Source organism: Pseudonocardia zijingensis, assembly GCF_042657305.1.
In the GTDB taxonomy this organism is placed as follows: domain Bacteria; phylum Actinomycetota; class Actinomycetes; order Mycobacteriales; family Pseudonocardiaceae; genus Pseudonocardia; species Pseudonocardia zijingensis.
The window spans coordinates 1-54,837 of the sequence record NZ_JBHSKO010000001.1 but is presented as its reverse complement, the minus strand read 5'-3'; the positions used below and the strand labels follow the sequence as shown (position 1 = coordinate 54,837).

At 73.9% G+C, this 54,837-nt stretch carries 59 protein-coding genes (1 of these 59 only partly in view); 31 read left to right on the top strand and 28 right to left on the bottom strand.

The window, feature by feature from the left end; genetic code table 11:
* A protein-coding gene (locus ACFPL3_RS00295; protein WP_343941549.1) for a VOC family protein crosses the window boundary here: on the top strand, positions 1 to 220 show its 3' portion. 278 nt of this gene lie to the left of the window's left edge; 220 of the gene's 498 nt are visible here — the last part of the coding sequence; its start codon lies beyond the left edge, outside the window; its stop codon occupies positions 218 to 220.
* A gap of 390 nt (positions 221 to 610) precedes the next feature.
* Here the strand turns inward: ACFPL3_RS00295 and ACFPL3_RS00290 are convergent, their stop codons facing one another.
* Together ACFPL3_RS00290 and ACFPL3_RS00285 are read right to left on the bottom strand one after the other, a co-directional pair.
* Entirely contained in the window at positions 611 to 1,369 is a 759-nt protein-coding gene (locus tag ACFPL3_RS00290) for a GntR family transcriptional regulator (RefSeq protein WP_343941548.1), read from the bottom strand.
* A gap of 249 nt (positions 1,370 to 1,618) precedes the next feature.
* Positions 1,619 to 1,879: a hypothetical protein gene (locus tag ACFPL3_RS00285; protein WP_343941547.1), complete on the bottom strand. Its 261-nt coding sequence runs from the start codon at positions 1,877 to 1,879 to the stop codon at positions 1,619 to 1,621.
* Positions 1,880 to 2,060: 181 nt separating this feature from the next.
* Here ACFPL3_RS00285 and ACFPL3_RS00280 point away from each other — a divergent pair, with 181 nt between their 5' ends.
* From ACFPL3_RS00280 to aac(3), 3 genes are read left to right on the top strand one after another with little or no spacing between them, the layout of a single operon-like run.
* Positions 2,061 to 3,272, top strand: coding sequence for a methyltransferase (locus ACFPL3_RS00280; protein WP_379588331.1), 1,212 nt, complete (start codon positions 2,061 to 2,063; stop codon positions 3,270 to 3,272).
* Complete coding sequence (locus ACFPL3_RS00275; protein ID WP_343939525.1) at positions 3,215 to 3,586, top strand: YybH family protein; 372 nt, start codon at positions 3,215 to 3,217, stop codon at positions 3,584 to 3,586. Before ACFPL3_RS00280 ends, ACFPL3_RS00275 begins: the two co-directional genes overlap by 58 nt.
* 17 nt (positions 3,587 to 3,603) lie before the next feature.
* On the top strand, positions 3,604 to 4,422 hold the full coding sequence (gene aac(3) / locus ACFPL3_RS00270) for an aminoglycoside 3-N-acetyltransferase (protein WP_343939523.1): 819 nt from the start codon (positions 3,604 to 3,606) through the stop codon (positions 4,420 to 4,422).
* Here the strand turns inward: aac(3) and ACFPL3_RS00265 are convergent.
* Positions 4,398 to 5,216 carry a right-handed parallel beta-helix repeat-containing protein gene (locus tag ACFPL3_RS00265; RefSeq protein WP_343939521.1) on the bottom strand — a complete coding sequence of 273 codons (819 nt, stop codon included), beginning with the start codon at positions 5,214 to 5,216 and terminating at the stop codon, positions 4,398 to 4,400. The genes aac(3) and ACFPL3_RS00265 overlap by 25 nt on opposite strands.
* Before the next feature lie 136 nt (positions 5,217 to 5,352).
* On the opposite strand from ACFPL3_RS00265, the gene ACFPL3_RS00260 reads away from it, so the two are divergent.
* Positions 5,353 to 5,784, top strand: coding sequence for a hypothetical protein (locus ACFPL3_RS00260; RefSeq protein WP_343939519.1), 432 nt, complete (start codon positions 5,353 to 5,355; stop codon positions 5,782 to 5,784).
* A 37-nt stretch (positions 5,785 to 5,821) separates the two neighbouring features.
* On the top strand, positions 5,822 to 6,436 hold the full coding sequence (locus ACFPL3_RS00255; RefSeq protein WP_343939532.1) for a maleylpyruvate isomerase family mycothiol-dependent enzyme: 615 nt from the start codon (positions 5,822 to 5,824) through the stop codon (positions 6,434 to 6,436).
* Between the two features lie 97 nt (positions 6,437 to 6,533).
* Here ACFPL3_RS00255 and ACFPL3_RS00250 read toward each other — a convergent pair whose 3' ends face one another.
* From ACFPL3_RS00250 to ACFPL3_RS00220, 7 genes are all read right to left on the bottom strand, one after another.
* Positions 6,534 to 6,845: an EthD family reductase gene (locus ACFPL3_RS00250; protein ID WP_343939517.1), complete on the bottom strand. Its 312-nt coding sequence runs from the start codon at positions 6,843 to 6,845 to the stop codon at positions 6,534 to 6,536.
* A 34-nt stretch (positions 6,846 to 6,879) separates the two neighbouring features.
* Entirely contained in the window at positions 6,880 to 8,454 is a 1,575-nt protein-coding gene (locus tag ACFPL3_RS00245) for an AMP-binding protein (protein WP_343939515.1), read from the bottom strand.
* Between the two features lie 284 nt (positions 8,455 to 8,738).
* Positions 8,739 to 9,689, bottom strand: coding sequence for a DUF4349 domain-containing protein (locus tag ACFPL3_RS00240; RefSeq protein ID WP_343939513.1), 951 nt, complete (start codon positions 9,687 to 9,689; stop codon positions 8,739 to 8,741).
* Between the two features lie 230 nt (positions 9,690 to 9,919).
* On the bottom strand, positions 9,920 to 10,414 hold the full coding sequence (locus tag ACFPL3_RS00235) for a type III secretion system chaperone family protein (RefSeq protein WP_343939511.1): 495 nt from the start codon (positions 10,412 to 10,414) through the stop codon (positions 9,920 to 9,922).
* On the bottom strand, positions 10,411 to 11,736 hold the full coding sequence (gene mshA / locus ACFPL3_RS00230) for a D-inositol-3-phosphate glycosyltransferase (protein ID WP_343939509.1): 1,326 nt from the start codon (positions 11,734 to 11,736) through the stop codon (positions 10,411 to 10,413). The genes ACFPL3_RS00235 and mshA overlap by 4 nt, the downstream gene beginning before the upstream one ends.
* A 28-nt stretch (positions 11,737 to 11,764) precedes the next feature.
* Positions 11,765 to 14,677 carry a sacsin N-terminal ATP-binding-like domain-containing protein gene (locus tag ACFPL3_RS00225; protein WP_379588330.1) on the bottom strand — a complete coding sequence of 971 codons (2,913 nt, stop codon included), beginning with the start codon at positions 14,675 to 14,677 and terminating at the stop codon, positions 11,765 to 11,767.
* Positions 14,677 to 15,453 carry a DUF3027 domain-containing protein gene (locus tag ACFPL3_RS00220; RefSeq protein WP_343939505.1) on the bottom strand — a complete coding sequence of 259 codons (777 nt, stop codon included), beginning with the start codon at positions 15,451 to 15,453 and terminating at the stop codon, positions 14,677 to 14,679. Before ACFPL3_RS00220 ends, ACFPL3_RS00225 begins: the two co-directional genes overlap by 1 nt.
* Positions 15,454 to 15,480: 27 nt before the next feature.
* Here ACFPL3_RS00220 and ACFPL3_RS00215 point away from each other — a divergent pair, with 27 nt between their 5' ends.
* From ACFPL3_RS00215 to ACFPL3_RS00205, 3 genes are read left to right on the top strand one after another with little or no spacing between them, the layout of a single operon-like run.
* Positions 15,481 to 16,260: a glutaminyl-peptide cyclotransferase gene (locus ACFPL3_RS00215; RefSeq protein ID WP_343939503.1), complete on the top strand. Its 780-nt coding sequence runs from the start codon at positions 15,481 to 15,483 to the stop codon at positions 16,258 to 16,260.
* 45 nt (positions 16,261 to 16,305) lie between these two features.
* Positions 16,306 to 17,901, top strand: coding sequence for an MFS transporter (locus tag ACFPL3_RS00210; RefSeq protein ID WP_379588329.1), 1,596 nt, complete (start codon positions 16,306 to 16,308; stop codon positions 17,899 to 17,901).
* Positions 17,902 to 17,926: 25 nt separating this feature from the next.
* Entirely contained in the window at positions 17,927 to 18,409 is a 483-nt protein-coding gene (locus ACFPL3_RS00205) for a DUF2771 family protein (RefSeq protein ID WP_343939499.1), read from the top strand.
* Positions 18,410 to 18,412: 3 nt separating this feature from the next.
* Here the strand turns inward: ACFPL3_RS00205 and ACFPL3_RS00200 are convergent, their stop codons facing one another.
* Positions 18,413 to 18,799 carry a cold-shock protein gene (locus tag ACFPL3_RS00200; protein WP_343939530.1) on the bottom strand — a complete coding sequence of 129 codons (387 nt, stop codon included), beginning with the start codon at positions 18,797 to 18,799 and terminating at the stop codon, positions 18,413 to 18,415.
* Positions 18,800 to 19,043: 244 nt separating this feature from the next.
* Between ACFPL3_RS00200 and ACFPL3_RS00195 the strand changes: the two genes are divergently transcribed.
* A complete protein-coding gene (locus ACFPL3_RS00195) occupies positions 19,044 to 19,310 on the top strand; it encodes a type II toxin-antitoxin system Phd/YefM family antitoxin (RefSeq protein WP_343939497.1) in 267 nt (88 codons plus the stop codon).
* The gene (locus ACFPL3_RS00190; RefSeq protein ID WP_343939495.1) at positions 19,300 to 19,770 is read left to right on the top strand and encodes a type II toxin-antitoxin system VapC family toxin; all 471 of its coding nucleotides are present in this window, start codon (positions 19,300 to 19,302) and stop codon (positions 19,768 to 19,770) included. The genes ACFPL3_RS00195 and ACFPL3_RS00190 overlap by 11 nt, the downstream gene beginning before the upstream one ends.
* A 9-nt stretch (positions 19,771 to 19,779) precedes the next feature.
* On the opposite strand, the gene ACFPL3_RS00185 is transcribed toward ACFPL3_RS00190, so the two are convergent.
* A complete protein-coding gene (locus tag ACFPL3_RS00185) occupies positions 19,780 to 21,441 on the bottom strand; it encodes an AMP-binding protein (protein WP_343939493.1) in 1,662 nt (553 codons plus the stop codon).
* Positions 21,442 to 21,562: 121 nt separating this feature from the next.
* On the opposite strand from ACFPL3_RS00185, the gene serS reads away from it, so the two are divergent.
* Entirely contained in the window at positions 21,563 to 22,834 is a 1,272-nt protein-coding gene (gene serS, locus ACFPL3_RS00180; protein ID WP_343939491.1) for a serine--tRNA ligase, read from the top strand.
* A gap of 14 nt (positions 22,835 to 22,848) precedes the next feature.
* On the opposite strand, the gene ACFPL3_RS00175 is transcribed toward serS, so the two are convergent.
* Positions 22,849 to 23,292, bottom strand: coding sequence for a hypothetical protein (locus tag ACFPL3_RS00175; protein WP_343939489.1), 444 nt, complete (start codon positions 23,290 to 23,292; stop codon positions 22,849 to 22,851).
* A gap of 102 nt (positions 23,293 to 23,394) precedes the next feature.
* Here ACFPL3_RS00175 and ACFPL3_RS00170 point away from each other — a divergent pair, with 102 nt between their 5' ends.
* The 3 genes from ACFPL3_RS00170 to ACFPL3_RS00160 all read left to right on the top strand — a co-directional run bounded on the left by ACFPL3_RS00170 (position 23,395) and on the right by ACFPL3_RS00160 (position 25,826).
* Complete coding sequence (locus ACFPL3_RS00170; RefSeq protein ID WP_343939487.1) at positions 23,395 to 24,078, top strand: response regulator transcription factor; 684 nt, start codon at positions 23,395 to 23,397, stop codon at positions 24,076 to 24,078.
* 3 nt (positions 24,079 to 24,081) lie between these two features.
* Positions 24,082 to 25,368: a sensor histidine kinase gene (locus ACFPL3_RS00165; RefSeq protein ID WP_343939485.1), complete on the top strand. Its 1,287-nt coding sequence runs from the start codon at positions 24,082 to 24,084 to the stop codon at positions 25,366 to 25,368.
* Positions 25,369 to 25,460: 92 nt separating this feature from the next.
* Positions 25,461 to 25,826 (top strand): PepSY domain-containing protein, encoded by a 366-nt coding sequence (locus ACFPL3_RS00160; RefSeq protein WP_343939483.1) that lies wholly within the window; start codon positions 25,461 to 25,463, stop codon positions 25,824 to 25,826.
* 4 nt (positions 25,827 to 25,830) lie between these two features.
* Here ACFPL3_RS00160 and ACFPL3_RS00155 read toward each other — a convergent pair whose 3' ends face one another.
* Complete coding sequence (locus tag ACFPL3_RS00155) at positions 25,831 to 27,000, bottom strand: S8 family peptidase (protein ID WP_343939481.1); 1,170 nt, start codon at positions 26,998 to 27,000, stop codon at positions 25,831 to 25,833.
* Between the two features lie 151 nt (positions 27,001 to 27,151).
* Positions 27,152 to 28,120 carry an AraC family transcriptional regulator gene (locus tag ACFPL3_RS00150; RefSeq protein ID WP_343939480.1) on the bottom strand — a complete coding sequence of 323 codons (969 nt, stop codon included), beginning with the start codon at positions 28,118 to 28,120 and terminating at the stop codon, positions 27,152 to 27,154.
* Positions 28,121 to 28,232: 112 nt separating this feature from the next.
* Here ACFPL3_RS00150 and ACFPL3_RS00145 point away from each other — a divergent pair, with 112 nt between their 5' ends.
* Complete coding sequence (locus ACFPL3_RS00145) at positions 28,233 to 28,634, top strand: VOC family protein (protein ID WP_343939478.1); 402 nt, start codon at positions 28,233 to 28,235, stop codon at positions 28,632 to 28,634.
* A gap of 74 nt (positions 28,635 to 28,708) precedes the next feature.
* Here the strand turns inward: ACFPL3_RS00145 and ACFPL3_RS00140 are convergent, their stop codons facing one another.
* Genes ACFPL3_RS00140 through ACFPL3_RS00130 form a run of 3 tightly spaced genes read right to left on the bottom strand, consistent with a single transcriptional unit; the run spans position 28,709 to position 31,102 of the window.
* Entirely contained in the window at positions 28,709 to 29,830 is a 1,122-nt protein-coding gene (locus ACFPL3_RS00140; RefSeq protein WP_343939477.1) for a sulfate/molybdate ABC transporter ATP-binding protein, read from the bottom strand.
* Complete coding sequence (locus ACFPL3_RS00135) at positions 29,827 to 30,651, bottom strand: ABC transporter permease (RefSeq protein WP_343939475.1); 825 nt, start codon at positions 30,649 to 30,651, stop codon at positions 29,827 to 29,829. The genes ACFPL3_RS00140 and ACFPL3_RS00135 overlap by 4 nt, the downstream gene beginning before the upstream one ends.
* A gap of 22 nt (positions 30,652 to 30,673) precedes the next feature.
* On the bottom strand, positions 30,674 to 31,102 hold the full coding sequence (locus ACFPL3_RS00130) for a TOBE domain-containing protein (protein ID WP_379588381.1): 429 nt from the start codon (positions 31,100 to 31,102) through the stop codon (positions 30,674 to 30,676).
* Between the two features lie 44 nt (positions 31,103 to 31,146).
* Here ACFPL3_RS00130 and ACFPL3_RS00125 point away from each other — a divergent pair, with 44 nt between their 5' ends.
* From ACFPL3_RS00125 to ACFPL3_RS00115, 3 genes are all read left to right on the top strand, one after another.
* Positions 31,147 to 32,352, top strand: coding sequence for an acyl-CoA dehydrogenase family protein (locus ACFPL3_RS00125; RefSeq protein WP_343939471.1), 1,206 nt, complete (start codon positions 31,147 to 31,149; stop codon positions 32,350 to 32,352).
* A gap of 84 nt (positions 32,353 to 32,436) precedes the next feature.
* A complete protein-coding gene (moaA, locus tag ACFPL3_RS00120; RefSeq protein WP_343939469.1) occupies positions 32,437 to 33,498 on the top strand; it encodes a GTP 3',8-cyclase MoaA in 1,062 nt (353 codons plus the stop codon).
* Positions 33,499 to 33,505: 7 nt separating this feature from the next.
* Positions 33,506 to 33,766 (top strand): MoaD/ThiS family protein, encoded by a 261-nt coding sequence (locus tag ACFPL3_RS00115; protein ID WP_343939467.1) that lies wholly within the window; start codon positions 33,506 to 33,508, stop codon positions 33,764 to 33,766.
* A gap of 105 nt (positions 33,767 to 33,871) precedes the next feature.
* Here ACFPL3_RS00115 and ACFPL3_RS00110 read toward each other — a convergent pair whose 3' ends face one another.
* Together ACFPL3_RS00110 and ACFPL3_RS00105 are read right to left on the bottom strand one after the other, a co-directional pair.
* Positions 33,872 to 34,171: a polysaccharide deacetylase family protein gene (locus ACFPL3_RS00110; protein ID WP_343939465.1), complete on the bottom strand. Its 300-nt coding sequence runs from the start codon at positions 34,169 to 34,171 to the stop codon at positions 33,872 to 33,874.
* A gap of 43 nt (positions 34,172 to 34,214) precedes the next feature.
* Positions 34,215 to 35,222, bottom strand: coding sequence for a P1 family peptidase (locus ACFPL3_RS00105; RefSeq protein ID WP_343939463.1), 1,008 nt, complete (start codon positions 35,220 to 35,222; stop codon positions 34,215 to 34,217).
* A gap of 65 nt (positions 35,223 to 35,287) precedes the next feature.
* Between ACFPL3_RS00105 and ACFPL3_RS00100 the strand changes: the two genes are divergently transcribed.
* From ACFPL3_RS00100 to ACFPL3_RS00085, 4 genes are all read left to right on the top strand, one after another.
* Positions 35,288 to 35,527 (top strand): hypothetical protein, encoded by a 240-nt coding sequence (locus tag ACFPL3_RS00100; protein WP_343939461.1) that lies wholly within the window; start codon positions 35,288 to 35,290, stop codon positions 35,525 to 35,527.
* A gap of 12 nt (positions 35,528 to 35,539) precedes the next feature.
* Positions 35,540 to 35,986, top strand: coding sequence for a 2OG-Fe(II) oxygenase (locus tag ACFPL3_RS00095; protein WP_343939528.1), 447 nt, complete (start codon positions 35,540 to 35,542; stop codon positions 35,984 to 35,986).
* Between the two features lie 242 nt (positions 35,987 to 36,228).
* A complete protein-coding gene (locus tag ACFPL3_RS00090; protein ID WP_343939459.1) occupies positions 36,229 to 36,558 on the top strand; it encodes a hypothetical protein in 330 nt (109 codons plus the stop codon).
* Positions 36,558 to 37,217 carry an alpha-ketoglutarate-dependent dioxygenase AlkB family protein gene (locus ACFPL3_RS00085; RefSeq protein WP_343939457.1) on the top strand — a complete coding sequence of 220 codons (660 nt, stop codon included), beginning with the start codon at positions 36,558 to 36,560 and terminating at the stop codon, positions 37,215 to 37,217. The genes ACFPL3_RS00090 and ACFPL3_RS00085 overlap by 1 nt, the downstream gene beginning before the upstream one ends.
* Here the strand turns inward: ACFPL3_RS00085 and ACFPL3_RS00080 are convergent.
* From ACFPL3_RS00080 to mftF, 8 genes are all read right to left on the bottom strand, one after another.
* On the bottom strand, positions 37,189 to 37,677 hold the full coding sequence (locus tag ACFPL3_RS00080; RefSeq protein WP_343939455.1) for an SRPBCC family protein: 489 nt from the start codon (positions 37,675 to 37,677) through the stop codon (positions 37,189 to 37,191). The two genes, ACFPL3_RS00085 and ACFPL3_RS00080, sit on opposite strands and share 29 nt — an antisense overlap.
* The gene (locus ACFPL3_RS00075; RefSeq protein WP_343939454.1) at positions 37,674 to 38,003 is read right to left on the bottom strand and encodes an ArsR/SmtB family transcription factor; all 330 of its coding nucleotides are present in this window, start codon (positions 38,001 to 38,003) and stop codon (positions 37,674 to 37,676) included. Before ACFPL3_RS00075 ends, ACFPL3_RS00080 begins: the two co-directional genes overlap by 4 nt.
* Entirely contained in the window at positions 38,000 to 38,545 is a 546-nt protein-coding gene (locus ACFPL3_RS00070) for a TIGR03086 family metal-binding protein (RefSeq protein WP_343939452.1), read from the bottom strand. Before ACFPL3_RS00070 ends, ACFPL3_RS00075 begins: the two co-directional genes overlap by 4 nt.
* An 82-nt stretch (positions 38,546 to 38,627) precedes the next feature.
* Positions 38,628 to 39,374 carry an SRPBCC family protein gene (locus ACFPL3_RS00065; RefSeq protein WP_343939451.1) on the bottom strand — a complete coding sequence of 249 codons (747 nt, stop codon included), beginning with the start codon at positions 39,372 to 39,374 and terminating at the stop codon, positions 38,628 to 38,630.
* A gap of 74 nt (positions 39,375 to 39,448) precedes the next feature.
* Positions 39,449 to 40,300, bottom strand: a complete 852-nt coding sequence (locus ACFPL3_RS00060) for an FAD binding domain-containing protein (RefSeq protein WP_343939449.1) — start codon at positions 40,298 to 40,300, stop codon at positions 39,449 to 39,451.
* Positions 40,297 to 42,780 (bottom strand): xanthine dehydrogenase family protein molybdopterin-binding subunit, encoded by a 2,484-nt coding sequence (locus tag ACFPL3_RS00055; RefSeq protein WP_343939447.1) that lies wholly within the window; start codon positions 42,778 to 42,780, stop codon positions 40,297 to 40,299. Before ACFPL3_RS00055 ends, ACFPL3_RS00060 begins: the two co-directional genes overlap by 4 nt.
* A gap of 1 nt (position 42,781) precedes the next feature.
* Complete coding sequence (locus tag ACFPL3_RS00050; RefSeq protein ID WP_343939445.1) at positions 42,782 to 43,297, bottom strand: (2Fe-2S)-binding protein; 516 nt, start codon at positions 43,295 to 43,297, stop codon at positions 42,782 to 42,784.
* 230 nt (positions 43,298 to 43,527) lie between these two features.
* A complete protein-coding gene (gene mftF, locus ACFPL3_RS00045) occupies positions 43,528 to 45,030 on the bottom strand; it encodes a mycofactocin biosynthesis glycosyltransferase MftF (RefSeq protein WP_379588328.1) in 1,503 nt (500 codons plus the stop codon).
* 43 nt (positions 45,031 to 45,073) lie between these two features.
* Between mftF and ACFPL3_RS00040 the strand changes: the two genes are divergently transcribed.
* The 8 genes from ACFPL3_RS00040 (at position 45,074) to ACFPL3_RS00005 (ending at position 53,731) form a co-directional block, all read left to right on the top strand.
* Complete coding sequence (locus tag ACFPL3_RS00040) at positions 45,074 to 46,213, top strand: alkaline phosphatase family protein (protein ID WP_343939439.1); 1,140 nt, start codon at positions 45,074 to 45,076, stop codon at positions 46,211 to 46,213.
* An 86-nt stretch (positions 46,214 to 46,299) separates the two neighbouring features.
* Positions 46,300 to 46,551: a hypothetical protein gene (locus tag ACFPL3_RS00035; RefSeq protein WP_343939437.1), complete on the top strand. Its 252-nt coding sequence runs from the start codon at positions 46,300 to 46,302 to the stop codon at positions 46,549 to 46,551.
* Positions 46,552 to 46,589: 38 nt separating this feature from the next.
* Positions 46,590 to 47,660, top strand: a complete 1,071-nt coding sequence (locus ACFPL3_RS00030; protein WP_343939435.1) for a substrate-binding domain-containing protein — start codon at positions 46,590 to 46,592, stop codon at positions 47,658 to 47,660.
* A gap of 114 nt (positions 47,661 to 47,774) precedes the next feature.
* Positions 47,775 to 49,079: an ABC transporter substrate-binding protein gene (locus tag ACFPL3_RS00025; protein ID WP_343939433.1), complete on the top strand. Its 1,305-nt coding sequence runs from the start codon at positions 47,775 to 47,777 to the stop codon at positions 49,077 to 49,079.
* Positions 49,076 to 49,966 carry a carbohydrate ABC transporter permease gene (locus tag ACFPL3_RS00020; RefSeq protein ID WP_343939431.1) on the top strand — a complete coding sequence of 297 codons (891 nt, stop codon included), beginning with the start codon at positions 49,076 to 49,078 and terminating at the stop codon, positions 49,964 to 49,966. The genes ACFPL3_RS00025 and ACFPL3_RS00020 overlap by 4 nt, the downstream gene beginning before the upstream one ends.
* Positions 49,963 to 50,826 carry a carbohydrate ABC transporter permease gene (locus ACFPL3_RS00015; protein WP_343939429.1) on the top strand — a complete coding sequence of 288 codons (864 nt, stop codon included), beginning with the start codon at positions 49,963 to 49,965 and terminating at the stop codon, positions 50,824 to 50,826. Before ACFPL3_RS00020 ends, ACFPL3_RS00015 begins: the two co-directional genes overlap by 4 nt.
* A gap of 29 nt (positions 50,827 to 50,855) precedes the next feature.
* On the top strand, positions 50,856 to 51,824 hold the full coding sequence (locus ACFPL3_RS00010) for a hydroxyacid dehydrogenase (protein WP_343939427.1): 969 nt from the start codon (positions 50,856 to 50,858) through the stop codon (positions 51,822 to 51,824).
* Positions 51,761 to 53,731, top strand: coding sequence for a DUF2264 domain-containing protein (locus tag ACFPL3_RS00005; RefSeq protein WP_343939425.1), 1,971 nt, complete (start codon positions 51,761 to 51,763; stop codon positions 53,729 to 53,731). The genes ACFPL3_RS00010 and ACFPL3_RS00005 overlap by 64 nt, the downstream gene beginning before the upstream one ends.
* The last annotated feature ends 1,106 nt before the right edge of the window (positions 53,732 to 54,837 follow it).

Sequence of the window (54,837 nt, the reverse complement as noted above, 5' to 3'; positions counted from 1 at the left end):
CCTGCGCGAGCACGGCGCGCTCGTCGGCGCGTCCGACCACGGCACCACGAAGGCGCTGTACGCGCACGACCCCGACGGCCTCGAGTTCGAGGTGTGCTGGCTCGTGCCCGCCGACCGGATCGAGCCCGAAGCGGAGATGAAGACCGCCCCGCTCGACCTGGACGCGGCCATCGCCGAGTACGGCGAGCAGACCCGCGGCGGCGTGGGCGTGTCCGTCTGAGCGCTCCTGGACGAGCAGGTCCGAAATCGATCAGTGGTCGAGATCGGTGAGTCCACGGGCCGGCGGCCGCGGACGACCTCCTGATGGCGATCAACGAGGACTCCCCAGCCCATGATCGGTGAACCGGCGCGTTTCCCGACGGAACGCGGGAACGCGTCGGGTTTCGCGCCGACACGACGATCATGCTCCCGGGCGGGCGTCCCATGCCGCGTGTGATCAGCGCGAGCCGCACACCGCGGATGTCACAGCCGCCGTGAGGTCCTGCTCGGGCGGGTTGGTCGAACCGGGAAGCACATCCCAGCGGGCACGGCGACAGCCTCGTGCTGCCCGAGCCCCCGAGGACCGGACGCCGCTCCGTGCTGACCGACGATCGGGTGGGGAATCGCTCGTCTAAGGCGCGATGTCCATCTGGTAGCCCTCGCGGGCGGAGAAGCGCGCCGTGATGCTGAAGCGGTCGGCGCGCACCAGCGTGTGGCGCCACTCCACCGGCTGGTCGCCCGCGCAGCCCAGCCGGTCGATGGCGAACGCGGCCACCCCGTCGGGCACGGCCAGCAGCTCCCGCTCGGCCGGGCCGGGCACCAGGGCACGCACGTGCTCGCTGCCTCCGGTGACGCGCACACCGCAGCGGGTCTCGTACACCGTGTAGAGCGCGGTGCGCCCGAAGTCGACGTCGAGCAGCGGGGCCGCCAGCCGCTCCGGCAGCCACACGCGGTCGACGGCGATCGGCGCCCCGTCGGCGAGGCGCAGCCGCTCCAGGTGCACCAGCGGCGTGGACTCCTCCAGACCGAGCCGGGCCGCCACCACGCCGTCGGCCCGCACGTCGAGCGTGCGGACCACGCTGCGCTGGACCTGGCCGGCGGCCTCGACCGCCGAGAACAGGCTGAAGATCTCCCCGAGCGGCTGCTCGATCTCGGCGGGCTCCGCGCGGCGCGGCGTGCGCCCGCGGCCCGCGATCACCAGGCCCTCCTCGCGGAGACGGCGCACCGCCTCTCGCACGGTGTGCCTGCTGACGCCGTACTCGGCGACGAGGGCCAGCTCGCCGGGGAAGCTCGCGGCGAACTCGTCCTGGTCGAGCCGCCTGCGCAGGTCGGCGAGCAGCTGGGCCCAGAGCGGCTCGACGGCGAGGCGGTCGAGAACGGTGGCGGTCATCGGTGGAGCACTCCCGAGCGGTCCGGAACGGCGGTGGGCGCGAAGGCCCGCCGCGGGCCGCGGGGTGAACGCGGCGTCAGCGGGCCGTGCGGCGGCGACACCGGCGGTCGTCGACGGAGAGCTGGTCGGCCCCGATGAGGCACACGCAGAACGCGAAGCGCTGCGAGGAGAGCCTCGGGACCATGCGATCAGTGCACCAGAGCCGCCCGGCACGGGCAACCCGGTGTGGCGCACACCCCGCCGGCCGCGCTACCCGGTGACGGCGCGGGGCCGGTCGCCGAGGATCTCCCGGATCTCCGCGGTGTCCTCGTCGGGGTACCGGTCGAGCGTGGCCGCGAGGTCGACGAGCTCGGCGTGGCTGGTGTACCCGCTCAACTCGGCCACGAGGCGGTCGTCCCGATCCAACGCGCCGGCGAGCGCGCGCACCGTGACCGAGAACGAGATCCGCGCCGACACGTGCACGTGCTCCGATCGGAACGACGCACGGGACGCCACGCTGAACCGGGCCATGCCCCCACTGTGCGCCCGGTCACACCCCGACACAAGCGGTAGGGTGACCCGGTGATCGCCGGAAGGGTGAGGTGGCGCGGCCCGGCCGCATGACGGCCCTGCCCATCGGATGCGGAGCCGTCTCCGGACGGTTGCTCGGTCCACCGACCGGAGGCCGCTCCCGGAAACCGGGATCCCTCCAGTGCACGAGAACCCACCTGCTGTCTCCTGGCGCGAAGGCGGCGTCGCGCGGCGAGCCCGCTGGCTCACCGCGAACGATCGCCGTCCGCCCACGCACATCCTGGTCGTCACCGATGGCCTGACCGCCGACGACGCCTGCCGGCTCGCCGCCGGAGGCACCGGCCTGCTGTGGCGCGGTGACTTCCCCAACGCCCGCGCGCTGCTCGCCGCGATGGCGCGCCGCATCGACCGCTCCGCCGCCCGGCGCCGCCCGCTGCCGCCCGCCGCCGAGTTCCACCGGCAGCGCCGGCACCGCGCCCACCGCGCCCGGCTGCTGGGCGCCGTGCTCGTCGAGCTGGGCCCGGGCCACGTCCTCGGCCTGCGCCGGGCCCCGGACGTGGCCGCCGCCTGCCACGAGGTCTACGGCCCCTCCGCCACCCCGGCGGTGCTGGCGCTGCGCGAGCTGATCGGCGTGCTGAGCGCGCACGAGTGGCGCCGGACGGGCATCCCGATCCCGGCGCTCGGCGCTCGTATCCACCCGCACCACGGCGTCTTCGCGCCCACGCGCACCGACTACGTCGCGCTGGTCGCGCAGGCGCCGCTCGGCCCGGTGCGCAGGGCGTTCGACATCGGCACAGGCACCGGCGTGCTGGCCGCCGTCCTGCTCCACCGCGGCGTCCCCGCCGTCGTGGCCACCGACGTGGAGCCGTGCGCGGTGGCCTGCGCCCGCGAGAACCTGCAGCGCCTCGGGTTCGCCGACCGGTCCACCGTGCTGCGGCGCAACCTGTTCCCACCCGGGCGCGCGGACCTCGTGGTGTGCAACCCGCCCTGGATGCCGGGCACCCCGGCGTCGCCGCTCGAGGCGGGCATCTACGACCGGCGGGGCGCGACGCTGGCCGCGTTCGTCCGCGGGCTGCCCGACCACCTCACCGGCCGAGGCGAGGCGTGGCTCGTGGTGTCGGACCTGCCGGAGCTGCTCGGGCTGCGCGACCCCGGCGCGCTGCCCGCGCTGGTCGCGGAGGCGGGGCTGGCGGTCCGGGAACGGCTCACGGCGCCGCCGAGCACCCGCCCGCAGCCCACCGACGACGCGCTCGCCCGGCTGCGGAGCCGCGAGACGATCGCGCTGTGGCGCCTCGGCCGGGCCGAACCGTCGGTGCCCGCTGGTACCACGGCACCATGTCGCAGAACACCCCGTCGGAGCACACCGACGTCGCGCGGGAACCCGAGGACCTGAGCCGGCTGTTCCTGCGCCGCGTCAACGCGGGCGACGTCGACGGCCTGGTGGCGCTGTACGAGTCCGACGCCGTGCTGGCCACACCCGACGGCGGCGAGGTGCGCGGCGAGGCCGGGATCCGCGCGTTCTACGCGGCCCTCGTCGCCTCGGCACCGCGGTTCGCGCCCGGCGAGCAGCACCCCGCCCTGCGGGTCGGGGATCTCGCGCTCACCTCCACCCGGCTGCCGGGCGGCGCCGGCGCAACGGCGGAGGTCGCACGGCAGCAGCCCGACGGCACTTGGCGCTGGATATTGGATCGGCCCAACGTCCTCTGATCGCTAGCCTGCCGGGCGTGCCGGAGCCCTTCGTCACCCGCGCCGACCTGCGGGCCGACCTCGAACGGCTCGGGCTGCGCCCGGGCGACCACGTGATGGCGCACGGTGCGCTGAGCAAGGTGGGCCGGCTGCTCAACGGGCCGGACGCGGTCATCGGCGCGCTCCTCGACGCGGTGTCCCCCGGCGGCACCGTCCTCGCCTACACCGACTGGGACGCCCGCTACGACGAACTGCTCGACGCCCACGGCCGCGTGCCCGACCGGTGGCGGCCGCACATCCCCCCGTTCGACGCCCGCGCGTCGCGGGCGATCCGCGACAACGGCGCGCTGCCCGAGTTCCTGCGCACCACACCGGGGGCCTTGCGCAGCGGCAACCCCGGCGCGTCGGTGGCCGCGCTCGGCGCACGGGCCGGGTGGTTCACCGCCGACCACCCGCTGGACTACGGCTACGGCGCCGGCTCCCCGCTGGCCAAGCTGGTGGAGGCGGGCGGCAAGGCCGTGCTGATCGGCGCACCGCTGGACACGATCACCCTCCTGCACCACGCCGAGCACCTCGCCGACCTGCGGGGCAAGCGCGTGATCCGCTACGAGGTGCCCTTCGCCACCGATCACGGCGTCGAGTGGCGCAGCCTGGAGGAGTTCGACACGGGCGACCCCGTCGTCGACGGGTTCGCCGACGACTACTTCGCCGAGATCGTCACCGACTTCCTCGCCACCGGGGAGGGCGCCCGCGGCCACGTCGGGAAGGCCGACAGCGTGCTCGTCGACGCGCGGGCGGTGTGCGCCTTCGCGGTGGCGTGGATGGAGCGGCGTCAGTCGCCGGTGAGCCGCCCGTAGCCCGGGCCGAGGACGTTGCCGACGAGCCTGATCCCCGACGTGCCGTCGGTCTGCTGGATCGCCTTGCGGCCGCTGCCCGCGAAGTGGTTGCCCTGGATGACCGTGTTGTGGACGTCGCGCAGCGCGATGGTCTGGTTCGCGTGGCAGGCGAAGTAGTTGCCCGCCACCACCCAGTTCGCGGTGACGCCCGCGCCGCCACCACCGCCGTCGGTCGAACCCGGCCCCTCCACCATCAGGCACTGCCGGAAGTCGGCGTCGTCGCAGTGGTTCCCCTGGATCACCACACCGGAGCTGGCGCCCGTCTCCGAACCGGCCCACGTCTGCATGCAGTCCAGGTGCGAGTCGCGCTTGGGGCCCTTGAGGATGTTCGTGAACGTGTTGCGCAGGATCCAGGTGCCGTCGCCGAAGAACCGCAGCCCGTCGATGTCGTCGCCGTCGTGGTACACCTGCGAGATCCGGTTGTCCTGCACGACGTTGCCGGTGCCCTTCACCCAGACGCAATGCGATGCGCAGTTGGTGAAGTTGAAGTTCTGCACGGTGACGTGGTCGGCGTTCACGGTGATCCCGACCGACGAGAACCCGCGCCCGTCGACGACCAGGTTCGGCGTGGTGACCTCGATCCGGGTCGTCGAGTCGGCGGTCATGCACACGACGTTCGGGGCCGAGCAGTTCACCGGGGGCGTCGGCGGCTCGGCCACGGCGGTGGCGGCCCACGACGACGGCAGGAGCAGGCCCACCGCCGTCAGCACGGCGATCACGGCCGCCTGCCACCCGTGGCGCGGCTCGTCAGCCATCCCCTCACCCCTGGCAGCGTCGCGACCGAGTCCCTGCCAGGAAGTCTGCCACCTGCACGCGCCGGCGCTCGCGACGTGTACCCGATATCGCGATACCGTGGGCGATATCGCCACCCCTCCGGATCAGGGAGCCGCCGTGACCACTGCCGACCCGAGCCCCACTGATGAGACGAGCCCGGCCCAGCTCCTGCTCGACGCCGTCGACGCGCTCCCTGCCCGCGACCGCAACCGCGTCCTGCTCTGGCTGCTCGACCCCGCGTCGGCCGGGCCGCGGGCGGGCCGCACCCTGAACAGCTACTCGCAGGCCCTGCTCGCCCGGGTGCCCGAGCTCAGCCCCACCGCGAGCGAGCACATCCACGAACGCTGGTCCGCGCCCCGCACCGAGGACACCGGCGACGAGCGGATGCACGTCGTGCCGATCCGGCTGGGCGGCAGCCAGTACCGCAGGCTGCGCAGCTGGTGCACCCAGCACAACTTCTCCATGGCCACCGTCGTGCGGGGGCTCGTCGACCAGTTCCTCGACCGGCAGGACCCGCAGCCGCGAGTGCCGGAACACGTGGGGAACTGATCCACTAGCGTGATCGTCCGTGGCGCACGGACGCGCGATGGACCTGGCCAGGGCCGAACGAGGCGATCTGGCCGACCTGCTCGCCACGCTCACACCCGCCCAGTGGGAAGCGCCGTCGTTGTGCGCCGGGTGGCGGGTCCGCGACGTCGTGGCCCACGTGTTCAGCTACGACGAACTCGGCCCGGCCGCGCTCGTCGGCCGGTTCCTGCGCGGCGGCATCCTGCTGAGGCGGGTCAACGCCGTCGGCGTCGCGGCCCACACCGAGCACAGCACCGAGGACCTGCTGGCACTGGCGCGCAGGCACCAGCAGCCACGGGGCCTCACCACCGCGTTCGGCGGGAAGGTCGCGCTCACCGACGCCACAATCCACCACCAGGACATCCGCCGCCCGCTGGGTCTGCCGCGCGACATCCCGCCCGATCGCCTGCACGTCGTCCTGGACTTCGCCCTCACGGCGCCACCCCTCGGCGCCGCGAAACGGATTCGGGGACTGACGCTCGTCGCCACGGACCTCGACTGGACCGCAGGCACGGGCCCGGTCGTCGAAGGCCCGGCGGAGGCGCTCCTCATGGCCCTCGCCGGGCGCCCCGGGGTGGTGGGCGAGCTGACCGGCGACGGTCAGCCGACCCTGGCCGGACGCATCGGGAGCTGATCGCCCCGGAGGGCTCATGATCATCGATCTGGCGCATTCCCGACGCGGGGTGTCGGAAAACGCGCCGGGCCGACGATCATGCCTCGCGGGCGGCCGGTCAGACCACGGAGCCGGCCGGCCCCGCCACCACCGTGACGCCTGCCGACGCGAAATTGGCCAGGTCGGCCCTCGTCGCCTGACCCTCCGGTCCCCCCGTGCCCACCTGGTAGGCCTCCTCGGACTCGTACTCCATCACCGCCACCAGGTGGTACGGGGGCGGGCTGCCGTCCGGGCCCGCCCCCGGCCTCGTCACCGTGTAGCGCTGCAGGCCGGGGATCGTGGCGGCCAGCGGCGCGTGGACCCCGTCGTAGTGCTCGTCGAACCGGGCGGGATCCTCAGGGTGGTTGTAGAGCACGGTGACCTGGAACACGAGTCCTCCTCGTCGTCGGGGCCGATCAGGAGCGTCAGGCCCGCTGCGCCTCCCGGGCGCGCAGGTCCTTGCGCAGGATCTTGCCCGACGCCGACTTCGGGATCTGGTCGATGAACTCGACCACCCGCACCTTCTTGTGCGGGGCGATCCGCTCGGCGACGAACGTCATCACGTCCTCGGCCGTGAGGTCCGGCGCGCTCTCCTGGCGCACGACGAACGCCTTCGGCACCTCCTCGCCCTCCGCGTCGCGCACGCCGATGACCGCGGCGTCGGCGATCCCGTCGTGGGTCAGCAGCAACGCCTCGAGCTCGGCGGGCGGCACCTGGTAGCCCTTGTACTTGATCAGCTCCTTGACGCGGTCGACGATCGTGAACACGCCGTCCTCGGTGACGGTGGCGACGTCGCCGGTGTGCAGGTAGCCCTCGTCGTCGAGCGTGATCGCGGTGGCCTCGGGGTTGTTGAGGTAACCGGACATCACGTTCGGCCCCTTGACCCACAGCTCGCCGCGCTCCCCGGGGCCGACCTCCTGGCCGGTCTCCGGGTCGACGAGCGTGCAGACCACGTTGGGGATGGCGAACCCGCAGCTGTTGAGGTCCAGGTCGGGGCGGTCGTCCGGCATGCAGTGGCTCACCGGGGAGAGCTCGGTCATGCCGTAGCCCTGCAGCACCGTGCACCCGAGCCGCTTGGCGACCGCGTGGCCGAGCTCGGCGTCGAGCGGCGCGGCGCCGGAGAAGATCACGTCGATGCAGGACAGGTCGTACTGGTCGACGATCGGGTGCTTGGCCAGCGCCACCGCGACCGGAGGCGCGATGTACACCCGCCCCACCCGGTACTCGGAGATGACCCGGAGGAACTCCTGCAGGTCGAAGCGGGGCATCGTGACCACGGTGGACCGCTTGTGCAGGCCCTGGTTCATCATCACGGTCATGCCGTAGATGTGGAAGAACGGCAGCACCGCGAGGATCTTGGTGTCGTCGCCGACCTCACCCATCGCCGAGATCTGCTGCAGGTTCGCCACGAGGTTGCGGTGTGTGAGGATCACGCCCTTTGCCCGGCCGGTGGTGCCGGAGGAGTAGGGCAGCACCGCGGTGTCAGCGCCCGTCACCGTCTGGGCGGGCGGCTGCGCGGTGGTGGCGAGCAGGTCGCCCAGGCTCTCGTGGCCGTCCGCCCCGTCCAGCACGATGACGGACTCGGGCGGAATACCCACCTCCGCGATCGCCGCGCCGACGCGGTCGAGGAACGGCGACACCGTGAACACCAGCTTCGCGCCGGAGTCGCCGAGCTGGTGGGCGAGCTCCGTGGGCGTGTAGAGCGAGTTGACGCTGGTGACGATCGCGTTGGCGCGCAGGATCCCGTGGAACACGGCCACGTAGTGCGGGGAGTTCGGCGCGAAGAGCGCCACGACGTCGCCCGCGCCGACGCCCCGTTCCGCCAGGGCCGCGGCGATCTTGCCGACCATGGCTTCCAGCTCGCCGAAGGTGATCGTCGCGCCCGACGAGCCGTCGATCAACGCGGCCGCGTCCGCCTTGTCGCCGAACCCGGTGAAGAGGAAGTCGTAGAGCGATTCGTCGGGGATCTCGACATCCGGATAGGGACTGCGGATGGGCATGTGCCTCGCTCCTTTGCGGGTGACGGTAGCGGGACTCTACCCACGAGTAGATCGGAATGGTCCAGACCGGATGTGCGCTCCGACCGGCGGCTTTCACTCGAATGGCCTAACTCGGAAGGGTTGTCTTGATCGTCACTGCCTGCCATCGTGAGCGCGCCGGCCCTGGCGAGCCCCACTCGCCCGGCCGGTCCGGAGCGGCGTCCCCTCGCCACCCCGGTTGCCACTGGCGCGCGGTGCCCCCGATCGCGCGGCCGTCGTGGCGGTTCCAGCGGAGTGGCCCGAGTTCATGACTCCCCCTCAGATCCCGGGCCGCTCCGCCCACCAACTCCCACCGGCGCGGGCATGCGACGGACGCGCAGCATGCGGCGACCGGCCCACCACAGGGCCACCGCCGCACCGAGCACCGGGGCGAACGGCAGCAGGAACCCGACCACCGTCGCCGCCGCCGCCCCGATGGCGCGCAGCCCCGCCCAGCCCGCCGCGAGACCGTCGAGGAAGCCGGGAGCGGGCACTTCGGCCGGGGGCGGCGGCACCGCGGCCGGGCCGCGCAGGTCCAGCGTCAACGTCGACAGCGCCACCTGGTCCCGCAGGGCGGCGAGCCGGCGCGTGAGGGAGTCGAGCTCGGCCTCCCGCTGGGCGAGCTCCGACTCGATCGAGATCACGTCGCCGAGGTCCGCCGCCTCGGACAGGAGGGTGCGAACCCGGGCCACGCTCGCGGTCTGGCTGGCCACCCGCGAGTCGAGGTCCACGAGCTGCTCCGTCGCGTCCACCACCTGGCTGTGGCGCTGGGTCACCCGGCCGTAGCCCGCGATCTCGTCGATCAGCCGGTCGAGCGCGTCCGCAGGCACCCGCAGCACCATGCGGCTGCCGGAGTCGCCCGACTGCTCCTCGGTGACGAAGCCGCCCGCCACGGTGGTGGCCGTGCGGACCTGGCGGACCGCTGCCACCGGCTCGGGCACCTCGACCGTGAGCTGCGCGGTGCGCACGAGGTCGCGTTGCACGCCCCCGACCGGGACGCCCGGGGCCCCGTCGCTCGCCCGCGCATCGGAGCCTGCCCCGCCCTTCTCCTGCGCCCCGCTCGACTCACCGATCGCGGGCATCGGCCGTGCCGGGGCGACGGCCGCGGAGTCGCTCGTCTCGCTGCTCGACCCGTCCAGCACGATCGCGAACGCACCCACGAGCACCGCGAGCACGATCCCCACCCCGACCAGCACCGACCGACGCCCGAATCTCATCCGCACCACCGCCACCGCCTCTCCCTCGTCGTCTGCGGTCAAGACGGCGGGCGGCGGCTCGGGGGTTGGCCGCCGCAGGTCACGATCAGGTGACGGCCTCGCGGACGTGCGGTACGCCCGCGGGAACGGGCAACTCGCGCCGTCGAACGCGAGACTCGCGGGACCCTGGAACGCGACATTCGCGCCGCGAAACGGGGGACTCGCGCCGTCAGACGGGGGACTCGCGGGCGTCAGGTGAAGAGGTGCTCGAAGGCGCGGAGGTTGGCCAGGCTTTCGCCGCGGTCCTGGCGCCAGGCGTACTCGCGGCGGATCGACGTTGCGAAGCCGAGCTCCAGCAGGGTGTTGAAGTCGCCGTCGGCGGCCTCCAGCACCTGCCCGAGGACGCGGTCGAGCTCCTCCGCCGTGACCGCGTGCAGGCCGATCCGGCCGATCAGGTGGATGTCGCCGACGCGGTCGAGGGCGTAGTGCACGCCGTAGAGCCGTGCATTGCGCTGCAGCAGGAACCGGTAGACCGCGTCGTGGGCCTCGTCGGGCTGCCGGCAGACGAACGCCTGGACGAACAGCGCGTGCTCGCGCACGACCAGCCAGCAGTGGGTCTGGAGACGGTTGGTGCCGGGCAGCGTCACCAGGTACTGGCCGGGCTCGCGGCGGTGGTGGTCGACGCCGAGCTCGGCCAGCGCGGCACCGATGGTGGCGTCGACGTCGGACTCGTTCCCCGCGGTCACCGCTCGATCATCCCGGCCGCCAGCCCGGCCCGCATGGCCTGCCGCCTGCGCTCGGCGAACTCGGCGGCGGCACCTGCGTAGGTGTCCAGGAGCGCGTCGGTGGTGCGGTCCCAGGAGAACCGGTGGGCGTGCTCCACGGTGCGGGCGGCCAGTTCGGCCCTGCGGTCGGGTGCCAGCACGACCGCGGCCAGCGCGTCGGCCCACTCCTCGTCGCGGTGCCCGTCGACGAGCAGCCCGGACCGGCCGTCGGCCACCGCGACGGGCAACCCGCCCACCCGGGCCGCGACCACCGGGGTGCCGCACGCCTGCGCCTCCAGCGCCACCAGGCCGAACGACTCGTTGTAGCTCGGCACGGCGACGGCGTCGGCCGCCCGGTAGACGTCGACGAGGCCGTCGCGGGTCTGGGGCGGCAGGAAGCGCAGGTGGTCGCTGATGCCGAGGGCCGCGCCCAGCCCCTGCAGGGCCGTGGGCTCGGCGAGACCGCTGCCGGACGGTCCACCCGCCACCAGCACGACGAGCCGGGACCGCAGACCGGGCTCGCGGCGCAGCAGCTCGGCCGCGGCGCGCAGCAGGACGTGCGGCGCCTTGAGCGGCTGGATGCGCCCCGCGAACGCGAGCACGACCGCATCGGGGGCGAGCCCGAGCGCGCGGCGGGCGGCGGCCCGGTCGCCGGGGGTGAACCGGGCGAGGTCGACGCCGGGTGGGATCGCGACGGTGCGGCCCGGGTCGGCACCGTAGAGCTCGACGAGCTGGCGGGTCTCCTCGTCGGTGTTGCCGATCAGCCGGTCGGCCTCGGCCACGACCTGGTCCTCACCGATGACGCGCACCATCGGCTCCGGGGTGTCTCCCGCGGCGAGCGCCGTGTTCTTGACCTTGGCCAGCGTGTGGGCGCTGTGCACGAGCGGCACGCCCCACCGGTCGCGGGCCAGCCATCCGACCTGACCGGACAGCCAGTAGTGGGAGTGGACGACGTCGTAGTAGCCGGGCTCCTGGCGGGCCTCGGTGCGCAGCACGCCCGCGGTGAAGGCGCACAGCTGGCCGGGCAGGTCGTGCTTGCCGAGCCCCTCGAACGGCCCGGCGACGACGTGCCGCACGAGCACGCCGGGCGCCAGCTCCACCACGGGCGGGAGATCCGACGAGGTCGCGCGGGTGAAGACCTCGACGGCGACGCCGCGGCCGGCCATCCGGGTGGCGGTCTCGACGATGTAGACGTTCATGCCGCCTGCGTCGCCCGTGCCGGGCTGCTCCAGTGGCGAGGTGTGGACGGACAGCAGGCACACCCGGTGAGGTCGCCGCGATGCGCCGGTACGGGCGGAGGTCACGACCCTGTGTAGCACGCGCGCGGCGTGCTCAACCGCCCGAGTGGCCCCGGTCGATCTCCTGGTCGATCTCCTCGGCGATCGTTCCGAGCAGCGCGTGCACGGGGTCGCTCGCGTGCCACCTCCCGGATCCGTCGCGCCAGGCGGGCACCCGGTGGCGGCCGGAGCCGGGGCGGCGCAGCCGTACCCACAGCTCGTCGTGGAGGGTGAGCCGGCCGTCGGGCACCGGGGTGGCGAGCGTGTGGCACGCCACGACGACGTCGGCGAGCTCGGCCCACCGCACCTCGCGGCCCTGCCCCTCGACCTCGGCGTCGACCACGTCGGACGCGAGCGGGAGGTCGAGCAGTTCTGCGAGCGCCGCCGGGTCGCCGCCGACGGCCAGTTCGCCCGCGGGCAGCACGGCGGCGAGCCAGGGATGGTCGAGCACCACGGCGACGTCCACGTCGGCGACGGAGCCGTCGAGCGCCCGCACGCGTTCGGGCAGCTCCAGGTCGTCCGGGTCGGCGCGACCGTCGGCCACGGCCTCGGCGAGCTCGGCGTACGCCTCGGCCGCGAGCGCGACGTCCGGTGTGCGGTCGGGGTCGCCCAGCCGGGCCAGCAGGTCGGCGGCCGTGCGCGTGTCGGGCACGCGCAGGTCGGCGCGCACGCCGATCGCGGCGAGGACGTCCTCGTCGGGGACCCCGTCGCCGGGCGGCGGGTCGTAGAGCGGCGCCAGGTCGGTGGCGCTGGGCAGGCGCCAGTGCGACGGGCGCCTGCCGCCGAGCCGGGCGTGCCGGGCGAGCCACCACCCCGTGTACGCGCCGGGGGCCGTGAGCGCGGCGCGGGTGTCCCGGTCGCCCGCGAGGAGGGTGAGCGCGGCGGGCCACGCGTCGTCGGCCACCAGGTCGAGATCGCGCACGGCCACCAGCCGGGTGGGTGGCGCCTCCAGCGAGTCCCACCAGCGTTCCTCGTCGTCGAGGTCGTGGTCGGGTGCCACCGGCTCCTCGTCGACGAGCACGGTGAACCCGTCCACCACGCCGACGGCGAGCAGGGCGGTGCGCGGCACGCGTGCGGCGAACCCGGCGTCGAGGACGTCGAGCGGGGCGTCGTCGGCGAGCAACGGGCGCACGGCCGCGTCGGGGAGCATGAGCTCGTCGGCCCGGGCCGGCCGGCCCTCGTCGTCGGGGAGGGCCAGTGCCGCGAGCGCCGGGGGCGCGCTGCCGGTGGCGGCGACGAGCCCCAGCACGGCCTCGGCCAGCGGCCGCACGTCCAGCCCGGCCTCAGCGTCGTCCACGGAGCGCTCGACGGCGTCGGTGAGGGCGGGGTGTTCCAGCAGCGCCCCGGCATCGGCGGGGCTCGCGCCCAGCCGCTCGAGCAGCGGGTGCACCGCCTCCGGGTGCGCGATGTGCAGGCCGGGCAGCCCGAGCGCGGCGACCGGTTCGACGCCGCCGTCGGGCGGCGGCACCAGCACGGTGGCGGGGCCCGCGGCACGCCGGCCGTCGGCGAGCGGGACGGGGAGGGCGCGCAGCTCGTCCAGGGCGCCCGGCACCACGTCGGCGAGGGGCTCGAGCGCCGCGTACAGCGACCGCCACCACCCCGGCGGCCGCTCGTCCACCCCGAGCAGCCGCTGCACGAGCTCCGCGAGCGGCATCCGGTGCACCCCGAGCTCGGACGGCACGGCGGGGTCGGTGCCCGGCGGCAGCGGTGCCAGCAGCCGGTCGAAACCGGCCTCGGCGAGCAGCCCGGGCAGCGCCGCCGCGGGCCCGTCGAGGGCGGGGACGTCGAGGCGTTCCGCGCGACCGGGGGCGAGCTCGGTGCCGGTGACGGCGGGCAGCCACGCCGCGCCGCGCAGGACCGCCACCAGCAGCTCGCGCAGCCGCCCGTCCAGCTCGGAGCTGGGGAAGCCGGGCTCGGGCGCGAGCGCGATCCGCGCCTGCGGGGCCACCGCGCGCACCAGCTGGAGGTAGGCCGCCGCCGCCCCGGCGAGCACGACGTCGGTGGCGGGCCCGGTCCGCATCCGGCGGCGGTCGGGTTCCAGCGGCACCGTGGCGATCAGGCGCGCGGGCAGCGAGAGCCGTTCCCCGGTGGCCGTCGGCGCGTGCAGGACGTCGGGACCCAGCCGGTCCGGCTCGCCGTCCGCCGTGAGCGGAAGGGCCCAGCAGACCGACCACTCCCGCCGCTCCCGCTGCTCGACGGCCTCGGCGCGCGCCGCGGCGTCGTCGATCTGGCCGGTGGCTCGGGCCAGCGACCAGCGGCGACCGGCGATCGTCACCTCGCCGGGCCCCGGGCCGTCCTCCCGGGTGACGACCTGCTCGCCGACGGCGATCTCGGCGAGGTCGGGCAGCGCGAGCAGGAGGTCGGCAGCGCCGTCGCGGGCCTCCGCGAGCAGCGCGGCGGGGTCGGTGCCCGGGCGCAGCGGCAGCCGGACCTCGGTGTCGTAGCCCTCGGGTGGGCGCTCGTCGGTGGGCCAGGCGAGCCGCAGCACCGGCGGGCCGTCGCGCCGGGCCAGCTCCTCGGCCGGGCCGGGGATCGCGGCGACTTCGGCCGCCGTGCGCGCGGCGGAGAACGCCACCCCGCCGCCGGTGCTCACCACCCGCGGCGCGTCCGTGACGGCCAGGACGGCCGCGAACCCGACGCCGAAGCGGCCCACCGACCCGGGGTCGTCCCGCTTCGCCGACGCCCGCAGCGAGGCGAGCGCGGCGGCCCCGGCCGCGTCCAGGGGCGCGCCGGTGTTCGCGACCGCCAGCTCGCCGTCGCGCAGGTCGACACGGACGCGTCCCGGCACGCCGGCCGCGCGCGCGGCGTCGGCGGCGTTCTGGGCGAGCTCGACGAACCAGGCGTCGGCGTAACCGCCGAGCCGCAGGTCCTCCTCGGCGTTGGCGTCCTCGCGGAAGCGGGTGGGCGAGTCGGCCCACGCGGAGAGCACGGCCGAGCGCAGCTCCGCCGTGCCGAAGGGATCGTCCACTACCGGGTGACCGGCTCCAGGTCGACGCCGTCGTCGTAGACGAGCTCGGCGACGGCCACCGCGGACGTGGTGTCGGGCTGCACGTCGGAGTGGGCGCCGCAGCCGAAGCCGACGTCGACGATCGAGCCGTCGGCGGGCGAGAACTCGTTGCCGCAGGCCCCGAAGGCGCCGCGCAGCGCACCGGCGAGCGGGAAGAAGAAGCCGCACGTGCCGCACGACGCGGGGGCGGCGCGCGCCATGTCGGCCGCCGGGCCGTGCGGGCCCTCGTGCCAGCGCCGCGTGGCCTCGTCACGGCCGTGGCGGGACGGAACGAGGCGCCTGCCCAGCCCCACCTCGACGGCGACCTCCTCGACGGCGGGATCGTCGGAGGCGAGGTAGCCCGGCACGAGCCGCGGGTCGTCCTGGCGGGCCGGCAGCAGGTCGCCGACGCCCAGGTCGCCCGGCCGGACCCGCTCGTCCCACGGCACCCACGCGGGCGCCACGAGCGCGTCGGGACCGGGGACGAGGACCACTTCGCTCACCGTGACGGGCTCGTCGTCGCCTGCGGTGGCGAGCGTGACGGACCAGCGCCAGCCCTGGTAGCCGCCCTGCGTGGCGGCGAACTGGTGGCTCACGGCGTCGGCGGCCTCGGGGACGACCTCGAGGTGCTCGCCGACAGCGCCTTCCGCTGCCTGCGGACCGAGGTCGGCCGCGGCCTCCTCGACCGCCGCGGCCCGAGCCTGCGCCACCGCGTCCACGAGCCGGGCGGGCGGGTCGAGGGTCGGTACGGCGTTCACCGGAGGGATTGTGCCACCCTCTCCGCCATGACCTTCGGGCGTGCACTGCTCGGGGCGCTGGCACTGGCGCTCGCCGGCTGCGCGGCCGCCGCGCCTGCCGCCGTTCCCCCGCCCGTAGAGCAGCTGCGACCGGCCGTGCTGGCCGAGCTGCCGCACGACACCGACGCGTTCACCCAGGGCCTGGAGCTGGCCGCGGACGGCGCGCTGTACGAGGGCACGGGCCTGGCCGGCCGGTCGCAGCTGCGCGAGCTCGACCCCGTGACGGGTGAGGTGCGGCGGTCGGTCCCGCTGCCGGGGCGCCTCTTCGGCGAGGGCATCACCGTGGTCGACGACCGGATCTGGCAGCTCACCTGGAAGGACGGCGTCGCCCTCGAGTGGGACCGCGCCGGCCTCGAGCTGCTGCACCAGGTGCCGATCGACGGCGAGGGCTGGGGTCTGTGCCGCGACGGCGACCGCCTGGTGCGCAGCGACGGCACCGACCGGCTGCGCTTCCACGACCCGGTCACGTTCGCCGAGACCGGGTCGGTGGCGGTCACCCTGGACGGGGAGCCGGTCACCGAGATCAATGAGCTGGAGTGCGTCGACGGCCAGGTGTGGGCGAACATCTGGCAGACCGACCGGATCGTGCGCATCGACCCGGCGGACGGGCGCGTCACCGCGGTCGTGGACGCCACGGGCCTGCTCGACGAGCAGCGCCGCACCGACGCCGACGTGCTCAACGGCATCGCCGCGCTCGGCGGCGACGAGTACCTCCTGACCGGCAAGCTCTGGCCTTCGTCGTTCCGGGTGCGGTTCACCCCGCCGTGATCACGGGCGGGCCCGGGTGTCCGATCCATGGGCCAGAATGGAGCCGTGGCCCGTCCCGAGTCGTCCCGATTCCGCCGCGGCGGGCGCGGTCGCCGCACGTGGGCCGCGGTGGAGGACTCCCACGAGCCCGGCACCGACCGCTACGCCCCCCGCAGGCGCTACCCGTGGCACGACGACCCGGACTACGACCCGTCGGCCCACCGGCGCACCCCGCCGCCGCAGCCGTGGACCCCACCGGCTCCCGAGGAGCAGGAGCAGGAGGCCCCCACCGAGGCGGCGCCCCCGCCGCCCACCCGGCGGATGCCGCGCAAGCTCACCGTCACGCGCGTGGCGGCGCTGCGCAGCCGTGAGCTCACCGAGGGCGGCCTGCGCGCGTTCCACCGCGCCACCACGGCCGACGGGGCCGACCGGTCCGGCCTCACCGCCCTGACCTACGCCACGATGGTCACCTACGCGGTAGACGCCGCCGTGGCCGTCGCGCTGGCCAACACCCTGTTCTTCGCCGCGGCCACGGCCGAGAGCAAGACCAACGTCGCGCTCTACCTGATCATCACGGTGGCGCCCTTCGCGGTCGTGGCGCCGGTGATCGGGCCGATGCTCGACCGGCTGCAACGCGGCAGGCGGGCCGCGCTGGCCGTCTCGTTCGCCGGGCGCGCCGTGCTCGCGGTGGTGATGGCCTTCAACTACGACACGTGGCTGCTCTACCCGGCCGCGCTCGGCACGATGGTGCTGAGCAAGTCGTTCTCGGTGCTCAAGGCGGCGGTCACCCCGCGGGTCCTGCCGCCCTCGATCACGCTCGTCACCACCAACTCGCGGCTCACCACCTTCGGGCTGATCGCCGGGGGCGTCTCCGGGGCGGTGGCGGCTGGCGTCGCCGCCCTGTGGGACTCGCCGGGCGCGCTGATCTACACGGCCCTGGTCGGCGTGGTCGGCACGGTCCTGTGCCTGCGCATCCCGCGCTGGGTGGAGTCCACCGCGGGCGAGGTGGCCGCCACGCTGCGCACCACGGCCCGCCGCCGGGGCACCCCGATGGGCCGGCACGTCACGGTGGCGCTGTGGGGCAACGGCGCGGTGCGGGTGCTCACCGGCTTCCTCACGCTGTTCGTCGCGTTCGTGGTGCGGGAGCAGGCCGAGACCGACCCCACGCGCCAGCTGGTGCTCATCGGCATCGTCGGCGCCGCGGCCGGGATCGGCTCGTTCACCGGCAACGCGGCCGGGTCGCGGCGGCAGTTCCTGAAGTCCGACGCCGTGATCATGTCGTGCGTCGGCGCCGCGGTCCTGATCAGCGTGGTGGCCGCGGTGCTGCCGGGCATCGCCACCGCCGCTCTCGTGGGCCTGATCGGCGCGGCGGCCAGCGCGCTGGCCAAGGTGTGCCTCGACGCGGTGATCCAGCGCGACCTCCCGGACGAGTCCCGGGCGTCGGCGTTCGGGCGCTCGGAGACGGTGCTCGCGCTCGCGTGGGTGTTCGGCGGGGCCCTGGGCGTGCTGCTGCCGCACCACACGTTCTGGCTCGGGTTCACCGTGATCGCCACGGTCATCGCGCTGGCGGGCATCCAGTCGGCGCTGGTGGCCCGTGGCCGCAGCCTGCTGCCGTTCCTCGGCCACCGCGCACGGCCGGCCGAGGCTCGGCGCGTGTCCTGAACTGCGCTTCCGTACCGTTGTGCGCGTGCTGCGCCACCTGCTCGCCGTCCCGGCTGCCGCGCTCCTGCTCGCCGGCTGCGGGTCGGCGGAGCCGCCCCCACCCCCGCAGGTGACGTTCGCGGCGGGCGAGGCCAGCACCGTCGCCCGCCCGGCCCAGTACTGCGACGTCGAGCTCACGCAGTGCCTCACCGACGTCGCCGCGCCGGTGCGCCTGGCCGTGCCGCCGGGTACCCCGGTGCGGGTCACCGTGCCGCCCGAGATCGCGCAGACCCCGTGGCAGGTGGTGTTCAGCTACGCGGACGCGGCGGGCACCCCCACCGACGAGCGCAGCCCCGTGTTCGCACCCGAGTCGCGCAGCGACTGGACGCTGGACCTGGGCACGCCGGACAAGCGGCTGCTCACCGCGGAGGTGCAGCAGTACGGCCCGCCACCGCAGCAGAACCCCGAGACCGGGGAGATCGAGTTCCCGATCCGGGCGAGCTGGGTGCTGAACGCGGGTCAGCCGTAGCGGTCAGCCGTCGAGGTCACGGGCCACCGCGCGCACGACGTCGGCGGCGAGCTTGCAGGTGCGCCGGTCCGGGTAGCGGCCGCGGCGCAGGTCGGGCTGCACCTTGGTCTCGAGCAGCCGGATCATGTCCTCGATGAGGCTGTGCAGGTCCTCGGCGGGACGCCGGGTGGACTCGACGACCGACGGCGGCTTGTCCACGAGCCGCACCGAGAGGGCCTGCGGCCCGCGCCTGCCCTCCGCCATCCCGAACTCGACCCGCTGGCCGGCCTTGAGCGCCTGCACCCCGGGCGGTAGCGCCGCCTTGCGGACGTAGACGTCCTCGCCACCGTCCTGCGCGAGGAACCCGAAGCCCTTGTCGGCGTCGTACCACTTGACCCTGCCGGTCGGCACCCTGTTCACCCGTTCCTCGATCGAACCCGACGTCCTGCGGCGCCCCACGCGTACCGCATGACGAACGCGCCCCGAGATGCCGGGCCGCCACTTGGTCGGCCCATCGAGCGACACCGGGACGCGCGAGAACCACCCTAGTCCGCACCACCCGTACCGCGCACCCGTTCAATTTCGCGAACCGGCGCACGCCTACTCGAGTAGCACAGTGCAGCACGATGTAGCACCAGCCGGTAACATGGGCGTCGTGGCCCAGCCAGCGATCACACAGCGCGACCTTCGAAGCCGGTCCAAAGAGATCATGGATGCGGTCGAGGGCGGCCAGTCGTTCACGGTCACCAGGGACGGGCACGAGATCGGTGAGCTGATCCCCCTCCGTCGGCGGCGCCGCTTCGTCACGAGGGAGGAGTTCGCTGCCATGTCGCGCAACGCCGCCGACGTCGATATCGACGTCTTCCGCGCAGACCAGGAACGGTCGGCCGCTCAGGAGGCCGACGACCCGTATGAGCGGTAGCGGTAGCACGCGTGATCGGGGCCTGCTGGACACGAACATCCTGATCCTCCGCCGCTGGGTCGATCCGGACGAACTGCCGGGCGAGATGGCGATCAGCGCGGTGACGCTCGCCGAGCTCTCCGCCGGCCCGCACCAGGTCCGCCCGAGCAGCGAGCAGGCCGAGTACGAGGAACACGCCGAGCGGGCCCGCCGCCTCGACGTCCTCCAACGCGCCGAGCACGAGTTCGAACCGATCCCGTTCGGGGTCGATGCGGCACGGGCCTACGGCCGGATCACCGCCGCCGTCGTCGCGGCCGGGCGCAAGCCCCGACGCCGGGTCGCCGACCTGATGATCGCCGCAACCGCGATTGCCGAGGCTCTCCCGCTCTTCACGACGAATCCCGGGGACTTCGACGGGCTCGACGGCGTGCTTACCGTCGTTCCGGTCAACCGGCCCCGCGTACCCCACGAAGGCCGCTGACCGCGCGCCTCAGGCGTTGCGGACCTTCGCCGCCTCCCCGAGGTCCAGCAGCTCCACGCTCTTGGCGCGCATCTCCACCTTGCGGACCTTGCCGGTGACCGTCATCGGGAAGGAGTCGACCACCACCACGTAGCGCGGGATCTTGTAGTGGGCGAGCTTGCCCGTGGCGAACTCGCGCAGCGCCTCGGCGGTGAGCTCCGGCGCGCCGTCGCGCAGCGTGACCCAGGCGCACAGCTCCTCGCCGTACCGTTCGTCGGGCACGCCGATGACCTGCGCGTCCAGGATGTCGGGGTGGGTGTAGAGGAACTCCTCGATCTCGCGCGGGTAGATGTTCTCGCCGCCGCGGATGACCATGTCCTTGATGCGGCCGGTGATGTTCACGTAGCCGTCGGAGTCCATGACGCCGAGGTCGCCGGTGTGCATCCAGCGGGCGCGGTCGATCGCCTCGGCGGTCTTCTCCGGCTCCTCCCAGTAGCCGAGCATCACCGAGTAGCCGCGGGTGCACAGCTCGCCGGGCTCGCCACGGGGCAGGGTGAGGCCGGTCTCCGGGTCGACGACCTTGACCTCGACGTGCGGGTGCACGCGTCCGACGGTGGAGACCCGCCGCTCGAGGGAGTCGTCGGCGCGGGTCTGGGTGGACACCGGTGATGTCTCGGTCATGCCGTAGCAGATCGTCACCTCGGTCATGCCCATCCGGTCCACGACCTGCTTCATCACCTCCACCGGGCACGGCGAGCCCGCCATGATCCCGGTGCGCAGCGACGACAGGTCGTAGGAGCCGAAGTCGGGGTCGTTCAGCTCGGCGATGAACATCGTCGGCACCCCGTACAGCGAGGTGCATCGCTCCTGCGCGATGGCCGCGAGCGTGGCCTTCGGGTCGAAACCGGGGCCCGGGATCACCATCGTCGAGCCGTTGGTGGTGCAGCCGAGGTTGCCCATCACCATGCCGAAGCAGTGGTAGAAGGGCACCGGGATGCACACCCGGTCGTCCGGCGTGTAGCCGCAGAGCCGCCCCACGAAGTAGCCGTTGTTCAGGATGTTGTGGTGCGACAGCGTGGCGCCCTTCGGGAACCCCGTGGTGCCGGACGTGTACTGGATGTTGATGGGGTCGTCCGGGCTGAGCGCCGCCTGCAGCCGTGCGAGCTCGGCGGGGTCGCCCTCGCGGCCGTCGGCCATCAGCTCGTCCCAGTTCGGCCTGCCGATGAGGATCACCTGGCGCAGCGCGGGGCAGCTGTGCTGCACCTCCTTGATCATCGCCTCGTAGTCCGAGGTCTTGAAGCTCGGCGCGGCCACGAGCATCGAGATGCCGGCCTGATTGAGCACGTACTCCAGCTCGTGGGTGCGGTAGGCCGGGTTGATGTTGACCAGGATCGCCCCGATCTTGGCGGTGGCGAACTGCACCAGCGTCCACTCGGGCAGGTTCGGGGCCCAGATGCCGACCCGGTCGCCCTTCGCCACGCCCGCGGCGTGCAGGCCGAGCGCGAGCGTGTCGACGTCCTCGCGCAGCTGCCGGTAGGTCCACCGCCGTCCGCTCGGCACGTCCACCATCGCCTCGCCGTCGGGCCGGGCGGCCACGGTGCGGTCGAGGTTGTCCGCGATGGTGTCGCCGAGCAACGGGACGTCGGAGGTCCCGGACGCGTAGGAGGGGAGTGCGGGGGCGGCAGCGGACACGGCTGTGGGTCCCTTCGACGTCACCGGCGACAGTTCTCCGCCATCCTGCGACGCCGGCGGGGAGCCCGCCACCTCCGGATGGGGAGGAAACCCGCTCGCGGGCGGCCGATACCCTCGGACGATGCACGATCCGCGGGTGCTTCTCGACCCTGCCACCGACGCCGTCCGCAAGCTCGCTCGCCGGGGCCACGCGCTGGACGTCGCGTCCCTGGAGAAGCTGCTGGCCGCCCGCAACTCCGCGATCCAGCGGGGTGACGAGGCCCGCGCCGAGTCCAAGCGGGTGGCCACCGCCGTGAAGGGCGCCGCGCCGGAGGAGCGCGAGGCGCTGGTCGCGCGCGCCCGTGAGCTCAAGGGCGTCGTCTCGGCGGCCGAGGAGGAGCACCGCACGGCGGAGGCGGAGCTGCAGGACCTGCTGCTCGGCATCCCCAACCTGCCCGCCGACGAGCTGCCCGACGGCGCCAGCGACGAGGACGCCGAGCTGGTGCGCACCTGGGGTGAGCCGCAGCGGTTCGACTTCACCCCGCTCGACCACGTCGACATCGGGGAGAAGCTCGGCATCCTCGACCTGCCGCGCGCCACCAAGCTCGCCGGGCCGCGGTTCGCGGTGCTGCGCGGCAAGGGCGCGGCGCTGGAGCGGGCGATCGCGCGCTACCTGCTCGACCTGCACACGCAGCACCACGGGTACACCGAGTTCTCGGTGCCCACGCTCGTCAACCGCGTCACGATGACGGGCACCGGTCAGCTGCCGAAGTTCGAGCAGGACCTGTTCAAGACGGGCGTCGGCGACCGGGAGCTGTTCCTCATCCCCACCGCCGAGGTGCCGCTCACCAACCTGCACGCCAAGGAGACCCTGGACCTCGAGCAGCTCCCGCTCGCCTACACCGCCCACACCCCGTGCTTCCGCTCGGAGGCCGGTTCCTACGGGCGCGACACGCGCGGCCTGATCCGCCTGCACGAGTTCTCCAAGGTGGAGCTCGTGCGCATCGTCGACGCCGAGCGCTCCCGCGAGGAGCTCGAGGTGCTGCTCGGGCACGCCGAGGCCGCGATGCAGGGGCTCGGGCTGGCCTACCGGGTGGTCAAGCTCGCCGCGGGCGACATCGGCTTCTCGGCCGAGTTCACCTACGACATCGAGGTGTGGCTGCCCGGGCAGGATGCCTACCGCGAGATCAGCTCGGTGTCCGACTTCGGCACGTTCCAGGCGCGCCGCGCCGGCATCCGCACGAAGGCCAAGGACGGCAGGCGCGGCTTCGCCGCCACCCTCAACGGGTCGGGCCTTCCGATCGGGCGCACGCTCGTGGCCGTGCTGGAGCAGGGTCAGCAGGCCGACGGCTCGGTCCGGCTCCCGGAGGCCCTCGTGCCGTACGCGGGCTTCGAGGAGCTCACGCCGGCCTGACGGGCACGGTTCGGTCAGTCGTCGATCCGCACCTCGCCGACGGGCCGCCCGTCGCGGCAGCTCAGCCGGATCTCCACCTCGGTCTCCTCGGCCTCGAACCGCACCCGCGCGTGCTCGGGCTCGTCGTCGAGCCCGTAGCCCTGTGCCGGGCTCGCCGACACGATCTCGACGACGTCGCCGGTGCAGCGGGCGACCACGGTGCCGCCCGGGCTGCCGATCACCTCGTTCGGCCCGCCCGGCACGGGTTCGGGTGTGGCGGACGTGCGCGGGGGGAGCGGAGGTGGCGCGGCACGGGCGGCCGCGAGTTCCGCGTCCACCTCCGCGGACGTGAGGGGCTCCTGGGCTGGGCCGAGGAGCCCGCTGCCGATCGCACCCACCGCGCTCAGCCCGACGAGCGTCGCGGCCACGGCCGTGGCGGCCCAGGCGAGCACGGCCAGCCACGTGCGCGGTGCGGACATGCGCCCAGCCTGCCCGCCCGGTGGTTAAAGCCGGACCAAGACCCGCCTAACGTCCGCCCGTCGAACCCGATCGACCGGCCGGACTGTTCTACCGTGCGCCAGGTGGCCCAGGTGCTTCTCATCGAGGACGACCCGGCGATCCGCGGCGCGCTGATCCGCGGCCTCACCGAGCGCGGGCACGCCGTCGAGTCGTCGGCCGCCGCCCTGCAGGGCCTCGAATCGGCGGTGAAGAACCGGCCCGACCTGGTGGTGCTCGACCTCGGCCTCCCCGACCTCGACGGCACCACGATGCTCCGGATGCTGCGCGGCGCGAGCCGGGTGCCCGTGATCGTGGCGACCGCGCGCGACGACGAGACCGAGATCGTGAGCGTGCTCGACGCGGGCGCCGACGACTACCTGGTGAAGCCGTTCAGCGCGGCCCAGCTCGACGCCCGCATCCGCGCGGTGCTGCGCCGCACGGGCGAGGCGGTGGCCGACGGAGCCGTGGTCGTGGGCGGGCTGCGGGTGGACCCGCGCTCGCGCGAGGCCAGCCTCGACGGCGTGGCGCTCGACCTCACCCCGCGCGAGTTCGCGCTGCTGCACTACCTCGCCGCGCGGGCGGGCCAGGTGGTGAGCAAGCGCGAACTGCTCACCGAGGTCTGGCAACTGCCCTACGGCGGCGCCGACAAGACCGTGGACGTGCACCTGTCGTGGCTGCGCCGCAAGCTCGGCGAGACCGCGCAGCAGCCCCGCTACGTGCACGCGGTGCGCGGCGTCGGCGTGCGCATCTCCGCACCGGCGGGCTGAGACGTGCGCCTGCGGATCCTGCTGCTGGTGGGGGCCACCACCTCGCTGGTGCTCATCGCGTTCCTGGTGCCCCTCGCGCTGCTCCTGCGCACCGTGGCCGCCGACCGCGCGGTGCAGGGCGCCACGACGGAGGCCCAGTCCCTCAGCTCGCTCGTCGCCACGTCCGACCGCGACGCCCTCGGGCTGGCGTTGCAGCAGCTCAACGCGTCGTCGGCAGGCGCGGTCACCCTCTTCCTCTCCGACGGCACGCGGCTCGGCGCCCCGGCCGACCGCACGCCGCTGGTGGAGCTGGGCACGCTCGGGCGCAGCGAGTCGGCCACGGTGGACGGCGGGCGGGAGATCGTCGTCGCCGTGCGCGACCGCGCCGGGGCCGCGGCCGTGATCCGGACCTTCGTGCCCGACGCCGAGCTGAACCGCGGCGTGCCGATGGCGTGGCTGCTGCTCGGCGCGCTCGGCGTCGTGCTGCTGGGCGTGAGCCTCGGCGTCGCCGACCGGCTGGCCCGCTCGCTCGTCCGGTCCACCACCGACCTGGCCGCGGTGTCGCACCGCCTCGCCCGCGGCGAGCTGGACGCCCGCGCCGACCCGGGCGCGCCCGCCGAGCTCGGCGTGGTGGCCGACGCCGTCAACGTCCTCGCGGCCCGCATCGCGGAGCTGCTGCGCGAGGAGCGCGAGACCGTGGCCGACCTCGCCCACCGCGTCCGCACCCCGCTCACCGCCCTGCGCCTCGAGGCGGAGGCGCTGCCCGACCCGGACCACGCCGCCCGCATCGGAGCCGGCGTGGACGGGGTGGAGCGGGCCGTCACGCAGGCGATCGAGCAGGCGCGGCGCCGCGGCAGCGGGTCCGACGCGGGGCGCGCCGGCAGCGACGCGGCGCGCGTCGTGCGCGAGCGGGTGGCGTTCTGGGCGGTGCTCGCCGAGGACACCGACCGTGAGACCACGGTGGAGATCGCGCCGGGCCCGCTCCCGGTTGCCCTCCCCGCCGCCGACCTCGAGGCGTGCGTCGACGCGCTGCTCGGCAACGTCTTCGCCCACACCCCCGACGGCACCGCGTTCGCCGTGCGGCTCACGGCCCGTCCCGGCGGGGGTGCGCGGCTGGTGGTCGCCGACGCCGGGCTCGGTATCCCCGTGGGCAGCGCCGCCCTGCGCCGGGGCGCCAGCGGCGGCGGGTCCACCGGCCTCGGGCTCGACATCGCCCGGCGCAGCGCCGACCAGGCAGGCGGACGGCTCACCCTCGGCACGTCGGCGGAGGGCGGGCTGGAGGTCGTGGTCCAGCTCGGACCGGAGCGCTAACGCGACGTTAGGGTCGACGCAGCGCGGCGATATCCCGGAGATCGGCACCGTACGGGGCGCAAGGAACGACCCCACGACCGTAGGAGCCGATCATGCGCAACCGTCCCGTCGTCCTCGTCGTCACCGGCATCACGGCGCTCCTCGCGACCGGCACCGGGATCGCGCTGGCCTCGGCGCCCGAGCCGGTGCGGCCCGCCGCGGCCCCGGTGCTCGTCTCCGCGCCCGCCACGTCTGCGCCGACCCTCGAGCCGGCGGCCCCGGGCGAGCTGAGCAGCGCCGAAGCGGTGGACATCGCGCTGCGCCACGTCGGCGGCGGCCGGGTCACCGAGATCGAGCGCGAGTTCGAGCACGGCAGGCGCGAGTGGAAGATCGAGATCATCCACGCCGGGCGCGAACACGACGTCCGGGTGGACGTGGCGACCGGCACCGTCACCCGGACCGACGTCGACGACGACTGACGTCTCAGAGCCCGCCGGTGTTGAGCAGGCGGTTGGGCGTGCCGCCGACCGCGCCCCCGCCCACCACGCCGGGCGTGGCGTGGTCGACGATCCACCGCTCGATGTCCGCGCTCGGGGCGTCGCCGTACGTCTGCTTGTAGAGGGCGGCGACGCCCACGGCGTGGGGCGCGGCCATCGAGGTGCCCGTGTAGGACGCGATCCCGCCGCCCGGCACGGTCGAGCGGATGCTCGTGCCGGGCGCGTACAGGTCGACGCACTGGCCGGTGGACGAGCTGGTGGCGCGCTGGTCCTCGATCGTCGAATTGGCCACGACGAGCACGCCGGGGAAGGCGCGGGGCGCCACCGTGCAGTCGTCCGCGCCCGAGTTGCCCGCGGACGAGGCGATGAACACGCCCTTCTCGACGAGCCCCGCCACCGCCGAGAGCAGCACCTCGGAGGGCCCGTAGCTCCACGACGTCACGGCCACCGCGGGGCCCTCGGCGTGGGTGGCCACGTAGTCGATGCCGGCGAGCAACGACGAGAGCGTGCCCGCCCCGGTGCAGTCGAGCACCTTGACCGCCCGCACCTGTGCCGCCTTCGCCACCCCGTAGTCGCGGGACGCGGCGATGCCCGCCACCACGGTGCCGTGCCCGTCGCAGTCGCGGTCGTCCTCGTCCACGGTGTTCAGCACCCACTGGGCCCGGCCCTCGAACTGGGGGTGCGAGACGTCCACGCCGGTGTCGAGCACGTACACCGTGACGCCCTCCCCGGTCGCCTTCGTCGAGTAGCGGTGGTCGAGCGGGAGATCGCGCTGGTCGATCCGGTCCAGGCCCCAGTTCTGCGGGTCGGGCTGGTCGCCCTCGGTCAGGTCGGGTTCGCGGTTCGGGTCGAGTGGCACGACGCGCCCGTCCTCCTCCACACCCAGCACCCCGGCCCGCGCGCGGAGGCGCTCGACCTGCTCGCGGTTCAACCGGGCGGCGAACCCGGCGAACGCCCGGTCGAAGGTCATGGTCGGCCGCACCCCGACGTCGGCGGCCGCTGCCGTCGCGTCGGACGGCGTGCGCGCGTGCACGACGTACGCCGCCGTCGACTCACCGGCGTCGCCGCGTGCTTCGGCGCTCCCGGGCAGGGTGAGCGCGACGACCAGCTGCAGCACGATCACCGCGGGGGCGATGCGCAGGAGGAACCGCGTCACGGTCCGCGACGCTACGGATCATGCTCCGGTGAGAACAGAGACACGATCGTGGCAGGAGTGACGCATGTGATCGATGGGGTGACACACCGTTCCGGCGTCGCCGCAGTGGGGTACAGCAGTGGGCGTCCGGACCGGTGGTCCGGTCGGTCACTCACGGGCGGCGCGCGCCGGCTGCCCGCCAGTGAACCGGCGAGGCACCCTTCTCGCGCTTGAACGCGCGGCTGAACGCCTCCTCCGAGTCGTAGCCGACGCGGCGGGCGATCGTCGAGACCGTCAGCCCGGTGGTCGCCAGGAGTTCCGTGGCGAGGTGCATGCGCCATGCCGTGAGGTAGCGGATGGGCGATTGCCCGAGCACCTGCCGGAAGCGGTCGTCCAGCGCGGATCGGGACATGGCGACGGCGGCGGCGAGTCCGGCCACGGTCCACCGGCGCTCCGGGTGCCGGTGCAGCAGCGCGAGGGCGGGCGCGAGCAGCGGGTCGCGCAGCGCCGCGATCCAGCCGTGCTCGATCGCAGGCGCGTCCGCGAGATGGGTGCGCAGCACTTCCGTCACGACGAGCTCGGGCAGTCGCGTTGCGATCACGTCGGCCGAGCGGTTCGACGGCGGCACGGCACCGGCCATCGCGTAGTCGATGCTCGCCGTGACCCAGCCGGCCGCCGGGCCGTCGGGCAGGTGCACCACGAACACCGGGGGCAATGCGCGCATCGCCGGGTCGAACAGCGGATCGGTGCTGTGCAGGAAGCCGCACACGATCCGGGTGCGCCGGCCACCGCCACCGTGGCGCAGCACCGGCATCACGTCCCAGGGCGGCGGGTCCAGCAACGAGAGGATCGAGACCCGCTCGCCCTCGCCCGCACCACCCATCACGTAGCGGTCGCCGTAGGGCAGGACGATCACGTCACCCGCCTCGGCTGTGTGGCGCACCCCGTCGTCGACGGCGACCCAGCACGATCCCGAGGCGACGATGTGGAACAGGGTCAGCCGGTCGGCGCCCGGGACGAGCGCATCGGCGAGCGCGAGCGGGCTCGACTCGAACTCGAACGGATCGGTGAGGTCGGAGCGGAAGAACAGCGCGCCCTCCAGGCGCAGGTGCTCCAGCGCCGAGGCCAGGGCGCCGTTCATCGCGCCGATCCCGGGTCCGCGGCTATCCCCCTCGGCGTCCTGGTCATGGGGTTCCCCTCGCTCCCCCCGCACGCTCGGAGGTGACAGTAACCGCCTACCAGGGAGTAGACCGATGACCGAGTTCCCCCCGCTGACCCACGTGGCGCTGACCGTGCGCGACGTCGACGTCAGCGCCCGTTGGTACGAAGCCCTCCTCGACGCCCGGCCGGTGATCGACGAGGACACCGACCCCGACATGCACCACACCGTGTACCTCCTCGGCGGCGGCACGCTGCTGGGACTGCACCAGCACCAGCAGCGCACGTCCGACCGCTTCAGCGAGTTCCGCGTCGGCCTCGACCACGTCGCGTTCGGCTGCGCCGATCGCGGCGAGCTCGAGAAGTGGTCCCGCAGGCTCGACGAGCTGGGCATCGAGCACGGCGGGATCAAGGACGCCGCCTACGGCAGCGGCCTCGCCTTCCGCGACCCGGACGGGATCGCGCTGGAGTTCTTCGCCCCGCCGGCGCAGGGTTGATCGGAGTCGCCGCGCCCGCCGTGATCGGCGGGGGCGGCGACGCTTTGCCCTCACGTCGCCTCAACCCGCGGTCTTCACGATCGAGTTCGATCCGCCTCCGCCGTCCTGACACCCGCGGAGTGGATCGCCACCTCGGTGGCCTTCACCGCGAACCACAGGCGCGAGCCCGGCTCCGCGGCGAGCTCCGCCACGGCGGCCGGGGTGACGTCGGCGGCGAGGCCGTCCAGCCACCCCGGGCCGCCGGGGGCCGCGGTGGCCCGCAGCCGCACGATGTCGCCGTGGGGCTCGACCGCGGTGACCTGCACCGGCCACACGTTGCGCGGGCTGCCGTGCGGCCGCTCGGAGAACACCGCCACGGCCGACGGCGGGAACACCGCCACCGCGGGTTCCCCGTCGGCGAGGTCGCCGTCGCGGCCGGCGACCACCGTGCCGTCGGAGGTCCGCAGCCCGTCCGGGCAGGCGGTGCCGGGCACGAGGTCGAGTCCGGCGATCCGCGCGGTGAACGGGCTGCGCGGCCGGGCCAGCACCTCCCGCGTGGGTCCCTGCTCCACGATCCGGCCGTCGGTGAGCACCACGACGCGGTCGGCGAGCACGAGCGCGTCCAGCGCGGAGTGCGTCACGAGCACGGCCGTCTGACCGGACGCGCGCACCACCCGTCGCAGCAACGCGCGCATCGCCGGCGTGGCGTCGACGTCCAGGGCCGCGAGGGGTTCGTCGAGCAGGAGCAGGTCCGGGCGGGGCGCGAGGGCACGGGCGAGCGCCACCCGCTGCTGCTGCCCGCCCGACATCCGCGCGGGGCGGCGATCGGCGAGCTCGGCCGCGTCGACGGCAGCGAGCAGTTCGCCCGCCCGCTGCTCCGCCTCCCGGCGCGGCACGCCACGGGCGCGCGGCCCGAACGCGACGTTGCCGAGCGCCGTGAGGTGCGGGAACAGCAGGGCCTCCTGCGCGAGGAGCCCCACCCCGCGCAGGTGCGGCGGCACGTGGACGCCCGCCGCCGGGTCGGCCACCGTGGTGTCCCCGAGGCGGACGTGCCCGGCGTCCGGGCGCAGCAGGCCGGCCAGCACGCCGAGCAGTGTCGACTTGCCCGCACCGTTCGGCCCGAGCACGGCGAGCACCTCACCCGGCTCCGCCCGCAGCTCGACGTCCAGCGCGAACGCCGCCCTCCGCACCACGACGCGCGCGTCGAGCGCGGTCACCGCAACCCCTCCGCGGTGCGGGGCCGGGCCACGGCGATGACGAGCACAGCCACCACGACCAGCAGCAGCGAGAGGGCCACCGCGGCGTCGACGTCGGTCTCGCGTTCCAGGTAGACCAGCAGCGGCAGGGTGCGCGTGGTGCCCTGCAGGCTGCCGGCGAACGCGATCGTCGCGCCGAACTCGCCGAGGCACCGGGCGAACGCCAGCACGGCACCGGAGGCCAGGCCCGGCAGCACCAGCGGCACCGTGACCCGCCGGAACGCGAGCCACGGGGCGGCGCCGAGCGTGGCCGCCACCGCCTCGTAGCGGCGGCCCGCGGTGCGCAGCGACCCCTCCAGGCTCACCACGAGGAACGGCAGCGCCACGAACGTCTGCGCGAGCACCACTGCCGCCGTGGTGAACGGCACCGTGATCCCGAAGGCGACGTCGAGCGCCCGCCCGACCAGCCCGGTGCGGCCGAGCAGGAACAGCAGCGCGAGCCCACCCACCACGGGCGGCAGCACCAGCGGGAGCAGCACCACCGACCGCAGCACCCGCAGGCCGCGCACCCGCCCCCGCGCGAGCACCACGGCGAGCGGCCCGCCGAGCACGATGCACAGGGCCGTCGAGAACGTGGCGGTGGACAGGGAGAGGCGTAGCGCGTCGAGCGCGGACTCGCTGAGCAGCAGCTCCGGCAGCCGGGGCCAGTCGGCGCGCAGTGCCAGCCCGACGACGGGCAGCGCGATCAGCGCGAACCCCAGCGCGGCGGGCACCCAGAGCAGCCGGGGCAGCCCGACTCCGGTGTCGTGATCGTCGGACCGGCGGACGGCGGGGCGCGTCACGGTGTGCCGGAGCCCGCCGCGCTCACGAGCCCGATCCCGGGGTCTCGACCACCACCGTGGTCGACTTGATCACGGCCACGGCGAGCACACCCGGCTCCAGACCCATTTCCCGCACGGCCTCGCTGGACATGAGGGAGACGATCCGGTGCGGACCGCACTGGATCTCCACCTGCGCCATCACCCGGTCGGCCACCACCGACGTGACGAGACCGACGAGGCGGTTGCGTGCCGAGCGCTGCACGTCCGACGGGTCGGGGGGCGCGGCCGCGTGCTCCCGCGCGAACGCCGCGAGCGCGGCACCGTCGATGACCTTGCGGTTGGACGCGTCGGCCCGGACCGGCAGCGTGCCCGCGTCGACCCAGCGGCGCACGGTGTCGTCGCTGACACCGAGCAGGCGGGCGGCCTCGGCGATCCTGAACTGCGGCACGAACGCGAGGATAGTTCCGCGGATGCGAGCGCGACCACCGCCGTCCCTCCCTGTGGTTGGGTGCAGCCGTGGACTTCGAACCCAGCGCCGCGGCCGCCGACCACACCCAGCGCATGCGCGCGTTCCTCGACGAGCGGGTGCTGCCGGCCGAGGCCGAGTACGAGCGGTTCCGCGCGGAGCGCCGGGGCACGCCGCAGGAGTGGGACCTGCCCCCCGTGGTCGAGGACCTCAAGTCGGAGGCCCGCGCCCGCGGCCTGTGGAACCTCTTCCTGCCGAGCGTCTCGGGCCTGTCCAACCTCGAGTACGCCCCGGTGGCCGAGGTGTCCGGGTGGTCGCCGACGATCGCACCGGAGGCGATCAACTGCCAGGCGCCGGACACCGGCAACATGGAGACGCTGCACCTGTTCGGCACCCCCGAGCAGAAGCAGCACTGGCTCGAACCGCTGCTGGAGGGCGAGATCCGCTCGGCGTTCGCGATGACGGAGCCCGACGTCGCCTCCTCCGACGCCACGAACGTGCAGACCCGGATCCGCCGCGACGGCGACGAGTACGTGATCTCCGGGCGCAAGTGGTGGATCTCCGGCAGCGCCGATCCCCGCTGCAAGATCTTCATCGTCATGGGCAAGACCGACCCGGACGCGGCGAAGCACCGCCAGCAGTCGATGGTGCTCGTGCCCCGCGACACCCCCGGGCTCGAGATCAAGAGACACCTGCCGACATTCGGCTACCAGGACCAGCACGGGCACTCCGAGCTGGCGTTCCACGACGTCCGCGTGCCGGTGTCGAACCTGCTCGGCGAGGAGGGCGGCGGCTTCACCATCGCGCAGGCCCGGCTCGGACCCGGCCGGATCCACCACTGCATGCGCCTCATCGGCATGGCCGAGCGCGCGATCGACCTCATGGTGCGCCGCGCCGCCTCCCGCACCGCGTTCGGCCGTCCGCTCGCCGACCAGGGCGTGGTGCGCGAGCAGATCGCGCGCTCACGCATCGAGGTGGAGCAGGCCCGGCTCCTGGTCCTCAAGACGGCCTGGCTCATCGACCGGTACGGCTCGAAGGGCGCCGCCTCCGAGATCGCCGCGATCAAGGCCGTCTGCCCGCGCATGGCCTGCGACGTGATCGACCGGGCCATCCAGGTGCACGGCGGCGCCGGGATGAGCGACGACGTGCCGCTGGCGTCGTTCTACGTCTGGGCCCGGGCCCTGCGCCTCGCGGACGGCCCCGACGAGGTGCACCTGCGCACGGTCGCCCGCCAGGAACTGGGCCGCCACGCCTGAGCGCACCTGCGGCGTTTTCCCGCGCATTGCAGCGCGTGTGCGGAGTTCGGATCATGTCGGGTCCACGGCTATTACGCTCGTGGCGTGACGCCTACCGAGCTCGGACTCCCGGCGGTGCGGGGCAACGCCCGCCGCGATCCGGCGCGCCCCGCCGACCCGCGGCTCGTCGACTCGTTCGGCCGGGTCGCCACGGATCTGCGGATCTCCCTCACCGACCGCTGCAACCTGCGCTGCACCTACTGCATGCCCGCCGAGGGCCTGGACTGGATGCCGCGCGACGAGCAGCTCACCGATGACGAGCTGATGCGGCTCATCACGATCGCGGTGCGCGACCTCGGCGTGCACGAGCTGCGCTTCACCGGCGGTGAGCCGCTCCTGCGCCGCGGCCTGGAGAACCTCATCGCCGCGTCGGCCGCGCTGGAACCCCGGCCGGACATCTCGCTCACCACCAACGGCATCGGGCTCGCCCGCAGGGCGGAGGCCCTGGCCGCGGCGGGCGTCAACCGGCTCAACGTGTCGATGGACACGCTGCGGCCCGACCGCTTCGCCACGATCACGCGCCGCGACCGCCTCTCCGACGTGCTGGACGGGCTCGCCGCCGCGCGCGCTGCCGGGCTCGACCCCATCAAGATCAACACCGTGCTCCTGCGCGGCGTGAACGACGACGAGGCCGTGCCACTCCTGCGGTTCGCCGTCGACCACGGCTACGAGCTGCGCTTCATCGAGCAGATGCCGCTCGACGCCCAGCACGGCTGGGAACGCTCGGAGATGATCACCGCGGGCGAGGTGATGGAACGGCTGCGGGAGAGCTTCACGCTCACCCCGGACCCCCGCGAGCGCGGCGGCGCACCGGCCGAGCGGTGGCTGGTGGACGGCGGGCCGGCCGCGGTCGGCGTGATCGCGTCGGTCACCATGCCGTTCTGCGGCGCCTGCGACCGCACCCGGCTCACCGCCGACGGCCAGATCCGCTCCTGCCTGTTCGCCCGCACCGAGACCGACCTGCGCGCACTGCTGCGCGGCGGGGCGTCCGACGACGAGATCGCCGACACCTGGCGGTACGCCATGTGGGGCAAGCTCGCCGGCCACGGGATCGACGACCCCGGCTTCCTGCAGCCGGACCGCCCGATGAGCGCGATCGGAGGATGACCGGAGGATGACGACCACCACCGCCACCCTCACCGTCCGCTACTTCGCGGCCGCCCGCGCCGCCGCCGGCGTCGAGACCGAGTCGCTGGAGGTGGCAGGCACCGTCGACGACGCCGTCCGGGCCATCCGCACCCGCCACGGCGCCGAGCTGGGCCGCGTGCTCGACCGCTGCAGTTTCCTGCTCGACGAGGTCGCCGTCCGCGACCGCGCCACCCCGCTGCCCGCCGGGGCCACGCTGGACGTCCTGCCCCCCTTCGCGGGCGGCTGAGGCGTTCCGTGGCGGGGTGCGCCCGCCGCGCCCTTGTGCCAGCAAGGTGGCTTTACTGGCATATTGCGCCAGTAAAGCCACCTTGCTGGCGTTCGGAGGAGGGCATCAGCTGCCGGCCCGCGTGATGCCCCGCTCGACGAGCAGCTCGTTCGTCACCCGCGAGAACTCCCACCACGGCGCGACGTAGCCGGTGGGACGGCGGCCGGAACGCTGCGTGATGAGCTCGATGCAGTGGTCGAGGATGTCCGACTCCTGCTCACGGGTCATCGCGATCGGGTTCTCGTGGCTGTAGCCGTGCACGCCGACCTCGTACCCGGCGGCGACGACCTCGTCGAACTGCTCCGGGAACGTCTCGATCGAGTGGCCCGGCCAGAACCACGTGGCCGGCAGGATTCCGAACGCCACGAAGATTTCCTCGGCCATACGGCAGTACACACCGCCGCAGGAGTCAGCGCAGGCCGACGACGTCCCCGTAGCCCCGCCACGTGCCGGCAGGCGTCGTCACCGACTCGGCGGCCAGCACCCCGTGCACGATGGCCCGGCTGACGACGTCGGCCGCGGCCGCGTGCAGCGCGACGAGCCCCCGCAGGTCCGGCGCCGGCCGCGCGGCCGTGGAGAGCCCGAAGATCGCGTCACCGTCGCTGGCCGTGTGGGCGGGCGAGATCGCGCGCGCGAGCCCGTCGTGCCCCATGGTGGCCAGGCGGGCGCAGCCCGCCTTGTCGAGCGTGACGTCTGTGGCGACGACCGCCAGCGTCGTGTTGGTGCCGAGCGACGGCGGGCGGGGCGCGGCGCGCAGCTCGGCGAGCGCGTCGGGGGCGACGTCGACCGCGGGGAATTCACCGGGCAGCCCCACGCGTGCGCCGAACAGCAGGCCGGTGGCCGGGTCGACCGGTGAGCCCGCCGCGTTGACCACGGCCAGCGCTGCGACGATCGCGCCGTCGTCGAGCACCGCGCTCGCCGTCCCGACAGCCCCTTTGAGGCCGCCGGCGAGGGCACCGGTGCCGGCGCCGACCACGCCCTGCGGAACGGGTCCGTCCGCGGCCGCGTCGTAGGCCGCGGCGCCGGTGGCCGCGTCCGGGCGGGCGGAGAAGTCGCCACCGCGGCCGAGGTCGAACACGACGGCCCCCGGGACGATCGGCACCACACCGCCCGGCACCGGGAAACCGACGCCCGCCTCCTCCAGACGCGCCATCACCCCGCAGGCCGCAGCGAGCCCGTAGGCGCTGCCGCCGCTGAGCACGATCGCGTGCACGCGCTGCACCATGGCGCCCGGGTGCAGCAGATCGGTCTCCCGCGTGCCCGGCGCCGCCCCGCGGACGTCGGCGCCCGCCACGGCCCCGCCCTCGGGGGCCAGCACCACGGTGGTGCCGCTCAGCGCGCCGGGGCCGTCGAGCGAGGCGTGGCCGACCCGCAGGCCGGGGACGTCGGTCAGGGCGTTGAGCGGTCCGGGACGCATGCGATCATCATCCAGCCGGCCGATTCCCGCCAGCGAGCCCGTACCGGGCACGCGAGGGTGGAGGTATGACAGCCGTGCTGGACCGACTCGACCTCCCCGCGCTGCAGGAGCGCCTCGACACCGACGGCGTCGCGAGCACCCCACCGCTGCTGACCCCCGCGCAGTGCGCGGAGGTGATCGCGATGTTCGACGAGGACGCGCGCTTCCGCAGCACGGTGGTGATGGCGCGCCACGCGTTCGGCGAGGGCAGCTACCGCTACTTCGCCGACCCGCTCCCCCCGCTGGTGCAGCAGCTGCGCGAATAGCTCTACCCGCCGCTGGCGCGGATCGCGAACACCTGGGCGGAGCGACTGGGCGAGCGGACGTTCCCGACCGAGCTCGGCGGGCTGCTGGCCGAGTGCGCCGCGGCGGGGCAGCACCGCCCCACCCCGCTCGTGCTGCGCTACGGGCCGGGCGGCTACAACTGCCTGCACCAGGACGTCTACGGCGAGCTGACCTTCCCGCTGCAGTTCCTGGTGATGCTCAGCCGCCCCGACGAGGACTTCACCGGCGGCGAGAGCGTGTTCGTCGAGCAGCGGCCGCGCCAGCAGTCGCGCCCGATCGTCCTGCGCCCGCGGCAGGGGGAGGCGGTCGTCTTCCCGGTGCACCACCGGCCGAAGCGCGGCTCCCGCGGGTTCCACCGCGTGCAGATGCGGCACGGGGTGAGCGCTGTGCACAGCGGCAGCAGGCACGTGCTCGGGATCATCTTCCACAACGCGCGGTGAGTTGCGGTTCGCCGGGCCTCCGCGGCAACCAGGGCCAAACGGTCGCTCTCGCGGCGATCTGGAGCACAATCTCAGCCATCGCCACACCCATGATCGGAGAGTTGGCGCATTCCCGGGTCGATTTCGCCCGTTTTTGCGCCAAAGCCGTGATCATGGCCGTGGAACCGGCTGCGGCGCCCGAGCCGGCGCGTGTACATCTCCGAAGGGCAGATCTGGGCCGAATGAGGATCGCGAGGGACTCAATGGGCGTCGCGTACCTGGACCGCTTCGTGAAGACCGTCGAGGAGAGCGACCACGCCGTGTTCACCGGTCCGGACGAGCACCGTCGGCGCCACCTGGTGAAGTACCACGACGACCGGTTCGACCCGCCGCTCCTGCTCGATTTCACCGAGGAGGAGTTCGATGCCGCCGTCCACGCCACCGGCCGGGATGCCCGGTCGCTGTGGCCCGACGACCCCGAACCGGAGGCCGGGATCAAGATGATGCTCGTGCACCTCTACGAGAGCATGTCCGTCGAGCGGCGGCCGCGGGAGCGCATCTACCTGTCGAACGGGCAGCTCTGGGCGGAGTGATGGTGCTCGAGCTCGTCCCCCGGGAGCGGCGCGTGCTCGCCCCCGGCGCCGTGCACGTGCCGGACTGGCTCGACCTCGACCGCCAGCGGGAGCTCGTGCGGGCCTGCCGGGAGTGGGCGAGCGAGGGGCCGGGGATCCGGGCGGCCGTGTTGCCGAACGGCGGGCAGATGTCGGTGCGCAGCGTCTGCCTCGGGTGGCACTGGTACCCGTACCGCTACTCCCGCACCCGCGACGACCAGGACGGATCGCCGGTCGCGCCGTTCCCGGAGTGGCTGGGCGACCTGGGCCGGCAGGCCCTCGCCGACGCCTACGGCGACCCGGAGCGCGCCCGCGGCTACCGCCCGGACATCGCGTTGATCAACCACTACGGGCCGGCCGCGCGGATGGGCCTGCACCGCGACAGCGATGAGAAGGCGTTCGACCCGGTGGTGTCGTTCAGCATCGGGGCGCCGTGCGTGTTCCGGCTCGGCAACACCGAGCACCGCGGGCGGCCGTGGACGGACGTCGAGCTGCACTCCGGCGACCTCGTGGTGTTCGGCGACGAGAGCCGTCTCGCCTACCACGGGGTGCCGAAGCTGCTGCCCGCCCACGACGTGCCCGACACCGGCCTCGCCGAGGGCCGACTCAACATCACGTTGCGGGTTTCCGGTCTGAGCTGATCCGGCCCGTGAAGGACGGCACGCGGCGGTCGGCGAGCGGGTCCGGGCCAGGCGGCTCGCCGTGCGCGAGGGCGCGCAGCCGGCCGAGGTAGTGGTGCCACCCGTGGTGGTGGGCGTCGGCGGCGGGGTCGGCGAGGCCGTGGTGCACGAGCTTCAGCCGCGTGCTGCCGGGGCCGTGGGGGACGAGGACGATCTCGACGGTGGTCGATCCGGGCGGGATCCCGACCTCGGCCCGCTCCCAGCCGTAGGTGAACACGACGCGCCGGTGCGGGACCAGTTCCAGGTAGCGGCCCGAGCAGGTGTCGCCGTTCGCGTGCGTCCAGCGCACGGTGCCGCCCACGACCGGCTCGAGGGTGGCCTCGGTCGCCATCCACTGCACGAACAGACGTGGTTCGACCAGCATCCGGTAGATCTCGGCCGCGGGGGCGTGGATCACCAGCTCCTGCACCACGAGCTTCACGACGACGCCCTGTGCGCGCCACGGGCCTCGGCCGCGCTCTTCAACCGGGCGAGCGGTTCGGCCCAGAACGCGTCGAGGAAGGCGGCGACCTCGGCGACGCGGCCGAGGTCGGCCCGGTAGAGCCTGCGGTTCCCGTCGGTGCGCACGGTGAGCAGCCCGGCGTCGCGCAGCAGCTTGAGGTGCTGGCTCGCGGCCGACTTGGACATCCCGGCCGCCTCGGCGAGCTCGCTGGCCGGCCGCTCGGCGTGCCACACGAGGCGCAGCATCGCCCGCCTGCCGGGATGGGCGAGGGCCCGGATCTGCTCCTCGCGGGCCGCCTCCGTCACGGGCGCCGACCCATCGCGCCCAGGAGCCGGGCCTGGGCGGGTGCGTCGGCGGGAACGGGCACGGCGGGCCCGACGAGCCCTGCGGCCCGGCCGCGCTCGGGCATGTCGGGCAGGAACATCGCCACGCACGCCTCGACGAGCGCCGGGTCGAGCGTGCTGTCCTGGCCCGTGGCCACCGCGAGGTCCCAGGTGTGCACGAGTGTGTCCATGAACGTGCCGGCCGCGGCCTCCGCCACCGTCCACTCGAACCCGAGCGGCGACGCGCACGTGCGAGCGAGGACGTCGGGGTCGGCCAGCGCCGCAAGTGCCTCGTCCACCGAGGCGCGGTACTCGTCGGCCGTGACGCCCTGCACCGGCTCCGGCGCGCCACCCCGCGCCGCCGCGAGCAGGTAGGCCGGACCACCGGCCATGTGGTCCACCAGCTGCTGCACCGTCCACTCCTGGCACGGCGTCGGTGCGCGGAGCTGGTGAGCGGTGACGCCCGCCAGCACCGTGGCGCTGCGGCCCGCGGCCGCCCGGAACAGGCTCACCGGATCCTGCATCGCACGCTCCCGTGGTTCAGGGACCGCTAAATTTAGCGATCCCTGAACCAGGCGGGTAGCCCGTTCACCGGAGTGGCGGAACTCAGCTGCGGCGCGCGCGGCGGATCAGGAAGATGATCAGGAGCAGCAGCGCACCCCCGGCGACGGGGGCGAGGCGCTTGAGCACCGGGGCGCCCGCGGTGTCGAGCAGGTCGATCGCGTCGACCTCGCTGCGCATCGCGCTGGTGGCCGGGGTCTTGGGGGCCGATGCGAGCACCGGGCCCGTGGCGGCGCCGGTGCCGTTGGTCTGGCTGCCCGCGCTCGGCCCGGTGGGGGCTGCGGCGCCCTCCGAACCCGACGGTGCGGAGGCGGCGGGCTTGGCCTCCTCGGCGGGCTTCTCCGCCTCGGGGACCAGCTTGCTCGCCACGCACGACGAGAACTGGCCGATGATCTTGTCGGCGACGTCGGAGATGACCCCGCGGCCGAACTGGGCGGGCCGGCCGGTGATGGTCATGTCGGTGACCATCGTGACGGCCGTGCGGGTGGGACCGTCGGCGACCATCGTGCCGGTGACGGTGGCGCTCGCCGTGCCGTTCCCGCGGGAGTCACGGCCGGTCGCCTCGATGACGACCTTGTGGTTCTCCTCGTCACGGGTGACGTAGGTGCCCTTGCCCTTGTAGGTGAGCGAGATCGGCCCGAGCTTCACCTTGACGGTGCCGGTGAACGAGTCGCCCTCGTACTCCTGCAGGGTGGCGCCCGGGAAGCAGGGAGCGACCGTTTCCGGCGTGTTCAGCGCCTCCCACGCCTTCTCGATCGGCGCGTCGATCGTGAACTTGTTCTCCAACTGCATCTTCTTCGTCTCCTCCACAAAGCCGCAGGACGCCTGCCCCGGATGACCAGAGCAGGCGTCCTGCGGAACGAGCGTCAGCCTGCGGCTGCCAGCACCGCACGGCCCGTGAGCACCTTGGCCAGGTGTTCACGGTAGTCGGCGGCGGCATCGGCGTCACTCGGCGCGGCGGTGCCCTCGGTGACCCGTTCGGCTGCCGCGCGCACCGCGTCGGCCGTGGCCGGCTGGCCCACGAGCGCCTGCTCGACGCCGGTGGCGCGGATCGGCGTGGTGCCCATGTTGGTGAGCCCGACCCGTGCCTCGGCGATCGTGCCGCCCTCGACGCGGACGGCGGCCGCGATCGCGACCATCGACCAGGCCTGCGCCGTGCGGTTGAACTTCTCGTAGTGGCTGCCCCAGCCCGTGTACTTCGGGAACCGGATCTCGGTGAGGATGTCGCCCTCGCCGAGTGCGGTGGTGAAGTAGTCGACGAAGAACTCCGACGCGGGCACCGTGCGGCGCCCGCCCGGCCCGGCGACCACGAGCTCTGCGTCGAGGGCGAGCGCGACGGCGCCGAGGTCACCTGCCGGGTCGGCGTGGGCGAGCGAGCCGCCGAGCGTGCCGCGGTGGCGCACCTGGTTGTCGGCCACGGTCTCCGTGGCCTGGGCGAGCAGCGCGACGTGCTGCTGCACGGACTCGTCGCGGATGATGTCGTAGTACGACGTCATGGCGCCGATGGCGATCCGGTCGCCGTCCTCGCGGATCCCGCGCAGCTCGGCGATGCCACCGAGGTCCACGAGCACGGAGGGTGCCGCGAGCCGCAGCCGCAGCACCGGGATCAGGCTCTGCCCGCCGGCGAGGATCTTGGCGTCGTCGCCTGCCTCCTGCAGGGCCTGGAGCGCCTCGTCCACCGACGACGGCCGCACGTAGTCGAACTGGGCGGGGATCACTGGACCTCTCCCTGTGGGTTGTTCGGGTCGATCGAGCCGAGGCCCGCGCCCGGCGAGTGGGTGTCGGTCGGCGTCTCCTGCGTGGAGCGGCCCTTCGCCTCCTGGATGGCCCGCCACACGCGCTGCGAGGTGCACGGCATCTCGACGTCCGTGACGCCGAGGTGGCGCAGGGCGTCGATCACACCGTTGACGATCGCCGGCGTGGAGGCGATCGTGCCCGCCTCGCCGACGCCCTTCACACCCAGCGGGTTGGAGGTGGCCGGCGTGCTCACGACGTGGGTGTCGAAGCTCGGCAGGTCGGCCGGGGAGGGCAGCGTGTAGTCGACGAACGTGGCGTTGACCAGCGTGCCCTGCTCGTCGTAGTTGGCCTCCTCGAACAGGGCCTGTGCGATGCCCTGGGCGAGCCCGCCGTGCACCTGGCCCTCCACGATGAGCGGGTTGATCACCGTGCCGACGTCGTCCACGCAGACGTACTTGCGCAGGTCGACGTGCCCGGTCTCGGTGTCGACCTCGATCGCCGCGAGGTGCGTGCCGTGCGGGAAGGAGAAGTTCTCCGGGTCGTACACGGCGTCGGCGTCGAGCGAGGGCTCCATGCCCTCCGGGAGGTCGTGCGCCACGAACGCGGCGAACGCGATCTCCTGGATGGCCTTGCCCTTGTCGGTGCCGCGCACGGTGAACGTGCCGCCCGAGAACTCGAGGTCCTTCTCGTCCGCCTCGAGCATGTGGGCGGCGAGCTTCCTGGCCTTGGCGATCACCTTCTGGGCCGCGTCGACGATCGCGATGCCGCCCACGGCGAGCGAACGCGACCCGTACGTGTCGAGGCCCTTGGGCGAGATCTGGGTGTCGCCGTGCAGGATCTCGACGTCCTCGAACGGCACGCCGAGCTGGTCGGCCACGATCTGGCTGAACGCCGTCTCGTGCCCCTGACCGTGTGGGGAGGCACCGGTGATGACCTCCACCTTGCCGGTGGCGAGCATGCGGATGCTCGCCGCCTCCCAGCCGCCTGCCCCGTACGCGAGCGAGCCGAGCACCCGCGACGGCGCGAGCCCGCACATCTCGGTGAACGTCGAGATGCCGATGCCCAGCTGCACCGGGTCGCCCGACCGGCGCCGCTCCTCCTGCTCGCGGCGCAGCCCCGCGTAGTCGAACAGCTCCATCGCCTGCTGCGTGGCCTGCTCGTAGTTGCCGGAGTCGTAGGTCAGCCCGGCCACCGTGTTGAACGGGAACTCCTCGTGCTTGATCCAGTTCTGCTGGCGCAGGTCCATGGGATCGCGGCCGAGCTCGACCGCCAGCTCGTCCATGATGCGCTCGATCGCGAAAGTGGCCTCCGGCCGGCCGGCACCCCGGTACGCATCCGTGAGCGTCTTCGTGGTGAAGACGTTGGTGCACGCGAACCGGTACGCCGGGATCTTGTAGATCGCGTTGAACATGAACGCGCCGAGGATCGGCACACCGCCGCCGACGAGGCCGAGGTAGGCGCCCATGTCGGCGAGCAGCTTGACGTCCAGGCCGGTGACCGTGCCGTCCTTCTTCGCCGCGATCGCGATGTCCTGGATCTGGTCGCGCCCGTGGTGGGCGGTGAGCAGCGACTCGGAGCGCGTCTCGGTCCACTTGATCGGCTTGCCGAGCTTCTGCGCGAGCGCGACGCAGAGCATCTCCTCGGGCACCACGCCGATCTTGCCGCCGAACCCGCCGCCGACGTCCGGTGCGATGACCCGCAGCTTGCTCTCGGGCACACCGAGCGTCACCGCGGTCATCGTGCGCAGGATGTGCGGGACCTGGGTGGACGAGTAGAACGTGATCTGCTCGCCGGTCGGGTCCACCACCACAGAGCGCGGTTCCATGAACGCGGGGATGAGCCGCTGCTGGATGAACCGGCGGCGCACCACCACGGAGTCGGGGTCGGACTCGGCCGCCGAGATCGCGTCGGAGACGCTGCCGCCGGTGCCGGCCTCCCCGGAGTCGAACACCCAGGTGGCGCTCTCGTTGGTGCCGAGGTCGGGGTGCACGAGGGTGGCGCCGTCGGCGAGGGCGGCCTCCATGTCGAGCACCGGTTCGAGCGGCTCGTAGTCGACGTCGACGAGCTCGGCGGCGTCCCTGGCCTCCCCGGCCGAGCGGGCGACGACGACGGCCACGCCCTCCCCGGCGAAGTGCACGGTGGTGGCGGCGAGCAGCGGCCGCTGCGGCGTCTTCTGCTCGGGGGTGATCGGCCACGCGTTGGGCAGGCCGACCGACTCGACGCCCAGGTCGGCGGCGGTGTAGACGCCGATGACGCCGGGGGCCGACTTGGCCGCGGACGTGTCGATCCGGTTGATCCGCGCGTGGGCGAACGTCGAACGGACGACGGAGATGTGCAGGGTGCCGCTCGGCGTGATCGAGTCGGTGAACCGGGTGCGACCGGTGATCAGGCGCGTGTCCTCCTTGCGGACACGGGCGCGGCCGATCTCGCCGGGTGTGGTGGGTTCGGCGGTCGTGGTCACGTCACTGCCCTCCCGCCACCGGGGTGGGGGTGTCGACCGGCGCCGTGGCACCGGGCTTCATCGCCTTGGCGGCACTCTGCACCGCGCGGACGATGTTCTGGTAGCCGGTGCAGCGGCAGAGGTTGCCCTCGAGCCCCTCGCGCACGGCGCGCTCGTCGGGGTCGGGGTTGTCGCTGAGCAGGTCGACCGCCTGCATGATCATGCCGGGGGTGCAGTACCCGCACTGCAGCGCATGGCACTCGTTGAACGCCTTCTGCACCGGGTGCAGCTCGCCGTCGCGGGCGAGCCCCTCGATCGTCGTGATCTCCGCGCCGTCGGCCTGCACCGCGAGCACGGAGCAGGACTTCACGCTCTGCCCGTTCAGGTGCACCGTGCAGGCACCACAGTTGCTGGTGTCGCAGCCGATGACCGTGCCGGTCTTACCCAGGCGCTCCCTCAGGTAATACACCAACAGCGTGCGGGGTTCGACGTCGTCGACGTACTCCACGCCGTCGACGGTGACCCGAACCTGTGCCATGAGCCCTCTCCTCACCACGAGCGCGGTGCCGCTACCGAGAGCAGCACTGGACGCACCGGACGCAGCCGAGCTGCGCCCGGGTGCCGCACACGACGTTGTGGCGGCGCACACAATCAGACCGCCGATCAATCGGCCATGCAAGGGCGATGCGGCCCTCTCCTGCACGGGACAACGCACTGACCGAGACGGAGCAGTCAACGATCCGCAGATGCGGATTCAAGCGGGTCCGATCACCGCATCGGCGGTTTGATCACCCGGGCAGGTTCACCTGTCCGGACCAGTCCGGACGGGCGGCGACGATCACCCGACGGTGCGTCCACAGCGGATTCCGCCTCCGGCGCGGTCCCCACCGGGCGCAGCGGGGCCGACGTGCGGTTCCGCAGCGCCCCCCACCACAGCCCGCCGCCGTACGCGAGGTCGTCGAGCCTGCGGGCGAGGAGGTATCCGGGCAGGCCGGGACGGTCCGGGTGGTGGCGCTTGCGCCACCAGTCCACGACGCCCTCGACAACCGCGATCGCCGCGACCGTGCGGCGCGCCCGCCGTGACACCAGCGCCGCCGCCAGCGACAGCGGCCAGTAGTGCCGGGTGACCGCGTCGGCGGTCTGCGCCACCGTGCCGACGGCACCGAGCCCGATCAGCCGGGCCGCGATCCGGCGCGGTTCGCGCACCGGGAGCTTGCGGGCGAGCTGCTCGGTGGCCCCGGCCGCCACGGCCACCGCCGCGAGCAACGACCACGGCCGCGCACGCAGGAGCAGCACGGCCACCGCGGCGGACCAGGTGTTCAGCACCATCGGTGGCACGGATCCGGGGTGGCGCAGCGACAGCGGGGCCGCGCCCGTGCCGTAGTACGCCTTGCGCAGCCACCACGCGCGCAGGCTCGTGCGGTGGTCGTGGGCCACCTGGGACGCGGGCTCGTAGCGCACGCGCCGGCCCGACTCGTGCAGCCGCAGCACGAGGTCGACGTCCTCGGCCACGTGCATCCGCTCGTCGAAACCCGCACCTGCGGCGTCGCGCCGCACCACCATCGCGGCGCTCGGGACGTAGGCCACCCGGCTCTTCGGCACCACGAGCGCCGGATCGGCCCCGAGGTCCAGCGAGGAGCGGACCGACTCGTACCGGGCCAGCCACCCCTGAGCCGACAGCGCGACGATCCGCGGCGCCACCAGCGCCACGGCCGGGTCGGCGAATCCGGCGAGCAGCGGGTCGAGCCACCCGGGCCGGGGCACCACGTCGGAGTCGAGGAAGGCGACGAGCGGGGTGCGCGCGGCCGCCAGCCCCGCGTTGCGGGCCGCCGCGGGCCCCCGGGCCTCCGGGTGGCGCACGACCACGGCGCCCGCCCGTTCGGCGGCGGCGCGGATGCCCGCGGCGTCGGCCGAGCCGTCGTCGACGACGATCGTGGCGCCGAGCCCGGACGGCAGGGCGGCCAGCAGCCGCGTGAGCCCCTCGACGCGATCCTTGACCGGCACGACGACCGTGACGTCGGACGCGGGCGGGATCGCGGCGGCAGGCGCGGCCACCGGGTGGGCGATGCCCGCGTCGAGCAGCCTGCGGGCGAGCGCCGCCGAGGTCGGGTCGGAGACCTCGAGCTCGCCGTCGCGCAACCGGGCGGCAGCCGCGGCGGACAGCCGCAGCATCCGAGGCGGCGCGCCCCCGAACAGGACCGTGCCGTCGTCGACGGCGATGGCGTGGCGATCGAGCGCGACCCGGACCCCACGGGGCAGTGCATCGTCCACGCGACCGAGCCTAGATCCACCCGACCTGGGGGATGCTTGCTCCGTGGACGTTCCCCTCCTCCCCGAGTACGGGCGCCGGTCGCTCTCCGAGGTGCTGCCCGCGCTGCTCGCCTCGCTCGGCACGGCCGGTGCGCCACCCGCTCTCGACCTGCCGCCCGCACGCGCCGCGGCGGTGCTGCTCGTCGACGGGCTGGGCAGCAAGCTGCTGCGCCGCCACGCCGCCGACGCGCCCTTCCTCGCCAGCCTGCCCGACGCGGGCCCGGTCACGTCCGGTTTCCCGTCGAGCACGTCGATCGGCCTCGCGTCCCTCGCCACGGGCGTGCCACCGGCGGCGCACGGGCTGCTCGGGATCTCGCTGCTCACCGGAGGCGAGCTGCTGAACACGCTCCGCTGGACCGAGGAGGGTGGGCGGCTCGACCTGCGCGAGCGGCTCGTGCCCGAGGAGGTGCAGCCGGTGCCGACGGAGCTGGAGCGGGCGGCGGCCGACGGCGTCGCGGTCACGGTGGTGACGCTGGGCGAGTTCGACGGGTCCGGGCTCACCCGCGCGGTGCTGCGCGGGGGCCGCTTCCACGGCACGTACGCGCTCGGCGACCTGGCCGCGGGGGTGCTCGGCGCGATCGGCGGGCCCGGGCGGCAGCTCTGCTACGGCTACCACCGCGACCTCGACGCGATGGGCCACCTGCACGGCCCCGGCTCCCTGCCGTGGCGGTTGCAGCTCGCCCAGGTCGACCGGCTCGCCGAGCTCGTCGCCGACCGCCTGCCGCCCGACGCGGTGCTCGTGATCACCGGCGACCACGGCATGGTCGAGGTCGACCGCCGGTTCGACGCCGACACCGACCCGGTGCTGGCCGACGGCGTCGCCCAGCTGTCCGGCGACCCGCGCGCCCGGTACGTCCACGTCCGGCCGGGGGCCGCGGACGACGTGTTCGCCACCTGGCGGGCGGTGCTGGGCGACGGAGCGTGGGTGGTGGCGCGCGAGCAGGCGGTGGCCGAGGGCTGGTTCGGCACGCCGCTGGCCCCGCACGCCCGCGACCGCATCGGCGACGTCGTGGTCGCCGCGCGCGGCGGCACGGCGGTGATCCGCTCGAAGGTGGAGAGGTTCCTCTCCCGGCTGCCCGGCCAGCACGGGTCGCTCACCCCCGACGAGCAGCTCGTTCCCCTCCTGGTGGCCACGGGCACCTGACGAACCTCAGATGTTCCTCAATTCTGTGGCGACCCCTTCCACGGCTGATCCACCCTGGTGGGCACCTGCTGAACGGGGGGATCGCGATGGAGCTCGTCGTCGATGTCGAGCTGAGCGTCCGTGATCGGGCCATCCTGCGCGCGGTGGAACGCGGCCCCGCCGAGCTCGTGTGGGGCTCGGAGCCCGACCTCTACCTCGACGGGCGCTTCTGCTGCGACCAGAACGCGGTGCACAAGCTCGTCCGTGCCGGCCTGATTGCGCCGGCCGTCGAGGGCGGGGTGGGCCAGCGGCTCCCCGCCGTGATCACCACCGCCGGCCGCCTGGAGCTCGTGGCCTGACACCGCCGCGGCCGCGGTCAGCGGTAGCGTCCCGGCACGTGACCAAGCCGTCCGCCCGGCAGGAGCGGATCCTCGCGATCCTGCGCTCCCGCGGTCCGGCGCGGGTGGCCGAGCTGGCCCGCGAGTTCGACGTCTCGCCGATCACGCTGCGCCGCGACGTCGAGGCGCTCGCCCGCGACGAGCGGGTGGTCCGCAGCCACGGCGTGGTGCGGCTGCCGTCGGCCCGGCGGCCCGGGCGCTCGCCGCGGGCCACCACCGACGTCGTGGTGCTGATGGCCCCGCAGCACAACACCTACCTCGGGCAGATCGTCACCGGCGCGCGGGAGTCGGCGCAGCAGCTGGGCCTGTGCTGCGAGGTGCTCGGCGTGGAGGAAGGGGAGCCGACGCGGTCGGCGATGCGCCGCGCCGCCGCGGTGCCCGGTGCGCTGGGGGCGCTCGTCATCCCGCGGTGGCGCTCGGCCGCCACGGTCGCGGCGGAGGACCCGGACGCCGGCGCGCACGACGCACCGCCCGTGCCCACGGTGCTGGTCGAGCGGTTCGCGCCGGTGGGCAGCGTGCTCTCCGAGCTCGACGCCGTGCGCACCGACCACACCCGCGGGGTGCTGCTCGCCCTGCGCCACCTGCGCGAGCGCGGGCACACCCGGATCCTGCTCGCGGCACGGGACGACAGCCCCACGGCGCGCACCATCCGGGAGGCGTTCCTGCGCCTCGTGCCCGCGCTCGGGCTGCCGCTGCTCGCCGAGCCGCTGCTCAGCGCCCCGGGTGCGGCGCCCGACCCGGCCACGCCGATGCCCTACCTGCCTGCGGCGATCCGGGAGACCGGCGCCACCGCGCTCTTCGCGCACAGCGACGTGGACGCGCTGAACCTCGTCACGCAGCTGCACGCGGCCGGGATCCGGGTGCCGGACGACCTCTCGGTCGTCGCCTACGACGACATGATCGCGAACCTCGGTGGCCCGGAACTGACGGTGGTGGCGCCGCCGAAGCGCGAGGTCGGGCGCGAGGCGCTCGCGCTGCTGCTGGACCGCGTGGAGCGGGGTGGACCGGTGCGGCACGTCGAGCTGCTGCCCGCGCTCGTCGACCGCGGATCGGTTCGGACGATCACCTGATTTGATCGTTCGATCATTTCGATCGTTCGACCTTGACAGCGATCCCCCGCCTCCACGATCGTGAGGGAAAGCGCTCTCTCGATGACCGCTCTCTCGATGACGAGGGGAACGTCCATGCCCCATCGATCCCGCGTGCTCGCCGGTGCGGTCGCCGCCGCCGCGCTCACGCTCTCCGCCTGCTCGGGCGCGGCACCACCACCGTCCGCGGGCGGGCCCACGGTGATCACCTACTGGTCCTCGCTGCGCGGCACCCAGCCCGTCGTCGACGCGTTCAACGCCACCCACACCGACATCCAGGTGGACCTCGAGGTCACGCCCACCGGCACCGGCGGCACCAACGCGAAGCTCACCAACGCCACGCGCGCGGGCAACGCGCCCGACGTCGCCACGCTGGAGTACAACGCCCTGCCCGCGTTCGCGCTCGACGGCGCCGTGCTGGACGTGACCGACCGGATCGACGACCGGTTCCGCGCGGCGCTGCTCCCGCAGGCCTGGGACCAGACCACGTTCGACGGGCGGGTCTACGGGGTGCCGCTCGACATCGAGCCGATGGTCCTGTTCTACCGCCGCGATCTGTTCGAGCAGCACGGCATCGCGGTGCCCACGACGTGGGCCGAGTTCGAGCAGGCCGCACGCGAGATCAAGGCCGCGGCGCCCGACGTCCGGCTCGGCACGTTCTTCACCAACAGCGCGCCGCACCTGGCCGGGTTCGCCGACCAGGCGGGCGCACGGTGGTTCTCCACCGACGGCGGCCGCTGGAACCTCGACTTCACCGGCCCCGCCAGCACCCGCGTCGCCCAGTTCTGGCAGCGGCTCGTCGACGACGACCTCCTGCAGGTCGCGCCCGGCAGCAGCCAGCAGTGGAACGCGGCGATCGCGAACGGAACGGTCGCCACCTACATCGACGGGGCGTGGGCGGCCGCGGCCCTCATGCGCTCCGCTCCCGGCGGTGCCGGCACGTGGGCGGCGGCGCCGCTGCCCCAGTGGGACCCGGCCCATCCGCGCGTCGGCGTCAAGGGCGGGTCGGTGTTCGCCGTCACCGCCGGCAGCGACCACCCGGCCGAGGCGATGGAGTTCCTCCGCTGGATGGTCACCGACCCCGAGGCGTTCCGCGCCCGCCTGTCCAGCGGCGCGAGCAGCATGTACCCGGCGGCCCCGGCCCTGGTCGGCGTGGCCGACGAGGGGTTCGACCGCAGCTACTTCGGCGGCCAGGACGTCTACGCGCTGTTCCGCGAGCAGGCCGCGATCGTGCCCGAGGGCTGGGTCTGGGGCCCGCGGATGACCGCCACCAACCAGATCGTCCAGGAGGGCCTGGCCCGGATCCGCTACGGCGGCACCGTGCTCGAGGCACTCGAACGGGCCCAGGAGGAGTCGCTGCCCGATATGCGCGCGCTGGGCTTGGCGGTGGTCGCCCGATGACCACCGTGCCCGGCCAGCGCACGGCCGTGACCGTGCTGCTCGTGCCGTTCGCCCTGCTCTGCCTGGGCGTCTTCGTCGTCCCTGCCGGCTACGCGATCTACCTGAGCTTCTTCTCCACGTCGCACTCCGGCCTCGGTTTCGGCACCGCGCGCACGGTGTTCGTGGGCCTGCGCAACTTCGCCGTGGTGCTCACCGACCCCAGCTTCCTGCGCAGCATCGGCGTCACCCTCGTCTACATCATGGTGTTCATCCCGCTGCTCGTCGCGGGCTCGCTGCTGATGGCGCTGCTCCTGGATTCGGGGCTGGCCCGGGGCAGGCGGTTCGCCCAGACGGTGCTGTTCCTCCCGCACGCGATCCCGGGGATCATCGCCGCGATCATCTGGCTGTACCTGTACACACCGGGCATCAGCCCCGTCCTCGCCGGGCTGGCCGCCGCGGACGTCCGGATCGACCTGCTGGGCGAGACGCTGCTCATCCCGTCGCTGGTGAACATCGCGCTCTGGGGCGGGCTCGGCTACAACACCGTGATCTTCTACGCGGCCCTGCAGGCCGTGCCGCGCGAGGTGATGGAGGCCGCGGCGGTGGACGGCGCCGGGGCGGTGCGCACCGCGCTGCGCGTCAAGGTGCCGATGGTGCGGGCCTCCGTGGTGACCGTCGCGATGTTCACGCTGGTGGGCTCGCTGCAGCTGTTCACGGAGCCGATGCTGCTCGCGCAGGCCACGCCGCTGGTGGGCGCCCGGTTCACGCCGAACATGTACATCTTCGACGCGGCCTTCAACCGCAGCAACTACGGGCTCGCCTCGGCGGCGTCGGTGCTGCTGCTCGTCCTGTGCTGCCTGCTGTCCTACGCGGTGGCGCGCTTCAGCTCGCGGGGGGCCCGGTCATGACCACCATCGACCGACGGGTGCGGCGGGGCACCAGCGGCGGCACGATCACCACGAACGTCGTGGTCGCGGCCGCCACCCTGTACGCGCTGCTGCCGCTGCTGTGGCTGCTGCTCGCGGCCACCAAGGACACGCAGGCCCTGTTCAGCAGCCGGCTGCTCGACCTGGGCAGCTTCGACATCGTCGGCAACGTCCGCGCGCTGCTCGCCGAGGACGACGGCCTCTACCTGCGCTGGTACGCCAACAGCCTGCTGTACGCCATGGTCGGCGCCGGGCTCGGCGCGCTGATCAGCACCGCGGCCGGGTACGTGTTCGCCAAGTACGAGTTCCGCGGGAAGAAGCAGGCCTACGCGCTCGTGCTGATCTCGGTGATGATCCCGGGCACGGTGCTGGCGCTGCCGATGTACCTGATCGCGTCGCGGCTCGGGCTGGCCAACACGATGTGGGCCGTGTTCATCGCCGTGCTGTTCAACCCGTTCGGCGTGTACCTCGCGCGGATGTTCGCCACCGGCTACGTGCCCGGCGAGGTGCTGGAGGCCGCGCGCGTGGACGGGGCGTCGGAGCTGCACATCTTCTTCCGCATCGGGCTGCGGATGCTGGGGCCGGGGTTCGTCACCGTGTTCCTGTTCCAGCTCACCGCCATCTGGAACAACTTCTTCCTGCCGCTGGTGATGCTCTCCGACGAGAAGCTCTATCCGATCAGTCTCGGCCTCTACACGTGGAACAGCGCGGCCACGACGTTCCCGGACTACTACCCGCTCGTCGTGATCGGCTCGCTGCTCGCGCTGATCCCGCTCGTCGTGGCGTTCCTCATGCTGCAGCGGTACTGGCGGTCGGGCCTCACGGCGGGGAGCGTGAAGTAGTGCCACCCCACCCACGCGCCGCATTCGCCATGTCCGCGACGTCCGCCCGGCAGGTGCTGTACCCCGCCGCGGTCGCACGCATCGCGGCCGCGGTCGACATCGACCCGGACGTCGTGCTCGACGGGTTCGATGGAACGGACCTCGCAGGCGTCGAGCTGCTCGTCACCGGGTGGGGCTGCGCACCGATCACCGCGGACGTGCTCGCCGGCGCGCCGCGGCTGCGCGCGATCGTCCACACGGCGGGCAGCGTGCGCGGGCACGTCAGCGAGGCGTGCTGGGAGCGGGGGATCGCCGTCAGCTCGGCGGCCGCGGCCAACGCCCTGCCGGTGGCCGAGTACGCGGTGGCGATGATCCTGCTCGCCGGCAAGCGGGTGCCCGACATCGCGCGGGAGTTCCGCGCGGCGCGGGTGAAGCGCGACTGGAACGTGATCCACCCCGACGCGGGCAACTACGGCGCCACCGTCGGGCTGCTCGGTGCGTCGCTGATCGGCAGGCGCGTGGCCGACCTGCTGCGCCCGTTCGACCTCGAGGTGCTCCTGCACGACCCCTACGCCGACGCCGGGGAGATCCGTGCGCTCGGCGCCGAGCCGGTGGGGCTCGACGAGCTGTTCGCCCGGTCCCGCGTGGTGTCGCTGCACGCACCGCTGCTGGAGAGCACCACGGGCATGGTCGACGCCCGGCTGCTCGGCCTGATGCGCGACGGCGCCACGCTGCTCAACACCGCGCGCGGCGGGATCGTCGACCACGCCGCGCTGGAGCGCGAGCTTCTGTCCGGGCGGCTGCGCGCCGTGCTCGACGTGACCACGCCGGAGCCGTTGCCCCCCGACTCGCCGCTGTGGGACTGCGACGGCGTGCTGCTCACCCCGCACATCGCCGGCTCCACGGGCAACGAGCTGCGCCGCCTCGCCGACTTCGCGGCCGCCGAGGTGGAGCGGTGGGCGGCGGGGCAGCCGTTCGCCCACCCCGTCCGGCGCGAACTGCTGCCGCTCACCGCCTGACCGCCCGCACGATCGAGGAGGCCCTGATTTCCGCCGACGACTTCGACCTGAGCCCCGACACCGGCTGGACCCGCGGCCACTGGACCGCCGTGGCCGACGACCTGCTCGCCGCCGTCCAGCGCTTCCGCTCGCCGCGGGGCGGGCGGATCGACCTGCCTGGCGCCCCGGCGCGGGCGGGCGTCACGTCCGACGGGCTCGAGGGGTTCGCCCGCACCTTCCTGCTCGCGGCCTTCCGCGCCGCGGGCGACGAGGACCCCCGCCCGCTCGAGCCCTACCTCGAGGGCCTGGTGAGCGGGCCCGCGGGCGACGCCGCGGACCGGTGGCCGCCGATCGGCTCGCACGGGCCGGGCGGGCAGCCGATGGTCGAGTCGGCGTCCGTGGCGCTCGGGCTGCTCACCACGCGGCGCTGGACGTGGGACCGGCTCGACGGCGCCGAGCAGGACCGGCTCGAGGCCTGGCTGCGCGGCGCGCTGCGCCACGAACCCGCCCCGAACAACTGGTACCTGTTCCCGATGGCGGTGGCCGCCTTCCTCGACGAGGTCGGCCGCGGCGACGCCGAGACCGCAGGTGCGATCGACCGCGCCCTGGAGCTGCTGGAGGGCTGGTACCGCGGCGACGGCTGGTACAGCGACGGCGACGGGCGCGCGTTCGACCACTACATCGGCTGGGCGATGCACCTCTACCCCGTGCTGGTCGCGCACCTGCGCGGCGACACCGCGCAGCTGGAACACCTCGGCCCCCGGCTGCGGGAGTTCCTCGGCTCGTTCGCCGCCACGTTCGACGTCAACGGCGCCCCGCTCCACCAGGGCCGATCGCTCACCTACCGCGTCGCCACCCTGTCGGCGGTGGCGCTGGGCGAGGTGGTCGGGTGGACGCCGCTGCGCCCCGGCCAGACACGGCGGATCCTGTCGGCCGGGCTGCGCTACTTCCTCGACCGCGGCGCCCTCACCGACGGGATCCTCTCCCGTGGCTGGCACGGCCCCCACGACGCGAGCCTGCAGCCCTACTCCGGGCCCGCCTCGCCGTACTGGGCGAGCAAGGGCTTCATCGGCCTGCTGCTGCCGGAGACCGCGCCGCTGTGGACGGCGGCCGAGGAGCCGCCACCCGCCGCGGGACCGGACCGGACGATCGCGATCCCGTCCGTCGGCTGGCTCGTGCAGACCACGCAGGCCGACGGGATGGTCCGCGTGCACAACCACGGCAGCGACCACGTGAACCCGTGGGACGCCGAGACCGCCGAGCCCGACCCGCTCTACGCGCGCTTCGCCTACTCCACCCGCACCGGCCCCACCGCCGTGCGCAACGCGGCCGACAACCACGTCGCCCTGCACGTGCGCGGCCAGGACAGCGTGCGGCGGCGGATCCACCCCATCGGCAGCGGTCCCGACTGGGTGGCCTCGTGGCACCAGCCCCGGTTTCCGGGCGCGCCCGGCCCCGTGCTCCCCCAGGGCCGCATCGAGAGCCTCGTGGTGGCCCGCGGCGCCTGGGAGGTGCACGTCCACCGGCTGCGGGCCGTACCCGCCGGCATTCCTGTCACGGTGACGGGATGGGCGCTCGCGGCCGCCACCCCGCAGGACCTCGACGACCACGTCGACGGCGTCACGGTCGAGGTCCGCACGAAGGAGACGACCACCCGGCTCGTCGGCTGCCACGGCTTCGACGCGGCAGGCGTCGACCGCGCCCCGCAGGGCACGGCCTACGGCGCATGGGCGCTCGTGCCGACCCTGCGCGGCAGCGTCAGGGCCGGCGAGCTGCTGGTCACGGCCTCGACGCTCACCGCAGCACCCGGCGCCGCCGTGCCGCAGGTGGCGGTCGACGGCACCAGCGTGTCGATCGACTGGTCCGACGGCAGCCGCACCACGTGCGACTGGGAATCCGACGCGCCGGTCGTGCTCACCACGCCGTGAGGCCCATGATCACCGGGCGGGAGCGAAAGCCGACATCTGGCGTCGGGAAACGCGCCAACCCGCTGATCAAGACCGACCCGACGCGCCACCCCACCCCCGCCGCGTTCCGCGGAACCCGCCCCCGTGACCCGTGGTTGCGTGGGCGGCCGTTCCCGGCTGGGGGGCACGCCGGTTCCCGACGAGCCCGTCGCCGCCGGGTACCCACGCCACCCTCCTGTGGCCGCGGATCATCCGGATCGGCGTCCTTCGGAGGAGCTGTCTCCTCCGGCCGAGTTCCGCGGAACCCAGCCCGCCCAGCGGGCTTGCGCGGGCAAGCCCCGCAGGCGACGGGAGGTGCTCGCAGGGCGTCCACCGGATCGATCGATCTCCTCACCGACGCGAGCCGCGGTCGAGGATCGCGATGCGGTCCCTGGGTTCGCAACTCGACAGCCGGTGGCGTGGTGGTCGGGTTGGGTTCACTACCGGACCCCGTGGTTGCCCGGGCGGCCGTCCCCGGCTGGAGGGCACGGCGGTCGTCGACGAGCCCGTCGCTGCTGAGTGCCTGCGCGACTGTCCTGTGGTCCCGAACCATCCCGACCTACGTCGTCGTCAATCGGGGCTGTCTTCCCGGTCGGGTTCCGCGGAACCCAGCCAGCGCGGTGATCTTGCGTGGGGCGCGCCGGGTCATCTCGCTGTGGAGGGCTTCCCAGCGGCGTTCAGCTGAAAGCCTCCGCGGCTCCCGACCACCGGATAGTCTCCCTGCAGCCGACCGGACGTACTCGTCCACGAGTCCGGGAGGGCGCGACGAGCATCTCGCAACGCGCCCACCGGATCGGTTGTCCTCAGACCCGGCCCAGCGCCCGACCGCAGCGCGCGAAGCGCAGGCCGCCCACCCGGGGCTCAGTGGCCGCACCCCGCGGGAAGAGGCGGGCCCGAAGTGGTGCATCTCCGACATGCCCACGCGAGCCGCCGTCGAGGAGCGCGCCAACCCCAACCCAGCCGCGTTCCGCAGTGAGGATGTAGGTGAGCCCCGCAGCGGTCGTTCTGACCCAGCGTTCCGCTGACCGTGGTGTCCTTGTTCCGATCCGTCGGACGTGCCGCTGCGGGGCTCGCCTGTGCACTCACCG

Excerpts from the sequence above, each read along its gene's own strand:
- ACFPL3_RS00290 (WP_343941548.1), bottom strand. The coding sequence starts at position 1,369 with ATGACCGCCACCGTTCTCGACCGCCTCGCCGTCGAGCCGCTCTGGGCC.
- ACFPL3_RS00285 (WP_343941547.1), bottom strand. The coding sequence starts at position 1,879 with ATGGCCCGGTTCAGCGTGGCGTCCCGTGCGTCGTTCCGATCGGAGCAC.
- ACFPL3_RS00275 (WP_343939525.1), top strand. The coding sequence starts at position 3,215 with ATGTCGCAGAACACCCCGTCGGAGCACACCGACGTCGCGCGGGAACCC.
- ACFPL3_RS00265 (WP_343939521.1), bottom strand. The coding sequence starts at position 5,216 with ATGGCTGACGAGCCGCGCCACGGGTGGCAGGCGGCCGTGATCGCCGTG.
- ACFPL3_RS00255 (WP_343939532.1), top strand. The coding sequence starts at position 5,822 with ATGGACCTGGCCAGGGCCGAACGAGGCGATCTGGCCGACCTGCTCGCC.
- ACFPL3_RS00245 (WP_343939515.1), bottom strand. The coding sequence starts at position 8,454 with ATGCCCATCCGCAGTCCCTATCCGGATGTCGAGATCCCCGACGAATCG.
- ACFPL3_RS00240 (WP_343939513.1), bottom strand. The coding sequence starts at position 9,689 with ATGAGATTCGGGCGTCGGTCGGTGCTGGTCGGGGTGGGGATCGTGCTC.
- ACFPL3_RS00215 (WP_343939503.1), top strand. The coding sequence starts at position 15,481 with ATGACCTTCGGGCGTGCACTGCTCGGGGCGCTGGCACTGGCGCTCGCC.
- ACFPL3_RS00190 (WP_343939495.1), top strand. The coding sequence starts at position 19,300 with ATGAGCGGTAGCGGTAGCACGCGTGATCGGGGCCTGCTGGACACGAAC.
- serS (WP_343939491.1), top strand. The coding sequence starts at position 21,563 with ATGCACGATCCGCGGGTGCTTCTCGACCCTGCCACCGACGCCGTCCGC.
- ACFPL3_RS00175 (WP_343939489.1), bottom strand. The coding sequence starts at position 23,292 with ATGTCCGCACCGCGCACGTGGCTGGCCGTGCTCGCCTGGGCCGCCACG.
- ACFPL3_RS00160 (WP_343939483.1), top strand. The coding sequence starts at position 25,461 with ATGCGCAACCGTCCCGTCGTCCTCGTCGTCACCGGCATCACGGCGCTC.
- ACFPL3_RS00150 (WP_343939480.1), bottom strand. The coding sequence starts at position 28,120 with ATGAACGGCGCCCTGGCCTCGGCGCTGGAGCACCTGCGCCTGGAGGGC.
- ACFPL3_RS00145 (WP_343939478.1), top strand. The coding sequence starts at position 28,233 with ATGACCGAGTTCCCCCCGCTGACCCACGTGGCGCTGACCGTGCGCGAC.
- ACFPL3_RS00115 (WP_343939467.1), top strand. The coding sequence starts at position 33,506 with ATGACGACCACCACCGCCACCCTCACCGTCCGCTACTTCGCGGCCGCC.
- ACFPL3_RS00105 (WP_343939463.1), bottom strand. The coding sequence starts at position 35,222 with ATGCGTCCCGGACCGCTCAACGCCCTGACCGACGTCCCCGGCCTGCGG.
- ACFPL3_RS00100 (WP_343939461.1), top strand. The coding sequence starts at position 35,288 with ATGACAGCCGTGCTGGACCGACTCGACCTCCCCGCGCTGCAGGAGCGC.
- ACFPL3_RS00090 (WP_343939459.1), top strand. The coding sequence starts at position 36,229 with ATGGGCGTCGCGTACCTGGACCGCTTCGTGAAGACCGTCGAGGAGAGC.
- ACFPL3_RS00085 (WP_343939457.1), top strand. The coding sequence starts at position 36,558 with ATGGTGCTCGAGCTCGTCCCCCGGGAGCGGCGCGTGCTCGCCCCCGGC.
- ACFPL3_RS00070 (WP_343939452.1), bottom strand. The coding sequence starts at position 38,545 with ATGCAGGATCCGGTGAGCCTGTTCCGGGCGGCCGCGGGCCGCAGCGCC.
- ACFPL3_RS00065 (WP_343939451.1), bottom strand. The coding sequence starts at position 39,374 with ATGCAGTTGGAGAACAAGTTCACGATCGACGCGCCGATCGAGAAGGCG.
- ACFPL3_RS00050 (WP_343939445.1), bottom strand. The coding sequence starts at position 43,297 with ATGGCACAGGTTCGGGTCACCGTCGACGGCGTGGAGTACGTCGACGAC.
- ACFPL3_RS00035 (WP_343939437.1), top strand. The coding sequence starts at position 46,300 with ATGGAGCTCGTCGTCGATGTCGAGCTGAGCGTCCGTGATCGGGCCATC.
- ACFPL3_RS00025 (WP_343939433.1), top strand. The coding sequence starts at position 47,775 with ATGCCCCATCGATCCCGCGTGCTCGCCGGTGCGGTCGCCGCCGCCGCG.
- ACFPL3_RS00020 (WP_343939431.1), top strand. The coding sequence starts at position 49,076 with ATGACCACCGTGCCCGGCCAGCGCACGGCCGTGACCGTGCTGCTCGTG.
- ACFPL3_RS00015 (WP_343939429.1), top strand. The coding sequence starts at position 49,963 with ATGACCACCATCGACCGACGGGTGCGGCGGGGCACCAGCGGCGGCACG.
- ACFPL3_RS00010 (WP_343939427.1), top strand. The coding sequence starts at position 50,856 with ATGTCCGCGACGTCCGCCCGGCAGGTGCTGTACCCCGCCGCGGTCGCA.